Annotated in this window: 52 protein-coding genes, 1 tRNA gene and 1 pseudogene; 20 read left to right on the top strand and 34 right to left on the bottom strand. The window is 61.1% G+C overall.

What is annotated here, in order from left to right:
- Positions 1–302 precede the first annotated feature (302 nt).
- A complete protein-coding gene (locus GM658_RS24415; protein WP_371865255.1) occupies positions 303–1,979 on the top strand; it encodes a sensor domain-containing diguanylate cyclase in 1,677 nt (558 codons plus the stop codon).
- Here GM658_RS24415 and GM658_RS24420 read toward each other — a convergent pair whose 3' ends face one another.
- From GM658_RS24420 to GM658_RS24440, 5 genes are all read right to left on the bottom strand, one after another.
- Complete coding sequence (locus tag GM658_RS24420) at positions 1,980–2,354, bottom strand: four-helix bundle copper-binding protein (RefSeq protein ID WP_155456676.1); 375 nt, start codon at positions 2,352–2,354, stop codon at positions 1,980–1,982. It lies immediately after the preceding gene.
- A 58-nt stretch (positions 2,355–2,412) separates the two neighbouring features.
- Entirely contained in the window at positions 2,413–4,374 is a 1,962-nt protein-coding gene (locus GM658_RS24425; RefSeq protein ID WP_155456677.1) for a methyl-accepting chemotaxis protein, read from the bottom strand.
- A 9-nt stretch (positions 4,375–4,383) separates the two neighbouring features.
- A complete protein-coding gene (locus GM658_RS24430) occupies positions 4,384–5,145 on the bottom strand; it encodes a TorF family putative porin (RefSeq protein WP_155456678.1) in 762 nt (253 codons plus the stop codon).
- 94 nt (positions 5,146–5,239) lie between these two features.
- Positions 5,240–6,247 (bottom strand): sensor domain-containing diguanylate cyclase, encoded by a 1,008-nt coding sequence (locus GM658_RS24435; protein WP_211841927.1) that lies wholly within the window; start codon positions 6,245–6,247, stop codon positions 5,240–5,242.
- Positions 6,248–6,264: 17 nt separating this feature from the next.
- A complete protein-coding gene (locus GM658_RS24440; protein WP_155456679.1) occupies positions 6,265–7,500 on the bottom strand; it encodes a PepSY-associated TM helix domain-containing protein in 1,236 nt (411 codons plus the stop codon).
- A gap of 93 nt (positions 7,501–7,593) precedes the next feature.
- Between GM658_RS24440 and GM658_RS24445 the strand changes: the two genes are divergently transcribed.
- Complete coding sequence (locus GM658_RS24445) at positions 7,594–9,720, top strand: TonB-dependent receptor (protein WP_229417052.1); 2,127 nt, start codon at positions 7,594–7,596, stop codon at positions 9,718–9,720.
- Here GM658_RS24445 and GM658_RS24450 read toward each other — a convergent pair.
- Together GM658_RS24450 and GM658_RS24455 are read right to left on the bottom strand one after the other, a co-directional pair.
- Positions 9,698–11,044 carry an MFS transporter gene (locus GM658_RS24450; protein WP_155456680.1) on the bottom strand — a complete coding sequence of 449 codons (1,347 nt, stop codon included), beginning with the start codon at positions 11,042–11,044 and terminating at the stop codon, positions 9,698–9,700. The two genes, GM658_RS24445 and GM658_RS24450, sit on opposite strands and share 23 nt — an antisense overlap.
- 121 nt (positions 11,045–11,165) lie before the next feature.
- Entirely contained in the window at positions 11,166–12,095 is a 930-nt protein-coding gene (locus tag GM658_RS24455; RefSeq protein WP_211841928.1) for a GlxA family transcriptional regulator, read from the bottom strand.
- Between the two features lie 97 nt (positions 12,096–12,192).
- On the opposite strand from GM658_RS24455, the gene GM658_RS24460 reads away from it, so the two are divergent.
- Positions 12,193–12,828 (top strand): cysteine hydrolase family protein, encoded by a 636-nt coding sequence (locus tag GM658_RS24460; RefSeq protein ID WP_155456681.1) that lies wholly within the window; start codon positions 12,193–12,195, stop codon positions 12,826–12,828.
- Here the strand turns inward: GM658_RS24460 and GM658_RS24465 are convergent.
- From GM658_RS24465 to GM658_RS24475, 3 genes are read right to left on the bottom strand one after another with little or no spacing between them, the layout of a single operon-like run.
- Entirely contained in the window at positions 12,774–13,178 is a 405-nt protein-coding gene (locus GM658_RS24465) for a hypothetical protein (protein ID WP_155456682.1), read from the bottom strand. The genes GM658_RS24460 and GM658_RS24465 overlap by 55 nt on opposite strands.
- Before the next feature lie 18 nt (positions 13,179–13,196).
- The gene (locus GM658_RS24470; RefSeq protein ID WP_155456683.1) at positions 13,197–14,123 is read right to left on the bottom strand and encodes a Gfo/Idh/MocA family protein; all 927 of its coding nucleotides are present in this window, start codon (positions 14,121–14,123) and stop codon (positions 13,197–13,199) included.
- Between the two features lie 17 nt (positions 14,124–14,140).
- The gene (locus tag GM658_RS24475) at positions 14,141–15,808 is read right to left on the bottom strand and encodes a sodium:solute symporter family transporter (protein ID WP_155456684.1); all 1,668 of its coding nucleotides are present in this window, start codon (positions 15,806–15,808) and stop codon (positions 14,141–14,143) included.
- Between the two features lie 322 nt (positions 15,809–16,130).
- Here GM658_RS24475 and GM658_RS24480 point away from each other — a divergent pair, with 322 nt between their 5' ends.
- Positions 16,131–17,300: an MFS transporter gene (locus GM658_RS24480; protein WP_155456685.1), complete on the top strand. Its 1,170-nt coding sequence runs from the start codon at positions 16,131–16,133 to the stop codon at positions 17,298–17,300.
- A gap of 11 nt (positions 17,301–17,311) precedes the next feature.
- The gene (locus GM658_RS24485) at positions 17,312–18,247 is read left to right on the top strand and encodes a TIGR03571 family LLM class oxidoreductase (protein WP_170298954.1); all 936 of its coding nucleotides are present in this window, start codon (positions 17,312–17,314) and stop codon (positions 18,245–18,247) included.
- 83 nt (positions 18,248–18,330) lie between these two features.
- Here the strand turns inward: GM658_RS24485 and GM658_RS24490 are convergent, their stop codons facing one another.
- Both GM658_RS24490 and GM658_RS24495 read right to left on the bottom strand, forming a co-directional pair.
- Positions 18,331–18,822 carry a hypothetical protein gene (locus GM658_RS24490; RefSeq protein WP_155456687.1) on the bottom strand — a complete coding sequence of 164 codons (492 nt, stop codon included), beginning with the start codon at positions 18,820–18,822 and terminating at the stop codon, positions 18,331–18,333.
- A gap of 54 nt (positions 18,823–18,876) precedes the next feature.
- Complete coding sequence (locus GM658_RS24495) at positions 18,877–19,956, bottom strand: YeiH family protein (RefSeq protein WP_211841929.1); 1,080 nt, start codon at positions 19,954–19,956, stop codon at positions 18,877–18,879.
- Between the two features lie 8 nt (positions 19,957–19,964).
- On the opposite strand from GM658_RS24495, the gene GM658_RS24500 reads away from it, so the two are divergent.
- On the top strand, positions 19,965–20,870 hold the full coding sequence (locus GM658_RS24500) for a LysR substrate-binding domain-containing protein (RefSeq protein WP_155456689.1): 906 nt from the start codon (positions 19,965–19,967) through the stop codon (positions 20,868–20,870).
- Positions 20,871–20,877: 7 nt separating this feature from the next.
- Here the strand turns inward: GM658_RS24500 and GM658_RS24505 are convergent, their stop codons facing one another.
- From GM658_RS24505 to GM658_RS24515, 3 genes are all read right to left on the bottom strand, one after another.
- Entirely contained in the window at positions 20,878–21,237 is a 360-nt protein-coding gene (locus GM658_RS24505) for a hypothetical protein (protein ID WP_155456690.1), read from the bottom strand.
- Positions 21,238–21,348: 111 nt separating this feature from the next.
- Positions 21,349–21,870 (bottom strand): hypothetical protein, encoded by a 522-nt coding sequence (locus tag GM658_RS24510; RefSeq protein ID WP_155456691.1) that lies wholly within the window; start codon positions 21,868–21,870, stop codon positions 21,349–21,351.
- 7 nt (positions 21,871–21,877) lie between these two features.
- The gene (locus GM658_RS24515) at positions 21,878–22,384 is read right to left on the bottom strand and encodes a DUF2059 domain-containing protein (protein ID WP_371865257.1); all 507 of its coding nucleotides are present in this window, start codon (positions 22,382–22,384) and stop codon (positions 21,878–21,880) included.
- Positions 22,385–22,570: 186 nt separating this feature from the next.
- Between GM658_RS24515 and GM658_RS24520 the strand changes: the two genes are divergently transcribed.
- From GM658_RS24520 to GM658_RS24530, 3 genes are read left to right on the top strand one after another with little or no spacing between them, the layout of a single operon-like run.
- On the top strand, positions 22,571–23,755 hold the full coding sequence (locus GM658_RS24520; protein ID WP_155456692.1) for an efflux RND transporter periplasmic adaptor subunit: 1,185 nt from the start codon (positions 22,571–22,573) through the stop codon (positions 23,753–23,755).
- A 9-nt stretch (positions 23,756–23,764) separates the two neighbouring features.
- The gene (locus GM658_RS24525; protein ID WP_155456693.1) at positions 23,765–27,055 is read left to right on the top strand and encodes an efflux RND transporter permease subunit; all 3,291 of its coding nucleotides are present in this window, start codon (positions 23,765–23,767) and stop codon (positions 27,053–27,055) included.
- The gene (locus GM658_RS24530; RefSeq protein ID WP_155456694.1) at positions 27,052–28,437 is read left to right on the top strand and encodes a TolC family protein; all 1,386 of its coding nucleotides are present in this window, start codon (positions 27,052–27,054) and stop codon (positions 28,435–28,437) included. Before GM658_RS24525 ends, GM658_RS24530 begins: the two co-directional genes overlap by 4 nt.
- Positions 28,438–28,781: 344 nt before the next feature.
- On the opposite strand, the gene GM658_RS24535 is transcribed toward GM658_RS24530, so the two are convergent.
- Complete coding sequence (locus GM658_RS24535; protein WP_155456695.1) at positions 28,782–29,366, bottom strand: hypothetical protein; 585 nt, start codon at positions 29,364–29,366, stop codon at positions 28,782–28,784.
- A 573-nt stretch (positions 29,367–29,939) separates the two neighbouring features.
- Here GM658_RS24535 and GM658_RS24540 point away from each other — a divergent pair.
- The gene (locus tag GM658_RS24540; protein WP_155456696.1) at positions 29,940–30,791 is read left to right on the top strand and encodes a transposase; all 852 of its coding nucleotides are present in this window, start codon (positions 29,940–29,942) and stop codon (positions 30,789–30,791) included.
- 107 nt (positions 30,792–30,898) lie between these two features.
- Here the strand turns inward: GM658_RS24540 and GM658_RS24545 are convergent.
- The 6 genes from GM658_RS24545 to cysS all read right to left on the bottom strand — a co-directional run bounded on the left by GM658_RS24545 (position 30,899) and on the right by cysS (position 37,051).
- Positions 30,899–30,991, bottom strand: a tRNA-Ser gene (locus GM658_RS24545).
- Between the two features lie 91 nt (positions 30,992–31,082).
- Positions 31,083–32,330 carry an aspartate kinase gene (locus tag GM658_RS24550; RefSeq protein WP_155456697.1) on the bottom strand — a complete coding sequence of 416 codons (1,248 nt, stop codon included), beginning with the start codon at positions 32,328–32,330 and terminating at the stop codon, positions 31,083–31,085.
- 134 nt (positions 32,331–32,464) lie between these two features.
- Positions 32,465–33,838 (bottom strand): tRNA lysidine(34) synthetase TilS, encoded by a 1,374-nt coding sequence (tilS, locus tag GM658_RS24555; RefSeq protein ID WP_155456698.1) that lies wholly within the window; start codon positions 33,836–33,838, stop codon positions 32,465–32,467.
- Positions 33,839–33,964: 126 nt separating this feature from the next.
- Positions 33,965–34,939: an acetyl-CoA carboxylase carboxyltransferase subunit alpha gene (locus GM658_RS24560; RefSeq protein ID WP_155456699.1), complete on the bottom strand. Its 975-nt coding sequence runs from the start codon at positions 34,937–34,939 to the stop codon at positions 33,965–33,967.
- A gap of 67 nt (positions 34,940–35,006) precedes the next feature.
- The gene (locus GM658_RS24565) at positions 35,007–35,582 is read right to left on the bottom strand and encodes a DNA-3-methyladenine glycosylase family protein (RefSeq protein WP_371865258.1); all 576 of its coding nucleotides are present in this window, start codon (positions 35,580–35,582) and stop codon (positions 35,007–35,009) included.
- Between the two features lie 71 nt (positions 35,583–35,653).
- Complete coding sequence (cysS, locus tag GM658_RS24570; protein ID WP_155456701.1) at positions 35,654–37,051, bottom strand: cysteine--tRNA ligase; 1,398 nt, start codon at positions 37,049–37,051, stop codon at positions 35,654–35,656.
- 157 nt (positions 37,052–37,208) lie between these two features.
- Here cysS and GM658_RS24575 point away from each other — a divergent pair, with 157 nt between their 5' ends.
- Genes GM658_RS24575 through GM658_RS24585 form a run of 3 tightly spaced genes read left to right on the top strand, consistent with a single transcriptional unit; the run spans position 37,209 to position 39,151 of the window.
- Positions 37,209–37,889: a peptidylprolyl isomerase gene (locus tag GM658_RS24575; RefSeq protein WP_229417053.1), complete on the top strand. Its 681-nt coding sequence runs from the start codon at positions 37,209–37,211 to the stop codon at positions 37,887–37,889.
- A 31-nt stretch (positions 37,890–37,920) separates the two neighbouring features.
- Positions 37,921–38,412 carry a peptidylprolyl isomerase gene (locus GM658_RS24580; RefSeq protein ID WP_155456703.1) on the top strand — a complete coding sequence of 164 codons (492 nt, stop codon included), beginning with the start codon at positions 37,921–37,923 and terminating at the stop codon, positions 38,410–38,412.
- Position 38,413: 1 nt separating this feature from the next.
- A complete protein-coding gene (locus tag GM658_RS24585; RefSeq protein WP_155456704.1) occupies positions 38,414–39,151 on the top strand; it encodes a UDP-2,3-diacylglucosamine diphosphatase in 738 nt (245 codons plus the stop codon).
- Here the strand turns inward: GM658_RS24585 and GM658_RS24590 are convergent.
- The 3 genes from GM658_RS24590 to GM658_RS24600 are packed head-to-tail and all read right to left on the bottom strand — an operon-like array spanning position 39,148 to position 41,223.
- Positions 39,148–39,789 carry a DUF6928 family protein gene (locus GM658_RS24590; protein WP_155456705.1) on the bottom strand — a complete coding sequence of 214 codons (642 nt, stop codon included), beginning with the start codon at positions 39,787–39,789 and terminating at the stop codon, positions 39,148–39,150. The genes GM658_RS24585 and GM658_RS24590 overlap by 4 nt on opposite strands.
- A gap of 2 nt (positions 39,790–39,791) precedes the next feature.
- A complete protein-coding gene (locus GM658_RS24595; protein WP_155456706.1) occupies positions 39,792–40,256 on the bottom strand; it encodes a hypothetical protein in 465 nt (154 codons plus the stop codon).
- Positions 40,257–40,281: 25 nt separating this feature from the next.
- Positions 40,282–41,223, bottom strand: a complete 942-nt coding sequence (locus GM658_RS24600; RefSeq protein WP_155456707.1) for a bifunctional helix-turn-helix transcriptional regulator/GNAT family N-acetyltransferase — start codon at positions 41,221–41,223, stop codon at positions 40,282–40,284.
- A gap of 107 nt (positions 41,224–41,330) precedes the next feature.
- Here GM658_RS24600 and GM658_RS24605 point away from each other — a divergent pair, with 107 nt between their 5' ends.
- The 6 genes and pseudogenes from GM658_RS24605 (at position 41,331) to GM658_RS24625 (ending at position 46,590) form a co-directional block, all read left to right on the top strand.
- Positions 41,331–41,714, top strand: a complete 384-nt coding sequence (locus GM658_RS24605) for a BlaI/MecI/CopY family transcriptional regulator (protein ID WP_155456708.1) — start codon at positions 41,331–41,333, stop codon at positions 41,712–41,714.
- A 20-nt stretch (positions 41,715–41,734) separates the two neighbouring features.
- A pseudogene (locus GM658_RS29825) lies at positions 41,735–42,616 on the top strand (M56 family metallopeptidase); the annotation flags it as partial.
- A gap of 144 nt (positions 42,617–42,760) precedes the next feature.
- Positions 42,761–43,504 carry a class D beta-lactamase gene (gene blaOXA, locus GM658_RS29830; RefSeq protein ID WP_371865259.1) on the top strand — a complete coding sequence of 248 codons (744 nt, stop codon included), beginning with the start codon at positions 42,761–42,763 and terminating at the stop codon, positions 43,502–43,504.
- A 13-nt stretch (positions 43,505–43,517) separates the two neighbouring features.
- Positions 43,518–44,252, top strand: a complete 735-nt coding sequence (gene blaOXA, locus GM658_RS24615; protein ID WP_155456710.1) for a class D beta-lactamase — start codon at positions 43,518–43,520, stop codon at positions 44,250–44,252.
- A gap of 176 nt (positions 44,253–44,428) precedes the next feature.
- The gene (nirK, locus tag GM658_RS24620) at positions 44,429–45,829 is read left to right on the top strand and encodes a copper-containing nitrite reductase (protein ID WP_211841930.1); all 1,401 of its coding nucleotides are present in this window, start codon (positions 44,429–44,431) and stop codon (positions 45,827–45,829) included.
- Between the two features lie 80 nt (positions 45,830–45,909).
- Positions 45,910–46,590: a Crp/Fnr family transcriptional regulator gene (locus tag GM658_RS24625; RefSeq protein WP_155456711.1), complete on the top strand. Its 681-nt coding sequence runs from the start codon at positions 45,910–45,912 to the stop codon at positions 46,588–46,590.
- On the opposite strand, the gene GM658_RS24630 is transcribed toward GM658_RS24625, so the two are convergent.
- The 8 genes from GM658_RS24630 to GM658_RS24665 all read right to left on the bottom strand — a co-directional run bounded on the left by GM658_RS24630 (position 46,547) and on the right by GM658_RS24665 (position 55,282).
- Entirely contained in the window at positions 46,547–47,806 is a 1,260-nt protein-coding gene (locus GM658_RS24630; protein WP_155456712.1) for a hypothetical protein, read from the bottom strand. The two genes, GM658_RS24625 and GM658_RS24630, sit on opposite strands and share 44 nt — an antisense overlap.
- A complete protein-coding gene (locus tag GM658_RS24635; RefSeq protein ID WP_155456713.1) occupies positions 47,806–48,033 on the bottom strand; it encodes a DUF2249 domain-containing protein in 228 nt (75 codons plus the stop codon). The genes GM658_RS24630 and GM658_RS24635 overlap by 1 nt, the downstream gene beginning before the upstream one ends.
- Before the next feature lie 10 nt (positions 48,034–48,043).
- Positions 48,044–48,439 (bottom strand): RrF2 family transcriptional regulator, encoded by a 396-nt coding sequence (locus GM658_RS24640; protein ID WP_155456714.1) that lies wholly within the window; start codon positions 48,437–48,439, stop codon positions 48,044–48,046.
- A gap of 3 nt (positions 48,440–48,442) precedes the next feature.
- On the bottom strand, positions 48,443–50,713 hold the full coding sequence (locus tag GM658_RS24645; protein ID WP_155456715.1) for a nitric-oxide reductase large subunit: 2,271 nt from the start codon (positions 50,711–50,713) through the stop codon (positions 48,443–48,445).
- 91 nt (positions 50,714–50,804) lie between these two features.
- On the bottom strand, positions 50,805–51,056 hold the full coding sequence (locus GM658_RS24650; protein WP_155456716.1) for a hypothetical protein: 252 nt from the start codon (positions 51,054–51,056) through the stop codon (positions 50,805–50,807).
- A gap of 204 nt (positions 51,057–51,260) precedes the next feature.
- Entirely contained in the window at positions 51,261–53,717 is a 2,457-nt protein-coding gene (locus tag GM658_RS24655) for an adenosylcobalamin-dependent ribonucleoside-diphosphate reductase (RefSeq protein WP_155456717.1), read from the bottom strand.
- 202 nt (positions 53,718–53,919) lie between these two features.
- Positions 53,920–54,675, bottom strand: coding sequence for a hypothetical protein (locus tag GM658_RS24660; RefSeq protein ID WP_155456718.1), 756 nt, complete (start codon positions 54,673–54,675; stop codon positions 53,920–53,922).
- 28 nt (positions 54,676–54,703) lie between these two features.
- Positions 54,704–55,282 (bottom strand): DUF1439 domain-containing protein, encoded by a 579-nt coding sequence (locus GM658_RS24665; protein ID WP_170298955.1) that lies wholly within the window; start codon positions 55,280–55,282, stop codon positions 54,704–54,706.
- 47 nt (positions 55,283–55,329) lie between these two features.
- Here GM658_RS24665 and GM658_RS24670 point away from each other — a divergent pair, with 47 nt between their 5' ends.
- The gene (locus GM658_RS24670; protein WP_155456720.1) at positions 55,330–56,103 is read left to right on the top strand and encodes a DUF72 domain-containing protein; all 774 of its coding nucleotides are present in this window, start codon (positions 55,330–55,332) and stop codon (positions 56,101–56,103) included.
- Here the strand turns inward: GM658_RS24670 and GM658_RS24675 are convergent.
- A complete protein-coding gene (locus GM658_RS24675; protein ID WP_229417054.1) occupies positions 56,084–56,551 on the bottom strand; it encodes a cupin domain-containing protein in 468 nt (155 codons plus the stop codon). The genes GM658_RS24670 and GM658_RS24675 overlap by 20 nt on opposite strands.
- Positions 56,552–56,655 lie beyond the last annotated feature (104 nt).

The raw sequence follows: 56,655 nt of genomic DNA on the forward strand, positions 1-56,655 counted from the left end.
TGGCTTATCGAAGATGGCTGTGGCGGGCGCCATCATGCGTAAGCTAGTGCATCTGGTTTACGGAGTCGTAAAGTCAGGCAAGCCCTTTGACCCAAATTTCCTGGGTAACGGGCTTGCTATTCAAGACAGTATCTGACCCCGACTTTCACGCTGCTATTGCTGAGTTGCTTTGTAACAACGTGTTGTGGGCTCAGCTGGCGGGGGCGGCTACATTCTTTTATACTTCGTTTGCGCCTTACTCCCGCGTAACGTTTCTCCCGGCCAAATCTTCGCCTGGCATTCTCCTTTTTCGGGAGATCGTCGTGCGCCGCATTCCTAAACTCCAGACTTTCAAGTTCAAGATCTCAGCCCTGCTGGTGCTGATGGTGATGCTCGCCACCGTACTGGTGGGCGGTGCTTCGCTGCTGGTTGCGGAACATGAAATGCGCAAAGTCATCGCTGCGCAGGAAATGTCCATGCTGTCCAGCGCGGCAGCCTATCTTGACCGCGACATTACGTCAAAACAGCAGGTCTTGCGGGTGCTGGCGCAGAGCTTGCAAGCCGAGCCGGTTGCGGCCTCCAGGATCCAGGGCCAGCTCGAATTGCGTGAGGCTTTGCGCGATGAGTTCTTCAATGTGACGGCCTACTCTGCGGACGGGAAACTGGTCGCCAACCTGCAGGACCGGCGCCTAATCGGCAAACTCAATAGCAAGAACCGCCAGTATTTCCACGACACCATCGCCGCGCAGGAGGGCATTGTGTCGGCCCCCTTCCGCAGCGTCCTGTCGGGCCGGCCCGTGGTGGCGATCACCCAGCCGGTACTGGCCCGCGACGGCAGCATCGAGTATGTCCTGGTCGGCACGATCGACTTGCAGCGCCCTGCCTTTGCCGGGCAGTTGAATGCCCTGCGCGACCGCTCTGAGGGCTACCTGTTCATCCTCACCGCTGACGGGACCACGCTGTACCATCCCGACTCCAGCCGGGTGCTGACCCAGTCAAATACGCCCGGCACCCTGGAGCACGCAGTGCTGTCCGAACCCGATGGCTGGCGCGACGATGCACTCGACCATGGCGAGCCGGTGCTGCTGGCCCATCAGCGCCTGCAGAGGGCCGACTGGACATTAGCGGTATCTTTCCCCATCCGTGACGCCTTCGCCTCCATGAGCAGCCTGCGCTGGCGCGCTTTCGTGGCGGCTTCCGTGGTGGCCCTGGTGGCCGGCCTGCTGGCCTGGCTGTTCATGCGGCCCTTGCTGGCTCCGCTCTACCGCCTGTACGGCCAGGTACGGGCGTTCGGCCGCGAAGAGGTCGATATTGAGTTGTTCAACTCCAGCAATCCCGATGAATTCGGCCACTTGAGCCGCGCCTTTTACCAGGTCGCACGCCAGCAGCAAATGGCGGAGCGCAACCTGCAGCGCCTGGCCACCACCGACGCCTTGACCGGCGCCCACAACCGCCGCATGTTCGATGAGTTCTTCCCGCAGGCCTTGAAGCGCGCCATTCGCGCCGGCCAGCAGATCGGGCTGGCGGTGCTGGACATCGACTATTTCAAGGGCATCAACGATAATTTCGGCCACCAGGCGGGCGACGCGGTACTGGTGCAGTTTGCCGACCGCCTGCGCAATGCCGTGCGCAGCACCGATACCGTGGCGCGCATCGCGGGCGACGAGTTCGTGATCGTGTTCGAGCACCTGGAGGCGGGCCACGATGTCAACCTGCTGGGGCAGAAGATCGTGGCCGCCATGCAGGCCCCGTTCGAGGTGAACGGACGGCCGCTGAACGTGACCGCCAGCATCGGTATCGCGCTGACGACCGAACTGCCGGCCGACGTCGACAAGGTGATGCTGGCGGCGGACCAGGCGCTGTATTGCGTCAAGGCGGCCGGCCGCAATGGCTTCGCGGTCAACACCGTGGGCGCCGAGCGCATGCTGGCGGTGCGCGACTTCGGCGCGCCGTCCAAGCAGGACAAGGAGAAGAAGTCCTGGCCTTCCAGCCGCTTTTGATCAGTGGCGGGCCGGGATAGTCGCCGGCCGCACTTGCGACTGCGCCATGCCGGCCATGCTGCGGCATTCGCTGGCGCAGCGGCGGCAGGCGACGGCGCAATCCTTGCAATGTTCATGGCTGTGCTGTTCGCATTCGGCGGCGCAGGCGTCGCAGATATCGGCGCAGGCATCGCACAGGCCGGCGGCCAGCTTGCTGCCGCGCTGCATCAGGCCGACGCATACGCGGCACACCTGGGCGCAATCGATGTCGTTGGCAATGCAGTGCGCGAGGCTGGTGACGTCCTGCTCCTGCAGGCAGCTGGCAGCGCAATAGTCGCAAGCGGCGGCGCAATCGTTGCAGGCGTCGATGCAGGTTTGGTACTGTTGCTGTGTCATGGCGACCTCCTTTCGGAAAGCGCCAGACTAGCACCGCCACGCTGTCAGGCTCGCACGCTTACTCGCGCAGGGCCAGCGCGCGGCCTGGCGTGCCCGACGCCAGGCGGAACTCGCCTACCAGCGCCACCAGGGTTGCCGCCTGCTGCTGCAGGCTTTCCGCCGCGGCCGCGGCTTGCTCGACCAGGGCGGCGTTTTGCTGGGTAACGCCATCCATTTGGCCAATTGCCTGGTTAACCTGGCCTATCCCGTTGCTCTGTTCCCCGCTGGCGGCGCTGATTTCGCTGACGATATCCGTCACCCGGCGCACGCTGGCCACGACCTCTTCCATTGTGCTGCCTGCCTGGGCCACCAATGAACTCCCGGCCTCCACCTGCTCCACCGAGTTGCCGATCAATTCCTTGATTTCCTTGGCCGCCGCCGCGCTGCGCTGGGCCAGGTTGCGCACTTCGCTTGCCACCACGGCGAAGCCGCGTCCCTGTTCGCCGGCGCGCGCCGCTTCCACAGCGGCGTTTAGCGCCAGGATATTGGTCTGGAAGGCGATACCGTCAATGACGGAAATGATGTCGACCACTTTGCGCGAGGATGCGTTGATCGATGCCATCGTATCGACCACCTGCGCCACTACTTGGCCGCCGCGCAAGGCGACTTCCGACGCACGGGCCGCCATCTGGTTTGCCTGCCGCGCATTATCGGCGTTCTGCTTCACGGTGCTGGTCAACTGCTCCATCGTGGCGGCGGTCTCCTCCAGCGCACTGGCCTGCTGCTCTGTGCGCGCGGAAAGGTCCGCATTGCCTTGCCGGATTTCAGTGCTGGCTGTGGCCACGCTGTCGGACGATTCGCGCACGCGCGCCAGCACGGAGTGGATCTTGCCAACGAAGGTGTTGAAGCCGGTGCCGATTACCGCCAGTTCGTCGTTGCCGCGCACTTCCAGCCGCGCACTGAGATCGGCATTGCCGCTCGCAAGTCCCGACATGGCGCCGCCAAGTTCGCGCAATGGCTGCGTCAGGCGGAACAGCACCATGACCAGGATCACCCCGGTCGCTACTGCGCACAGCAGCGATACCAGCAAGGTATAGAGAAGCAGTTCACGTGCCGAGGCAGTGGCCACCGCTTGCGGGAAACTCATCTTCACGGCCCAAGGGGCAATATCGGGATGCAGCACCAGTGGCTGGATCAGGTGCACCATGCCCTTCTTGTCCTGGTACTCGTAGGGCTTGCCGCTGCGGATGCTGGCCAGCCCTTCGGTCGGAATGTCCGACGCAGGTTTTCCAACCAGGGCATCGTCAGGATTACTGGCATACAGGCCGCCATTGGAGACCAGCGACAGCCGGCCGCCCTCGATCGACTTCATGTCCTTCAGGATCTCGCCCAGCCGCGTCAGCATGAAGTCGGCGCTAGCGGTCCCCTGGAAGGCGCCATCGATCATGATGGGCGCGACCAGGGACGCCATCAGCACGTCCTTGCCGTTGACGGGGTAGGAGTACGGTTCGGTAAAGAACACCTTGCCGGTGCGCTTGGGAACGTCGTACCAGTCATTGGCGCCAGGCTTTGGATCGAAGACGATCGGCTCCACGTTGGCGCCGCCGCCGGCAGCGCGCGTGTAGTACGGCATATAGCGCCCGCTGGCGTCGAATTCCGGCTTCTTGCCCGCAAACTCCGCGTCCTTCGCATCCAGGGCATTGGGCTCCCAGGTGACGGCGGCGCCAATCAAGTCGTCGGAACTGAATAAGGCCGCCTTGGTGATTTCGCCCGTCTGCTCACGCGACAAGGGCATTTTAGCGCCACGCGTAGCGCGCTGTGTGGCCCCGAGCTGGATGATGGTGGCAAGATTGCGCCCGATGCGCGCTTGCAGTGCCGAGGCGGCGGCGGCAGCCTGGGTGCGTGCCAGGTTCATCGCATTCTGCTCGGCGGTATGGCTGCTCTTGAAGCCGGTGACCGCTGCCGTGACCGCAAGGCTGATGACGACCAGCAGCGTGGCCGCAATGCAGATTTTTGCATTCAGCGACAATTTCGACAGCATGCTGTCCTCCTAGAAGGTTTTGGCAACAGTCACGACGAAAGTGGTTTTCTCGGTGTTTGAATAGGCCAGGTTGCCGGCAGCATCAGGTACACCGCTGGTGTAATGACGATAGACATCGGTTGCGCCTTTGCCGCGCGTTACAGCGCCAGCGAGCGCCCAGCCGTCCGCCAGGGCCTTGGTCACGCCGGCCTTCACGTCGCGCCAGTTCCAGATCTGGTTGCCTGGCCCGCCCACGTGCGCGTCGCCGGCATGCAGGTTGAGCGTGTATCCCTGGCCAAGGTCGAGGTTCATGCCGACGTCGAGATAGCCGGTACCGCGGCCGTCGCGGATGCCAAAAAAGTGCGGGCTGACGGTGTAGTTGTATTTGACGTAGGCCGCCTTGTAGGTGAGGCCCAGCGATAGCTCGGTGTAATTGAATGTCGTATCGGTGGAACTGACCCTGGCGCCGGGGTAGATGTATTCATAAACGACCAGGCTGTAGCCCACGTCCCCCGCGGTGGCTGAATAGCCGGCGTACAAATCCCATTCGACGCTGGCCTCCTCGATGAATTTGTCGCTGACATTCGAAGCCCAGGTCCCGGCGATGAAGCCGCTGGGGTGGACGTAATCAACGCCAACTTGCAGTGCGGGTTTGTCCCAGGTCTGGCGGATACCGCGCGACACGTATTGGCTGGCAAGTGTGACGGTAGCGGTCAAGGGAGGAGCAGCCGGCGCTTCCTGCGCCTGAACTGCGTTGGAAACCAGCAAGGCCAGCCATAAGCAGTATCGCATCCTACCCTCGCTTTCAATGTGGGGGACTTGAAAGCTATAGTAGATGCAAATCTCAAACCTTGCTTCTACAGGTGAAAGGAACGTTGCGGGCCTGCTACGCCGCGACGGTCTTGCGCGCCTGCTTGACACGGTACATGGCCTGGTCGGCCAGGTCGATCAGTTGGTCCATGTCCTGCCCGTCGTCGGGGCTGATGGCGTAGCCGATGCTGGCGCCCAGCCGCAGGGCGCGGCCTTCGAATTCAAACGGCGCCCCAATGGCACTGTTGATGCTGTGGCACTTGGTGCCGACCACGTCGCGGTCGCGCACTCCGCACAGGATGACGCCGAACTCGTCGCCTCCCAGGCGCGCGGCCAGGTCGTCCTGCCGCAATTCGCGTGCAATGCGCTGGGCCACCTGGCAGATTGCGGCGTCGCCGGCCCTGTGGCCGAGGTTGTCGTTGATCGCCTTCAGGCCATCCATGTCGATGTTGACTACGGCAACGCTGCTGTCGGCGCGGTTGGCGCGGGCCAGTTGCTGGCGCAGGCGGTCGTAGAACAGTGCGCGGTTGGCCAGGCGGGTCAGCGCATCATGCGTGGCGCGGTAATACAGGTCGCTCGATTCGTATTGCACGGCGTGGAAGATGGCGGCGCCGATCAGCTCCGACAGCAAGCCGAGGATTTGCGCCTGGTAGGCATCGAAGGCATTGGTGTGCGGGGCCCCTACTTTCAATACGCCGACAGTCTGGCCTTCGTGGCGCAGCGGGACCACCAGCATTGAACGCAGGCCGACCCTGCGGCAGGCTTCGCGGTCGACGCGCGGATCGGTTTCGGAATCGTCGCACTGCAGGATCTTGTCCTCGGCGACGCACAGGCCGGACAGGCTGCCTTCGCGCTTCAGGCGCAGGCCTAGCGCACCTTCCGCTACGCCAGCGGCGGCACGGTACACCATCTCACTGCCCTCGGCCAGTTCCACCACTGCGGCCGTGGCGCCGCACAAGGCGCCGGCGCGCTGGCAGACCAGTTGCATGACCCCGCCCAAGTCCAGGCCCTGGCGCGCGATGTCGGTTTGTAAGTTGATGATCTCCAGCAATACTGCTGGGTTAAGGTTCAGTGCACTCATCATGCCGCAGCCGCAAATTCTCACACATTTTCACAGATTTCAGTGTGGACCATTTGTGACCGTTTGGCAACTTTTTTAACTTGTTTCGTGCTAGCTTTTTGGTGCATTTTGCGCCGGCCCAACCATAGCAGGAGGCCGGTCAGCATGAAGGCCAGCGGCGCCAGCCCGCTGAAGGAAACCAGCACCCTGCCCGCCAGCCCAAAGGCTTCACCGGTATGGAGCGGGAACTGCCAGTTGAAGAAGCTGTCGCCTGGCGCCGCCTTGAGCGGATCGCGCACGCGCAGCACGGCGCCGCTGAAGGCGTCGACCGAGACGCGCGTCAGGCCATCGCCTTCACGGACCTCGTCCGGCTGGCGCAGGCGGATCTCGAACGGCGCTTTGGAGGAGGCGATCGCGACCCGGGTCAGGCGGCCGTGCGGCACACTCTGCTGGGCTGCTTCCAGCGCGGCCGCCACGCTGATCGGCTCGCGGCCCGCGGCCGGGCCATTGGCCAGCTTGGCATTCGGTGCCAGGGTTGCCACCACGGCCACCGCCGGGCGCACCCAGTCCGGCAGGTTCATCGCCATGCCGGTAAAACCAAGCACCGCCAGCACGGGCGTCATGAAGAAACCGGCAGTGCGGTGGAAGCTGTAATGGAAATGACGTGAGTTGACGGCGCCGCGCACGGTGAGCGCCTTGCGCAGGCTGGACAGCGTCGCTTTCGGCCACCACAGCACGAAGCCCAGCAGCGAAGTCAACGCCAGCAGCAGGCCGCTGATGCCAGTCACCGTCTTGCCAACCTCGCCGGCGAACAGGTAGCGGTGCACGTGGAACAGCGACGGCATCAGCAATTCGCGCGACAGGCCGAATTCGCCGTAGTTGCGCTCCCCAAGGATGCGCAGGGAATAGCGGTCCAGCATGACCTGGCGCGCCACGTCGGTCGCAAAGCTGCCCTTCTCCTTCTTCGGCTGGCGGTACCAGGCGACATACACGTCATCGGCCTCGTAAGGCAGCATCAACTGGGTCGGTTTGCCGTAGCCTGGCTCGGCCAGCAGGCGTTCAACTGCGGCCTGCACCTGGGCCGGCGCCGGCGCCTGGTCGGGGGCGCCCGCTGGGGCTTGCGAATGCAGCAGGCCAGGATTCAGCGCCGCGTCCAGTTCATGGGTCCAGGCGATCGCCGCGCCGGTCAGGCCGGCCGTGACAAAGATCGCCCCGAATACCAGGGACACGTAGAGGTGGATTTCGCGCAGCCGCGCTCGCAGCAAACCAGTCAGCATTTTTTATGTCAGCAATAAATTGTTTGAAATTATAAATGAGAATGATTATCATTGCGAACTTGATTTTGTATCTGACTGTTTAGGAGTGACTGAATGACCGCCTTGCATCCCCTCTCCCGTGCCGTAACCCTGGCCTGCCTCGCCCTCTCCACGGGAGCGATGGCGCAAAATCTGAAGGAGCCGATGCAGGAAGTGGTCGTCACCGCAACCCGCAACAGTAAGAGCGTGGACAAGATTCCCGGCGCGGTCAGCGTGATCTCGCAAAAAGAACTGGAGGCCCAGTACCTGCTGGCGGACGACCCGTCGGCCGCCCTGGCGACCTACATTCCAGGCTACGCGCCCAGCCGCCAGAAAATGAGCTCCACCGGCGAATCCCTGCGCGGCCGCAACACCCTGATCCTGCTGGACGGGGTACCGCAAACCAATCCGCTGCGCGGCGGCATGCGCGAGGGCTATGTGGCCGATACCGCCATCATCGAGCGCGTGGAAGTGATCAATGGCGCTTCCGCCATGCAGGGCATGGGCGCGACCGGCGGCATCGTCAACTACATCACCAAGTCGCCCAAGGCGGAGGGCACCACACAGTCGGTCAACGTGCGCATGTCGTCCCAGCTGCGCCATGACAGCCTGGATTGGAAGACCGGCTACACCCTGCAGCACAAATCGGGCGACTTCGACTTGCTGGCCTTCGGCAGCATCCAGCAGCGCGGCCTGGGTTACGACGGCCAGGGCCGCCCGCTCGGCATCGAATCCGTGCAAGGCGACACCATGGACTCGCAGGGCACCGACCTGTTCTTCAAGATCGGCAAAAACTTCGGCGACCAGCGCCTGCAGCTGACCATCAACCGTTTCCGCATGGAAGGCGACGGCGATTACAAGCAAGTGCCTGCGGTCTTTGCCACCGGCACGCCGACCAGCTCGACGTCAGGAACGCCGGAGGGCGCGCCGCCGCGCAACAAGGTCAAGACCAGCAGCCTGGAATACCGCCACAACGACCTACTCGGTGGCAGCTTCAACGCGCAAATCTTCAAGCAGGATTTCGCCTCCCTTTACGGCGCGACCGACACCAGCACCTTCCAGGATCCGGCCATCGTCGCGCCGCCGCTCAAGCTGTTCGACCAGTCCGAGGTAGTGGCCGACAAATACGGGGCCAAACTGACCTTCGTACGCCCCGACACCCTGGTGAAAGGCCTGGAATTCACTGCCGGCCTGGATTTCCTGCGTGACCGCACCAAACAGTGGCTGGCCGATACCAGCCGCACCTGGGTGCCGACCCTGGACTTCACCTCGCTGGCCCCGTTCACCCAGCTGGAATATGAGTATGGCCCGCTGACCGTGCGCGGCGGCATTCGCCATGAAGACGCGAAGTTGAACGTCGACACCTACACCACATTGGCCGCCTACGGCAGCCGCCTGGTGCAAGGCGGCGAACGGTCCTTCACCAAGAACGTGAAAAATATCGGCGCGGTATGGCGCTTCAACAAGAACTGGTCGGCCTTCGTCTCCAGCGCCGAAGGTTTCGGCCTGCCGGACGTGGGCCTGGTGCTGCGCGCCGTGAACAAACCGGGCCAGTCGGTCGACACGCTGTTCGACATGGAGCCTGTCGTCACCCGCAACAACGAGATCGGCGTCAACTGGCGCGGCGCCAAGGGCAGCCTGGGCGCCTCGTTCTACGATTCACGCTCCAAACTCGGCACCGCGCTACGTGTGGACGCCAGCGGCATCGGCCGCATTGACCGGGTGCCGACCACGGTGCGCGGCTGGGAAGTTTCGGGCGAACTGCGCGCCACGAAAGAGTTGTCGGCCTTCGGGTCCTACGCCCGCACCTTGGGCAAGACCGCCGCCACCGCCGGCGCACCGATGGACGTGGAACTCGGCGCCCGCGCCCAGGGCCCGGACAAGCTGGTGGCAGGCGCCAACTGGCAATTCATGCCGAAAGCGAACCTGCGCCTGCAGGCGACCACCTTGTTCGACCGCGACATCAATATCGGCCGCACCGTCAAGACCACCAACCTGGAAGAGCACTTTAACGGTTATACCCTGGTGGACCTGGCCGGCAGCTACGATTCGCCGTGGGGCAAGGTCGGCGTCGGCATCGAGAACCTGTGCGACCGCCAGTACATCGGCTACTACCCGCAGTCGGCGAGCTACAAGGACACGAGTTCCTACTTCGCCGGCCGCGGCCGCACCTTGTCGGTCAGCTTGACCCGTAGCTTCTGAGCGAACCGGCGCGCCGCTCATGGGCGTTCATGGCGCACGCCCAGAGCAGGACGGCGAGCGTCGCCGACAGGCCTGAGACCAGGAAAATCAGCCGGAAATCGTTGCCGCTCCAGCTGATGACCAGGCCGGTGCCCGCTGCCAGGACCATGGCCAGGATGGCCGTGACCGAAGCGGAGAAAGCGGCCAGCTCGGAGAAACGTTCGCGCGGCAGCACCAATGGCAGCAAAGACGCGGTACCGGTCAGGAAAACGCCCGCCAGTACGCCATGCACCACTAGCCAGAACAGGTAGGACTCGCGGCTGCTGACGAACATCCACGCGAGCAGCATGCCGATTGCGTACATGGCCAGCGTAACGAGCCCGATTCGCATCGGATGGACGTGGTCGGCCAGCCATCCCAACGGCCAGGCCAGCACGATCGAGATGCAGTAAGTGAGCGCGATCGCCTGGCCATAGCTGCTGCGGTCCACATTGAATTGCGCCATCGCGTTATAGCCGTTGATATTGACCGGCAACACGCAAATCACCGCCATCCCTACGGCCGCGAACAGCAGGACGAAGAACCACGGCGCCCCTTCCCTTTCCGCACGCAGGCGCCCAAGCAGGCGGCGGCTTTCGGACGGCGGCGGCGGGTAGGACGGCTCGCGTACACCGGCACAAAGCACCAGGAAGCCCACAATGAACACCGCTGCGATCACCAGCATCGCAGTGCTCGCAATCGCCGGCACGTCATTGCGGAACACCAGGAAGAAAAACCCCGCGCCCGCCGCCAGGCTCACAATCCGGAAGAAGGCAAAGAAGCGTCCCAGCACTTCGCGCGGCACGGTGTCGTTGACCAGGGCGATAAACACGGCGTTGATGACGATGGAGAACAGGTCGAACACCACCCACAGCACGCCCATGCAGGCGATGACGGTCCGGTCGCGCTGGCGAGGACCGCCGCTGGAGGCATGATGCAGGTAGTCCGCCAGCGGCTGGCTGAACGCCAGCAGCACCAGGCTGCCGGCCAGCAGGGGCGTCAGCGCAAGCAGGAAAGGAATGCGGCGCCCGAGCCGGGTCCGCGTGCGGTCGCTCCAGGCTCCCACGGCCGGTGCGGCAAACAAGGCGATCAGGGCCGGCAGGACGCCGAACAAAATATTCAGCAAAACGGGATCAAGGCTGAATTCCCGCAACTGCGCCTTGACCAGTTCCTGGACCGCACGTTCCTTGAGCGACCAGGCCAGGTCGCCCACCAGCAGGAAGCAATACAGGGGAAGAAGGCCGAGCAGTCCGCCGCCGACCAGCAGCGCGGCATTGTTCACCGGCGAGAGTAACGGCTTCGACATAATGAACACCGGGCGGGCGCCGTTGCTTTTTCACAAACCGTGAAGATTGGAGAGAATCTTCATTTTACCCGAGAGAAAAATCCTCATCTATGGCAAGGCCGCAACCAACCTTTCCGAGGTCTCAGGCGTCAAACAGCTTGCGATAGGCCGACGGGGAGCTGTGAAAGGCGGCGCGGAAGTGCTGCCTTAACGAGAGCGCGCTGCCGAAACCGGCCGCCTGCGCCACCGCCTCGATCGATGCATCGCTGGTTTCCAGCAGGCGCTGGGCGTGCGTCAGGCGCTGGTTCAGCAGCCATTGCTTGAACGAGGTGCCGGTGGAGTGGCGGAAGTGGCGCGTGAAATTGCGGCGGCTCATCGCTGCGCGCGCCGCCAGCGCGTCGAGGCTATGCTCTTCGGCCAGCCGGTGCTGCACCCATTCCAGCACCTGCGCCAGCCTGCTGTCGCTGGCCGTCGCGGGCACCGGGCGCTCGATGAACTGGGCCTGTCCACCCTCGCGATGCGGCGCCACCAGCAGGCGGCGCGCCACCTGGTTGGCGTGGTCGGCGCCGGCCCATTTGCGCAGCAGGTAGAGCGAGCAGTCCAGCCCTGCCGCCACGCCAGCCGATGTCACCACGTCGCCTTCGTCGACGTACAGCACCTCCTCGTCGACTTTCACTTGCGGACGCAATTCGGCCAGCCGGCCGGCAAAGGCCCAGTGCGTGGTTGCGACGCGGCCATCGAGCAAGCCAGCCTCCGCCAACGGGAACGCACCCAGGCACAATCCCACGATGGTCGCCCCGCGCGCATGGGCGCGCCGCAAGGCCTGCAGCAGTACTGCCGGCGCCGGACGGCAATCGTCGTGCCAGGTGGGCATGATGACGACATCGGCTCCCTCCAGGCCGCGCAAGCCCTTGCCCGGGGCAATATCGAAGCCGGCCGAGGTGCGCAGCGGGCCCGGCTCCGCCCCGCACACCGTCAGCTCGAATAGCGGCCCGCGAAACACCAGGCAAGGCACGGACAGGTGGAATGGCGTCATGCCGTCGAAGGCAATGATGGCGATTTTTTTAAGCATGGCCCGATTATATCGAATATCGTCCTGCGGGCCACTGTCGCGAGAACCGTGTGCGGCGCACAATGGCTCCATCAACAACACATTTGGAGGAAACATCATGCCACGCCGCGCCCTGATCGTGATCGATGTACAAAATGAATACTTCACCGGCAACCTGCCAATTGAATACCCGCCGGTGGAGCAATCGCTGCCGAACATCGTGCAGGCCATGAAAGTGGCGCGCGAAAGCGGCATTCCGGTGGTGGTGGTGCAGCACGACACGCCGGAAGGCACCCCGATTTTCGCCGTCGGCTCAGACGGCTGGCAGCTGCACCCGGACATTGCAGCACTTGGCGCGGATCACGTGATCAACAAAAAACGGCCCAGCAGCTTCACCGGCACTGACCTGGCGCAATGGCTGGCCGACAGGCAGATCGACACCCTGTCCATCGTGGGTTATATGACGCAGAACTGCAATGCTTCAACGATTTACGAAGCTGCGCATATGGGATTTGCGGTGGAACACCTGTCCGACGCAACCGGCGCGCCTTCTTACGAAAACGCCGCCGGCCGTGCTACGGCGGAAGAAATCCACCGCGTCCTGAACGTTGTGTTCCACTCCAACTTCGGCGCCGTGACAACGACGCGCGAATGGGCCGACGCCGTCAGCGCCGGCCGCGCCATCGCGAAGGACAACGTCTATTTGTCGGCCCGCCGCGCCCGTGAAAGCTTGGGCCGCGCCTCGTCGGTCTGACGTTTGCCGGCAGGGCCGGTCGCCGACTCCTGCGCGCCGGCGTGCTGGTCCTGCTGCATGCCGCTGCCGCCGCCGGCGCGCTCACGCATCCGTTCGGCGGACTGGCGGGCCGCCCAGCCGGTCTGCTGGCTCGCTTCGCCGCCCCGCTCACCTACTCCTGCCTTAGCCTGCTGCTGCGCCACGCTGGAGCGCTGCTCATTGCCCGGCTCCACACCCGGCGCGCGCCCTTTCAGGCTGTCGGGCGCCATCGGGTTGATCTTTTCCTTGCTGACCATGGTTGCATCCTCCTGCATCTGGATGTCCCATGATGCGCCCACCTGGCCGCCACCTGTATCGGTATAGGCGCGCATGCAGTGTAGGAGGACGCCTTACTCGTAGTATGGCTCGACGCTGGAGAGCTTGCCGACCAGGAAGGCGTCGGCCACCGCCTGCAGCGGCGACAAGTCGACATCGGAACGGCCGCTGGCGACCAGGCCCAGGAAATGCTCGTACATCGAAGGGTATTCCCGTTCCGGCTCGTCCAGCACGACTTTCCCGTTCACTTCCATGGTACGGCCGCCCAGGTGCAATGCCATGGTGTCCCCGGCTTCGGACTCCACGAATATGCTCCAGGTTTGCTGGCCCAACTGCAGGAAGTCGAACTCCGCATCGATCGCCACACCGTGTTCGCTCACCATGTCGAGATCGGCGCGGATTGGGGCGCTGCAGTTGGACGGCACTTGCAGCGACGCCTTGCGCACCAGCGCATAACCGCCCAGCAGCCGGGTCAGGATCGACAAGGCATTGATGCCCGGGTCGAACACGCCCATGCCGCCCGCTTCGAAAATCCATTTCTGGCCGGGGTGCCACTGGCGCACGTTTTCCTTCCAGCGGATCTTGATCGACTTGATGGGCCGCGCCAGCATCCAGTTGCGCGCACTTTCCACGCCGGGTGCAAAACGCGAATGCCACCCTGCCAGCGCCGTCACGCCGCGCTGCGCGGCCATGGCTGCGATGGAAGCGGCTTCACCCACTGTGGCAGCCGGCGGTTTTTCCAGGAATACGTGCTTGCCCGCTGCAATTGCCTCGCCTGCAAGCTGGTGCCGGACTTGCGGCGGCGTGCAGATGGACACCGCCTGGATTTCGGGATGGGCTGCGAGCATGGCGCCCATATCCGGATAACGCAAGATGCCGTCCGGCGCGCTGGCCGGCGAGCAGCCAGCCACCAGTTCCAGGCCCTTGTTGCCGCGAATCGCAGGAATATGCTGGTCGACCGCGATCTTGCCGAGTCCGACCAGTCCGATTTTCAAAGTCATCTTCTACCTCCTTTCGATTACCAGAGCGCCCCGTAGACAACGGCCAGCAGCAGGCACACCACGGCCGAACCGATGGCGAAGCCACGGTCGACGCGGAACAGCGAACGGTCAACCACCATGGCCTTGGCCGCGCCGTCACGCTTGCCCAAAAGGCTGATCAACACCATGCCCGCAGCGACAGCGCAGAACACCAGGAACATGCGGTCGATGAACGGAATTTCATAGACGCCGCTGCCGTTGTCGGCGGCAAAGCCGATCGGCGCGAGGAAAGACAGGTCCATCATCGTCGGCAGGAATTTCAGGACGATGGAGAACACCAGGCCGCCCACCGTAGCGAACATCGCAGCGGCGTTGGTCGCCTTCTTCCAGAAGAAACCAAGCAGGAACATGGCCAGGATGCCAGGCGATACGAAGCCTGTGTATTCCTGGATGTAGGCGAAACCGCCCTTCTTGTCGATGCCCAGCATTGGCGCGATTACTACCGCGATCGCCATTGCCGCCACCACGGTAAGACGGCCCACCCACACCATGCGCTCTTCACTCGCCGACGGCGCAAATTTCTTGCGATAGATGTCCAGCGTAAAGATGGTGGCGATACTGTTTGCCTTGCCTGCCAGCGAAGCCACCACGGCCGCGGTCAGGGCCGCGAAGGCCACGCCGCGCAGGCCGTCCGGCAGCAACGCCAGCAAGGTTGGGTAAGCGCGGTCTGGATTCAGCTCGCCGCCCACACGCAGCGCGCCGCCCAGGGCGCCTGCCTGGTCCAATGCGAAGGCCGCGATACCAGGCAGCACCACGATCACAGGCATCAGCAATTTCAGGAAAGCCGCGAACAGCAGGCCTTTGCGCGCGGTCGGCAAGTCCGCGCCCAGGGCGCGCTGGGTGATGTACTGGTTGCAGCCCCAGTAGTTCAGGTTAGCGATCCAGATGCCGCCCAGCAGGATGCTCAGGCCCGGCAAGTCCATATAGCTTGGATGGTCGCGCGACAGCACCATGTCGAAGTGGCCGCGGGCACGGGCGAACAGTTCGGCCGTGCCATGCAGTGCGCCTTTGCCGCCGCCCAGGCCGGCTACCAGGTCGAGCGCGATCCAGGTGGTCACCAGGCCGCCGATTACCAGGCAGACCACCTGGATCACGTCGGTGTAGCCGATCACCTTCATGCCGCCCAGCGTGATGACGGTGGCGAAAACGGCCAGGAACAGCATGCAGGCGCCTACGCTCAGGCCCGAAATACTGCTGATGGCGATGGCGCCGAGGTAAAGGATGGACGTCAGGTTGACCACGATGTAGAGGCCAAGCCAGAACAGCGCCATGGTCGTCGCCACGCCCTTGCCGTAGCGCTGCTCGAGGAACTGCGGCATGGTGTAGATGTGGTTCTTCAGGTAGACCGGCATGAAGAAGACCGCCACGATGATCAGTGTCGCTGCCGCCATCAGTTCATAGACCGCAATCGCCATGCCGATCTTGAAGCCGGAACCGCTCATGCCGATGAACTGCTCGGCGGAGATATTGGAGGCGATCAGCGAAGCGCCGATTGCCCACCAGGTCAGCGAGCCTTCGGCGAGGAAGTAGTCACGCGAAGCCGAGCCGGAACTGTGATTCTTGCGGCGGTAAACCCAGATGCCATAGGCCGCAACCACGGCAAAATAGATCAGGAAAACAATTGAGTCGAGAGATGTGATTTTCATGGGTGTCTCTTATTTTTTAATATCCCAAGCTTAACGAATCCGCTATTCCCTAGTTATGAGGAATAATCGCTGAGCTATGATTTTATGGAATAGCTCGTCCTCCAGAGCGCAAATAATCGCTCATATATTCTACGAACACACACAGTTTGGGCGCGGCATAGCCGCAAGCCGTCCAAAGCACCCAGCCTCTCTCCCCGCGCCGGCGTCGATCTAGGCGGGCCACCAATTATTGATTCCAAATCAAAAGTGTTTAGAGCATCCAGGGCTTAATCTGCAAATATTGCCCGGCTACACTGCGATTCATTGAAAAGGAGAACGTCCAATGAAATCGTCCACCGCCCTGTTAGCCCTTGCCACCGGCGCCTTCGCCATCGGCACGACGGAATTTACCCCGATGGGCCTTCTGCCCGTCATCGCCGATGGCGTTAATGTCAACATTCCCACTGCGGGCATGCTGGTTTCCGCCTATGCAGTGGGCGTCATGGCCGGCGCCCCGGTCATGACCCTGCTGTTCAGCCGCTTCGGCAAGCGCGCAGCGCTGATGTCCCTGATGCTCATCTTCACCATCGGTAACCTGCTGTCGGCCTTCGCGCCGGGCTATACAACCCTGCTCATTTCGCGCCTGATCACCAGCCTGAATCACGGCGCCTTCTTCGGCATTGGCGCCGTGGTAGCGGCCAGCGTGGTACCGAAAGAGAAACAGGCCAGCGCCATCGCAGCCATGTTCATGGGCCTGACCGTCGCCAATATCGGCGGCGTGCCCGCCGCAACCTGGATCGGCCAGCAAGTCGGCTGGCGCGTTGCTTTCGGCGGCACGGCGATGCTTGGCCTGCTGACCATTGCTGCGCTGTGGCTCGCCCTGCCCAAAGGCGAGGCCGGCACGCCGCCAGATGTCCGCCGCGAGCTGAAGGTGCTGACCCGCCCGGAAGTGCTGCTGGCAATGGGCACCACCGTGCTGGCTTCCGGCGCCATGTTCGCGCTCTATACCTATGTCGCGCCGCTCCTGGCTGAAATTACCCACGCCAGCCCTGGTTTCGTGGCACTCGCACTGGTGTTGATCGGCATTGGCTTCACCATCGGTAACAGCCTGGGCGGCCGCCTCGCCGACTGGTCGCTGGACGGCGCAACCAAACTGATTCTCGCCGCCCTGGCGATCACCATGGCCGTGCTGCCGCTGGTGATGACGACCCAGATCGGCGCAGCCATCGGCCTCGTTGTGTGGGGCGCCGCAGCCTTCGGCATGGTGCCGCCGGTACAGATGCGTGTGATGCAGGCTGCGGCGCAAGCGCCTGGCCTGGCCTCTTCCGTCAACGTTGGCGCGTTCAACCTCGGTAACGCCGTTGGCGCGGCCCTTGGCGGTGTAGTAATCAGCCAGGGCTTCGGCTACGCGGCTGTACCGCTGGTCGGCGCGGCGCTAGCTGCCGGCGGCTTGCTGCTGGTATGGCTTGGCAACGCCGGCCGCCGCCAAGCCTCTGCCTCCGCCGCAATCTAAAGGAGCACTTCGTGAATACCGCTTTGGAACGACTGGCAACCGGTGGCTTCAGCATCGGCATCGAAGCCCCGCTGGACAACGACTGGACGCACCACGGCGAGCAGGCGCGCCAACTGGCCGGCCGCCTGCCGGGCGAACCGGATATCAGGCGCCATGCCGAACTGGCGCAACTGGCCGACCGCCTGGGATTTCGCGCACTGTGGGTGCGTGATGTGCCGATGTACGATCCATCCTTCGGCGACGCAGCCCAGGTGTTCGAAGTGTTTTCCTACCTGGGCTACCTGGCCGGCATCACCAGTGACATCCTGCTCGGCACGGCCGCAGTAGTCTTACCGATTCGCGAACCGCTGCTCACCCTGAAGTCCGCCACAACGCTGCAGCGCCTGAGCGGGAATCGCTTGCTGCTAGGCGTTGCCAGCGGCGACCGGCCGGTGGAATATCCCCTGTTCGGCCGCGACTTTGCCGGGCGCGGGAACAGCTTCCGCGAGCAGGTGGCTCTGTTGCGCGATGGTGCGCAATCAATCCTGCCGGGAGGACTACATGTGCTGCCGCGAATGGACGCAGGATTACCGCTGCTGGTGGCGGGCCTTGCGCAGCAAAGCCCGGACTGGGTAGGCATGCACATGGATGGCACCCTGGCTTATCCCGGCACGCCGGAAGACCACGCCCGCCGCGTGGCAGCCTGGCGCACGGTGGCCGGCGCCAAACCCTACGCCACTTTCATCCACCTGGACTTGGCCGAGCGCCCCGATGAACCATTGCTGCGCTGGCGCTTCGGTTTCCGCGGCGGCCGCGATGCGCTGGTCGCCGAGCTTCAGGCGCTGCGCGCGGCCGGCGTCGACCACGTTGGCCTCCACTTCCGCCGCAACCGCCGCCCGCTCGACGAAACCTTCCACGAGATCGCCGAGCATGTGCTGCCAATTTTTCACAGCGGGGGTAAAAAATAACACCACTCTTCGCCGGCCGCAGCCTCCGCGTCGAATTTGGCGGGCTTGATCCTTGGATTGGGTGGCAAGCTCTTCGGGATCTATTAAGCCGACGGCTTGCGATACCCCGATTCCATCCAGGCCGTCGCGCTCGCGACACTCAGCCTGAAATTCGGCGCAACCCGCACCTGCGCCAGCTCTTCCCCGAACGGATCGAACGCCGTCAGCGTCGCATACGGATCATCTTCATCCGCCGTAATGTCCAGGTTCACGGTAACGTAGGCAGCGCCCACCGTGTGAACCCGCACGCTCTTGTGCAGTTGCGCATGCAGTTGCTGCTCATGGCGGCGAATCACCTCGCTGGCCGTCTTCACCAGGGTGTTGAAGGCATTCACGTCCAGCGGCTTAGGGTTCTTCTTATCGCGCCCCATGGTCCACGGGCCAACCAGCGCCGGCTCCGCCTCGCCATCCTTGATCATTGCAACTGCCCAGCCATCGTCGTCTTCATTCTTGATGACGCGTGCCGTCCAGCCATTGCCCTGCCAGACGCGGTCTTCCTGCACCAGCACTTCTTCTTCCATGAATTCTTCGATCATTGCGGCTCCAGTGTTAGCTTGCTGAAAATACTGTGATTATATACAGTTATTTTTCTACGGCAAGAGCCAGAAGTTAACTGCGCCGCCAACGACCAGCAAATGCACGAAAAGCAGCAGTCCGAGCACGAAGACCTTCAACCCAGATTGACGGAGACGGCCAATATTGGTATCGATGCCCAGAGCTGCCATCGCCGCCGTCAGGCAGAACGTACCGAGCAGCTTCAGCCCCTCAGTTGCCGACGGAGGAATCCAGTGCAGCGAATTGACGCCCGCCAAGGCCAGGAAGCCCAACGCAAACCACGGCACCGGAACCGAAAGGCCTTGCCCGTCGGAGCGAGCGGCCATCCTGCTGCCAACGAACAGCACGAACGGCACCAGCATGACCACCCGCAGCATCTTGACGATCACCGCCACCTGTTCCGCATCGCCACCAATCAGGTTGCCGATCGCGACGACCTGCGCCACCTCATGCACTGTCGACCCAATGTATGCGCCGAAGCCCGCAGGGTCGCTCCCCAGCCAACCATACAAAGCCGGATACACAAAAATCGCTACCGTACCAAATACGATGACAGCTGCGACAGCCGATGCCGTGGCCGCAACTTCGCGCTGCTCGTTCATCTTCAACGCCGGCGCAGTGGCGACAATCGCCGCCGCACCACAGATCGCGCTGCCCGCCGATGCCAGCAAAGTCGTTTCCCGGTCCAGCCCCAGCAAACGCGTGCCAATCAACCAGCCCAATCCCAGCGTCGAACAAACCATGAGCAGGTCGATCCAGATCCCCCTGCTGCCAGCCGAAACGATCTGCGCAACGCTCAGGTTCAAGCCATACAGCATGACCCCCAGCCGCAGCACACGGCGCTGTACAAAGCGGAAGCCAGGCACCAGCGGTCCCGCCGACAAACCGGGAACGACATTTCCCACTAAAGCGCCCGCAAACATCGCCAGCGTCAGGGAGCTGATGCCGTAGCGCGCCAGCCCAAGAGCTGGCAGCGCCACGGTCGCCAGCGCCGCAAGCATGAACGGGGTTCCGATTCCGCACAAAGTCTTTTTCATATGCTTATCCAATGAGTTGGACAGCATCTTGAAGCAAGGGGTAACATTAGTGAAACAAATGATTTTTATCCAAATCATCAGCGAAAATGATCAGACTGACTTTGCGCCAACTGGAAGTATTCGTTTCCATCGCCGGCCAGCACGGACACGTAACGCGCGCCGCGCAAGCCATCGGCATGACGCAGGCCGCCGCCAGCATGGCAATTGCGGACCTTGAACAGCAGCTCGACGCAAAGCTATTCGACCGCGTCGGCAAGCAGCTGATATTGAATGAGACCGGCCGCATCCTGCTGCAGCGGGCGCAGGCAGTGCTCGACCGCGCCGCCGAGATCCAGATGCTGGCAGCCGGAAACCAATCGATCTTCGACATCCGACTGGGCGCCAGCGTCACCGTCGGCAACCATTTGCTGCCGCCCGTACTTGCGCGCTTCAAGCACAGCTTCCCGAACGGCCAGATCCGCGTTATGCGCTACAACACAGACCAGGTGCTGTCGCAGCTATCGGACTTCAGTATTGAATTGGGGTTCGTGGAAGGCCCAGTCGAAGACAGCCGCTTCCGCACCTTCCCATGGAAAAAAGACACCCTCACTATTTTCGCCGCAGCAGGGCATCCCCTGGCAGGCAAGAAGCTGACGGCGGCGGACTTGGCCGCAGCAGACTGGGTGATGCGCGAGCCCGGCTCTGGGACGCGCAAGGTATTCGAGCGCTCACTGGCTTCCCTCGGCATCGTGCCGCGCATAGCGCTGGAACTGGAACAGCCGGCCGCGATCCGCGAATGCGTCAAGGCCGGCATGGGGCTGGGATGCCTGTCCCGCCTCGAGCTACAGGACGCGATCGCCGCCGGTCAAATCGTGCCCCTGAAAGCCCTGCACATCGACCTTGGCCGCAACATCAACATCGTCCTGCACAATCAAAAATATGTCAGCGAGGCGATTGGCACGATCCTCAAGCTATGCGGGATCCGGACGCCAACGACCGGATTGGCGGCGTAGTCAGTTATCACTCGCGGCCAAGCGCCCACTGCCCGGCACCACCGAGCGCCGTGGCCGATACCACCAGCAGCAGGAACAAGGCATGCAGGTCGCCGAGGATCGAGGCGCCATGGATCCAGCCCATCACTATCGGGAAGCCGATGATCAAGGTCAGCACCACGCTGGCGAAAGGCATCAGGAAGCCGACCATGATAAGCGCACCGCACAACATCTCGAGAATGTGCATGCCCCAATAGCCAGCAGCATGCAGCGTCGATGGGAAGCCGGAATGACGGATTGCTTGAAAACCTAAAAGGATGGCCAGGCCACCAATGGCAAGGCGCAGGAAAAATCGGGACGCGTCGAGACGGGATTTGGAAACTGCCATGGAAAACTCACGAAAAATTGAAAAGGGTTGCAGCTGCGCGCGGGCCGGCAGCCAGCTCCTCGCACCGGGCGATTGTCGCATCGCCTCGGCGCGCCATCAAGACCCGTCGCATTATTGCAAGTCTTTTGCGGTGCACGTCGGCTCTACTTCGTAGCCCAAGCCCATGTACAAGTGCGACCGCAATTTGCCTTTGGTGCGCTTGATCAAATGGATGCCCTCGGAGCTGATGCATGTCCGGATTGACGAAGTTCCAGCCATTTCCTTGACATCCAGTCCGGTACCACGCGACTTTGGCGATTCCGTTGCCGCAATTACTGCAATCCCGACAAAAGGCAGCCAATCGGATTTCGGCGGTGCGGCTTTCAGTGCGTATTTATGGACGTCTTTCATCGAGAACTCATCCGATAAAAACTCATTCTCCTCGAGTGCGGCCTGCTCCCCAACTACCGCAGTAGCACAACAACGAACAGCTTTCCCATCATCGAACTGATAGACAACACTCTTTCCAAGAATATTCTCGGCGGTCGTGTAGAGAAATAGGTTCCCGCTTTCGCCCGTCCGCACGAAGCCCTCGGATGCATGCGTGCCCTGCGCAATGAAAAACAGCGCCAAAGCCAGCTTCCTGATGTTCATTTTGCGATTACTTCTTTGGGTTAATGATCTGCTGCAGCAGTACGAAAGTTTCGTGGTGGATGGCCTGCTCATTCGCCTTGAATTCGCGGTCGGCCTTGATATAAGCAGGCTTCTTCAGCGCCGCCTGTTCCGCAGGCGTCGGCTTGGGTGCAGTTGGATAAAGCTGGGCGCCGCTGTTGTAGATACTGTTCAATACCTTCTTGCCATAGCTGGACTGGTAGAACTGCGTCATCTCGGCCACCGTTTCAGGGCTGAGGAGACGGGCGACCGGCGTAGCCAGTCCGTTGTAGACGGTTTCCGCGGGCAGTGCCATCACCTTGTCCATCACGCGATCGCGCTCTGCTGGCGTGGCGTAGCGGCTCATGCCGGCCGTCATACGCATCATTTTTTCGGCCTGCATAGCCGCCAGCAAGTCATGGGTTGCCTTGACCTGGCTGGCATCAGGATTCGGATTGGCAGCTTGAGCGTTGCCTGCCAGCGTAGCAGCGAGCAGAACGGCAGAAATGAATTTCACTTGGATTCCTTTACAAGAAGACAATAAACCTCGAACTAGACGGGCGGCATTGTAACTTGCATATGCCCTTGCGTCTTTTCTGTTCATTAATAAGGTTGTGCTATTCTTGCCCCTTGATTGGAAGTAAGCCATACGCAGTAAGAATCGGCATCCCCGCTGTGCAACACAGTTTGGAAGGTTCTCGCTATGCAAACGCTGACCGCTCGTCTTATTCCCGTCGTCGTCCTGGTTGCTCTTTCAGCATGTGGCGCCAAGGAGGATCCTTCCAAACAGGCGGGACAGCCGCCAGCCGTGTCGGCTGCGCCGGTCGTCAAGCGGCAAGTCCAGGAGTTCGATGAATTCACAGGGCGGTTGGAAGCTCCGCATACCGTCGATGTACGTTCGCGCGTGCCCGGCAACCTGGTCAAGGTGCATTTCAAAGAGGGCCAGCTCGTCAAAAAAGGCGAACCGCTCTTCACCATCGACCCTCGCCCCTATGCCGCCGAAGTGGCGCGCGCGGAAGCACAATTGCAGTCCGCAAAAACACAATCGGACCTGAACAAATCCGAATTTGCGCGGGCCGAAAAGCTCGTCGCAGTCCGAGGCGTAAGCCAGCAGGAACTTGACCAGCTACGCGCCGCCGTCGCCAACTCGCAGTCCGCCATTCGCGCCGGCGAAGCGGCATTGACGCAGGCGCGCCTGAACCTCGAGTTCACGAATATCACTGCGCCAGTCGATGGCCGCACTTCCCGTGCCAATGTCACCGAGGGCAACCTGGTCAATGCGGGCGACCCGATCCTGACGACCGTCGTCTCCACCGACAAGGTCTACGCCTATTTTGACGCCAGCGAAGCGCTTTACCTCAAGTACATGCGCGCCGCCAAAGACGGCACGCGAGCGTCTTCCCGAGACACGCCAAACGTGATCTACCTTGGACTGTCCAATGAGGATGGCTTCCCCCACGAAGGCAAAATGGATTTCGTGGACAACCGCCTGAATCCCGCCACGGCATCCCTGCGCGGGCGCGCGGTGTTCGACAACAAGGATGGCCTGTTCACGCCAGGCCTGTTTGCCAGGCTGAAGCTCGTTGGCAGCGGCAAATACATGGCGACGGTCGTTCCCGACCGGGCGCTGACGACGGACCAGACCCGGAAAGTCGTCCTGGTCGTCGGCAAGAACAATATCGTCGAACAGCGCGAGGTCAAGCCTGGTGCGCTGATTGACGGCATGCGCGTGGTTGAAGGTGTTAAGGAAGGCGAACTTGTCATCGTGGATGGCCTGCTGCGCGCCTTCCCCGGCGCACCGGTCACACCGCAGGTGCTGAAAGTGGACGAGAAGGGCATGCCCATCCCCGCCCCGCCGCCCGGAGCTCCCGCACCGGCCAAGGGTTGAGGAGGAGCCATGGACTTCTCCAAGCACTTTATCGAGCACCCTCGCCTTGCGACCGTCATTTCAATTTTCATTTTCCTGACGGGCTTGCTGGCAATCTTCCAATTGCCGATTTCCGAATATCCGGAAGTGGCGCCGCCCCAGATTGTGGTGCGCGCGCAGTTCCCCGGCGCGAATCCGCGTGTCATCTCGGAGACGGTTGCAGCGCCGCTTGAAGAACAGATCAACGGTCTGGAAAACGTGCTGTATTTCCAGAGCCAGGCTACCGCTGACGGCAGCTTGAGCATCACCGTCACGTTCAAGATTGGGACCGTGCCGGAACAGGCCGAAACAGCGGTACAGAACAGGATCAATCGCGCCCTTCCCCGCTTGCCCGACATCGTGCGCCAGATCGGCGTCACCACCGAGAAGCAGTCATCGAGCCTGACCATGGTGGTGCACATGGTCAGCCCGGACAACAGCCACGACACGCTATACCTGCGAAATTACGGGAACCTGTATGTACGGGATGAGCTGCTGCGTATTCCCGGCATGGGTACCGTGCTGTTCTTCGGCGGTGGAGATTATGCGATGCGCATCTGGATCGATCCGCAAAAACTGGCCGCGCGCAGCATGACTGCCGGGGATGTTATCCAGTCGATCCGTGAGCAGAACGCCCAGGTGGCGGCTGGCGTGGTCGGTTCCCCGCCAGCGGTCAACAATACCGAATTCCAGCTGGCAGTGAACGCGCAAGGCCGGCTCAATAAGGAGGAGGACTTCGCGAACATCATCGTCCGCAGCGACACGCGTACCGGAGCTCTCGTCCGGCTCAAGGACGTAGCCCGGGTCGAGATGAGTGCCAGTACTTTTGCCTTGCGCAGCCTGTTGAACAATAAGGACGCAGTGGCAATCGGTATCTTCCAGTCGCCAGGCTCCAATGCACTGGCCCTGTCCGAGAATGTCCGGTCGACGATGGCACGGCTGAAGCGTGACTTCCCACAGGGCGTCGATTTCGACATCGTCTACGACCCGACACGGTTTGTACAGACTTCCATTGAGAAGGTGGTGCATACCCTGATTGAAGCGGTGTTGCTGGTGGTGCTGGTGGTGATCATCTTCCTCCAGACCTGGCGCGCCTCGGTGATTCCACTGCTGGCAGTTCCTGTTTCCATTGTGGGCACATTCGGGCTGCTGCTTTTGCTGGGCTATTCGATCAATACACTGACCTTGTTCGGCCTGGTGCTGGCAATTGGTATTGTGGTCGACGATGCAATCGTGGTGGTGGAAAACGTCGAACGTAATATCGCAGACGGCCTGACGCCGCATGCGGCGACACATCAAGCCATGAGCGAGGTTAGCGGCCCGATTGTGGCGATTGCGCTGGTGTTATGCGCAGTGTTCATCCCATTGACTTTTGTGCCTGGCCTCTCCGGCCAGTTCTATCGACAGTTCGCCGTCACCATCGCCATTTCCACGGTGATTTCGGCCATCAACTCCCTGACCTTGTCACCGGCTTTGGCGGCACTCCTCCTGCGCCCGCACGATGCGCCAAAAGACACCGTGATGATCTGGATGGATAAGCTGTTCGGCCGCTTCTTCCATTGGTTTAACTGCTTCTTCCAGCGCCAAAGCAAGAGGTACAGCCGGGGGGTCGACGGTATCTTGAAGCGCAAGACCGCGGCGCTGATCGTTTATGGCGTTTTGCTGGCCCTGACTGCCCTGATGTTTGGTGCGATTCCAAGCGGTTTCGTGCCTTCGCCTGACAAGCAGTACCTGATTGGCGTCGCCCAGCTCCCCGCCGGCGCCACCCTGGACCGCACGGAAAAGGTGATCCGGGACATGAGCGATATCGCGCGCAAAGTGCCGGGCATCGAGAACTCCATTGGATTCCCGGGCCTGTCAATTGCCGGCTTTTCTGCCGCACCAAACGAAGGCATCGTCTTCCTGGGCCTGAAGCCGTTTGAGGAAAGAACGACTGCAGCGCTGTCGAAGGACGGCATTTTGCAGAAGGTGAACGGGGCCATGCAGCAGATACAAGGGGCCCGGATTTTCGTGGTGCCGCCACCTGCTGTCGACGGCCTGGGCGCTGCCGGCGGCTTCAAGGTGATGGTGCAGGACCGCACAAGCCAGGGCGAACAAGCGCTATACGGCAGCGTATGGGGCATCCTTGGGCCAATCTACGGCAATCAGAAATCGACCATCGCGACGCCCTACTCCACATACGACATCAACGTTCCGCAGCTCTTTGCCGATGTCGATCGCACCAAGGCAAAGCAGATGGGTGTGCCCTTGCAGTCCATTTACGATACGCTGCAAATCAACCTCGGCTCGCTGTATGTGAACGACTTTACGCGTTTTGGAAAGACCTATCAGGTGGTGGTGCAGGCGGATGCTCCCTATCGCGCCAATGCCGACAATATCGCTCGGCTTGAAACGCGCAACGATGCCGGACAGATGGTGCAGCTCGGCGCCCTGATGCAAATCAAACCCACCTTCGGACCGACCCGTGTGACGCGCTATAACGGCTTCCCCGCCGCTGATATCAATGGTGCGCCGAAGCCCGGATTCTCCAGCGGCCAGGCGGAGGCCGAGATTGAAAAGCTGGTTAAAGGCCTGCCGCGAGGCATGGGCTTTGAATGGACTGACCTTACCTACCAGGACCGATTGACGCGCGACATCACATTGCCCGGCGTCGGGGCCAAGATACCGACATTGGCTGCGGTGCTGCTCGTATCTGTCGTGCTGGTCGTGCTGGTACTGACAGCGCAGTACGAAAGCTGGAGTTTGCCGCTGGCGATTATCCTTATCGTTCCGATGTGTATTTTGTGCGCATTGTTCGGAGTCTGGCTGTCACACTGGCCGCCGTTCAAGCAGACCGGGGACCTGAATATATTTACGCAGGTCGCGCTCGTGGTGCTGGTCGGCCTGGCGTGCAAGAACGCCATCCTGATCGTTGAATTTGCCAAGGAGCTCGAAGAGCGTGGCAAGCCGATGCTTGAGGCGGTGCTCGAGGCCTGCCATTTGCGCCTGCGACCTATCCTGATGACGTCCATCGCCTTCTGCGCCGGGGTCATTCCGCTTATCCTGGGAAGTGGTGCAGGCAGCGAAATGCGTCGGGCGATGGGGATTGCCGTCTTCTCAGGCATGGTTGGCGTGACGTTCTTCGGCATCTTCCTCACGCCACTGTTCTACAGCATGGTACGCAAGAGCACCGAGAAGCGCCGTGAACATGCGGCCGAAGTGCGCCGTGCGGTTGATGCAGCCGCTCATCCCTTCCACGCCGGCGTCGACGACGCCGAAGTGCCGCCAAAGGGGAAATCATGAAACGCACCCTCTCACTCGCCGCAACGCTGGCACTTGCGGCGTGCTCACACGCCCCGCAAGTCGCGCGCTACCAGCCGCCTGCGCAGGCCAGCTTCGTCAACGCCCCCGAACAAACTGCCAATGACGAACCGGTAGCGGAGTTCTGGCAGCGATTTGAAGACGACCAGCTATCGTCCCTCATTCAACGGGCCTTGAAGGCAAACACCGACGTGCGAACCGCGGCGGCTAATCTTGCAGAATCCCGTGCCGTAGAACGCCTCGCGGATGCTGACCTGTGGCCGACGGTGAACCTCGGCGCCGGTGCTGCGCGCATCCGCGCAAAGGACGGTAATGGCGTTCCAAAGACGAATAACGCCTATTCCGTAGGGCTGGATGTGTTGTGGGAAGTGGATGTCTTCGGACGCCTGAGCGATGCTCGGCGTGCTGCCCAGGCCGGCGTATTGGCAGGCGAAGCGGGCTATCGAGCAGCCCAGCTCAGCGTCGCCGCCGAAGTCGCACGCAACTACTTCAATTTGCGTGGGCTGCAGGAACAATTGCGCGTCGCGGTGGCATCGCTGGAGACGCAGCGCGCGGCCCTGCAACTGGTCGAAGCGCGCGAAGGCGTTGGCCGCGGCACAGCCCTTGATACAGAGCGTGCCCGAGCCCTGGTCAATTCAACTGCCGCTTCCGTCCCTGCCTTCGAATCTGCCTTGGCCAGGGTACGCTATCGCCTGGCCGTGCTCTGCGGACTTCCACCAACTGGACTGGATGATGAACTGAAGCAAGCGCGCGCCCTGCCCGGTCTCAAGTCCTACAATCTTGGCGGCATCGGCACGCCGGAAAACCTGCTCCGGCGCCGCCCGGACGTGCAAGTCGCTGAAGCCCAACTTGCCGCAGCCTCGGCCAACGCAGGCGTAGCACGCAGCGCCTGGTTCCCAACCATTACCTTGGGTGGAACCCTTGGCCAAAACGCCTCACATATTGGCGATATTGGAAAAGGCTCGTCCTACGCGTATAACCTGGGCGCGCAACTCGCGTGGAACCTGCTCGACTTCGGCCGGATCCGGGCCAATATCGCCGCCTCGGACGCCCGCGCCGAGGCGGCAGCAGTGAATTACGAACGCGCGGTGCTGGCTGCCCTCGAAGAGACTGAAGGCGCGTTCGTCAACTACACCAAATCACAACAGCAAGCCGCCTTGCTTTACGACGCAGTCGTCGCATCGGAGCAGGCAGCTCACATCGCGCGGGAGAGGTTTGCCGTCGGCTCTACCGATTTCCTAGTCGTACTCGATGCCGAGCGCGAACTGCTTTCCGCGCGCGACCGGTTAGCGCAGGCGCAGGCAGGTGCGGCCAGCTCTTTGGTCCTAGTCTACAAAGCACTTGCTGGCGGTTGGGGTGGATAGACAAAAAAGCCGCCGCCATTCTCGGTCACCGCGGCTTCGTTGACTCTTATGGAACGACCAGGAGATAAATCTGGCGGGACGGTGGGATTTGAACACGATAGCTAACCCGTTGAATTCACAAGATGCCCGTGCACCGCAGCCCATGAGGAGCCCCAAAAAAAGCCCCGAAACTGAAACGCCGTGCGACCTCCTAGCTTGCATAAGAAGGCTACCGCAATTCGCTTCTTTGGAGCGCTCGCGGTATGACGCAGTTGACCGCTCGGAAATTGGCGCAGACGGCCAACCGTGTCAGGGTGACATTGTCACCTTCCGAAAACAGGCGCGAAACTATTAGCTCTTTCTCTTCAATTCCCTATGATTGTTATCAGAACCGGCGCCGAGACTAACGCCGGCATTTCAGAACTATATACGTTTAAACCGAGGCCCATCCGCTTTGGAAGTGAGCTTCGATACTCCACTATCAGGTCATATTTCTGCCCAAGGTGTAATTCGTAATCCCTCAAAGAAATACTAATTTTTTCATCCAAATATTTGCGTGGACCAATCTTTACGAAATCCTTAGCCGATGCTGGGGGAGGAGATAAGCTGGCTACGAAATTTGAATCAATCTTGCGACCACTGCTATGTTCTCTAAGAATTACGTTTATCTCATTTGAAAAATCCCCCTTTGCCGGAAAATAGATATCTGCAGACGACACATTCTGCAACGTTATTTGCAAATCGATATCATCATGAAGATTGTACTGCCGAGATAAAATATTCAAAGATATCTTTAATGGAGAATTTCCTGATTCAGTGATACCCTGTCCAACGTCGTTCCTGGCACATGAATGCTTTACAAAACCTAGCATCAAAACAATACCGAACAAGAAAGCGAGTATACAGCCGCCGGAATCTCGGCGACGGCAAAAAATAGTTATGCGCTCCACACTTTCTCCCTATCAGTATTCATGAGTATTATACAGAGTATGAGTATCGCTCTTCAGATAGTCAATTTGATGCTGCGTCAATCCAAACTTTTTGCCAACATTAATTTGAAACTTATTCGCCTCCCCTTCCATTGCTGGAGCGGACAACTCGTTATAAAAATAACCCAATCTTCTTTGCTCCATGTGAAAAGAGTCATGCCCTATTACCGAAGCTAGCCAAACTGTCGTCCCATTAAGTATATAGCTGGATCGAAGATGAAAAACGCCGGTATCGAGATTTATGCCAGTTCGACGACTATCTGAAACACTAAATCCAGAGATCTCGCGAATTATTCGTCTTTCCTCTTTCGACAATACCCCAGCATGATCATTTACCACGTTAATTGCAGAATCCAACACTCAGCTGTGAGACCCGCTCCAGGCTATTGGAAGCGGAACCAGTGCAGGTCTGTCATTTGGACAGAAAGCACGCACCATTGAGATTTCTCAAAATCACTTCAAAAACTTCAAACATTCCATCGCAGATTGCGTCATCGCAATTATGCCCGAGTTCATTCGAAATACACTCGAGCCATGAATCGACCTCTGCGTATTGAACTAGATAATTCGCTCTATCACATCACGGCACGCGGCGATAGGCAGGACAAGATATTTCGCTCTGACAATGACCGACTCACTTGGCTCTCGCTACTTGGCGAAACCTGCGAGCGCTTCAACTTCTCCGTTCGCTCGTACTGCCAAATGACCAATCACTTCCACATCTTGCTTGAAACCGCAAATGGGGAGCTCGGACGGGGCATGTGCCATCTCAATGGAAAATATTCACGATATTTCAACCGCACCCATGGCTTAGTTGGACATGTGTTCCAAGGGCGCTACAAAGCAATTCTTTGTCAGACCGAACTGTATCAACATGAGCTTTCGCGATACATCGAGCTCAACCCTGTGCGCGCCAAAATCGTCGCGCACCCAGTCGATTGGCCCTGGAGCAGTTATGCCGCAAAAATGGGCTTGGTGGACTCACCTATCTGGCTTCGTTCCGATGAAATATTGGCCCAGTTTGGAGGCGACCGAAGCTCGGCCATGGATGCTTATCAACAGTTCGTTTTGGCAGGACTAGGAGGCAAAAGTCCACTTGCGAACGTATCAAACCACCTTATTTTGGGCGACGAAATTTTTCAGGCAAGTATTATCGGGCAGCCCATCGATGGGAATCCGTTGGAAGTCGTGAGGGCCCAACGGCGTGCCGTTGCACGCCCGTTGAAGGATTACTTTTCTGAGTATCGCAATCCGAAGGAAGCTATGGCTCGCGCCTATTCGTCCTTGGCTTACTCAATGCCAGAAATTGCCCAACATGCCGGGGTCTCCGTAAAGACGGTCAGTCGGGCGATTGCCCAGTTTGAGAGTCTGAAGAAAGTGCATTGAGAAAAATCAAAAGTGCGCGCTGCCTGTCCAAATGACAGACCTGGCACCGACTGTTGGCCGCTGGAAAACAAAAAGCCCCGAACTAGTCGGGGCTGTTTGCTTGAATCTGGCGGAGACGGTGGGATTCGAACCCACGATACAGGTTTTGCCCGTATGCTTCCTTAGCAGGGAAGTGCCTTCGGCCACTCGGCCACGTCTCCTCGTTGATCTGTTACTGCGTCAACGCGACCGCTATATTAATGACCGTTCCTACCTTGGTCAAGGCAATCCAGCAGTTTTTTTAGGAAATATTTACTCTTTTTCCAGTTCGAACGCTTTGTGTAGCGCGCGCACGGCCAGCTCCATGTATTTCTCGTCGATCAGGACGGAAATCTTGATCTCGGAGGTGGAGATCATCATGATGTTGATGCCTTCGTCGGCCAGGGTCTGGAACATCTTCGATGCGACGCCCACGTGCGAACGCATGCCTACGCCGACCACCGAAATCTTCGACACTTTGGCGTCGCCCACCAGGGTGTGGTGGCCAATCTCGCCCTTCTCGTTGTGCAGCACGTCCAGCGCCTTCTGGTAGTCGTTGCGCGACACGGTGAAGGTGAAGTCGGTCTTGCCGTCGACGGCCTGGTTCTGGATGATCATGTCGACTTCAACGTTGGCGTCGGCGATCGGGCCCAGGATGTGGAATGCTACGCCTGGACGGTCTGGCACGCCCAGTACGGTGATTTTGGCTTCGTCGCGGTTGAAGGCGATGCCGGAGATGACTGCTTGTTCCATGTTTTGGTCTTCCTCAAACGAAATCAGGGTGCCCGAAGTGGCTTCTTCTTGCAGATCCATCAGCGGATCGGTCAGCGAGGACAGCACGCGGGTCGGTACGCGGTAGTTGCCGGCGAATTCCACCGAGCGGGTTTGCAGCACTTTGGAGCCCAGCGAAGCCAGTTCCAGCATTTCTTCAAACGTGATCGCTTTCAGGCGGCGGGCTTCGGAAACCACGCGCGGGTCGGTGGTGTAGACGCCGTCGACGTCGGTGTAGATCAGGCATTCGTCAGCCTTCAGCGCGGCGGCGATCGCCACGGCCGAAGTGTCGGAACCGCCGCGACCCAGGGTGGCGATGTTGTCGTTCTCGTCCACGCCCTGGAAGCCGGTGATGATCACGATGCGGCCCTTCTCCAGGTCTTCGCGCACGCGGCCGTCTTCGATCGACTGGATGCGGGCTTTGGTGAAGGCGGAGTCGGTCTTAATCGCTACTTGCCAGCCGGTGTAGGAAATGGCGTCCTTGCCAATGGCTTGCAGCGCCATCGACAGCAGGCCCACGGAGACTTGTTCGCCGGTGGAGGCGATCATGTCCAGTTCACGTGGGTCTGGCGGGTTCTGGATTTCCTTGGCCAGGGCAATCAGTCGGTTGGTCTCGCCGGACATTGCCGACGGTACCACTACGATCTGGTGTCCCGCATCGTGCCATTTGGCGACGCGACGCGCGACGTTCTTGATGCGTTCCGTCGAGCCCATCGACGTACCGCCGTATTTGTGAACGATTAAAGCCATGCTGATTTCCGCATTGATGTGATAAAGGGAGCCCTTTACTCTACATGCTGCGATGCAAAATCTCAAGTCAAAAAGTTCATACCCTCATACCTATTTGGCATAAGTTCATATGTCTAGACAGGTGTCGGCAAAAATTATTTGGTTTCCCAGCGAAACACCAAACGATGCTCTGGACTGGAGCTCAATTTATGACAATCCATGCCGACACCGGCTGCATAGAGAATATGGCCGGGGATGGATACCATCGGCAGGCGCTCGCGCTCCCAGGCCGGGATGCCAAGGGTCTGGTAATGCTGCTTGAGGGTGCGCGTGGGGCGGTTGCGTGCGGGCTTGAGCTTTTCGCCACCTTTGCGCAGCTCGATCGTGAGCATTTGCTGGCGCAGCCAGTCGGGGTCGAGGCCTAGCGGCGCCAGTTCAAAGTGCAGCGTGCCGCCGAATTCGGGGAAGTCGATACTGCCCTCCCCGTTCCAGCGGAAATGCTTTTGCTGCTCGGCGTCGGCTTCGGGCTTGCGCGGCACGAGGTAGAGGCGGTCGCGGTGGCGGCGCACCTCGCAGTCGGGGTGCGTGACTTTGAGGTTGGCATCGTCGCGGGCCGTCAGGGCCTGCTCCTGCATTTCGGCCAGCCAGCTGGCGGATGGCAGGCGGATGCCGCGTTCGGCGAACCAGTGGCGCAGGAGGTTGGAAACGCGGTCGGCGCTCAGGGTGCGTACGCGTGCGAGATCGAGGCTGGCTGCCGGATCGGCGCCTGCGCCAACCGTTGCCGCGGCCCGGGGATCGGTGCCGGCGGGCGCAATGCAGGCGCGCAGGTCTTCGGCGGCTTGCTCGGTCAGCAGGCGCTGGGCGGATTGGGCGTGGCGCGCGCTGCGGGCGAAGCGTTCCTGGTAACCGGGGAAGGCTTCGGCCAGGCGCGGCATCACGTCGTGGCGCAGGGCGTTGCGGGCGTAGCGGGTGTCGGCGTTGGATTCGTCTTCGATGTGGGCGATGGCGTTTTCGCGCACGTATGCTTCGAGGTCGGCGCGGCTGGCTTGCAGCAGCGGGCGCGCCAGCAGCACGTCCGGGGTGCCGAGCAGCGTTGGGGCGCGGTTGAAGGCGTCCATGCCGGACATCCCGGCGGGGCCGGCGCCGCGCAGCAGCTGCAGCAGGATGGTTTCGGCCTGGTCGTCCAGGTGGTGGGCGGTCAGGAGCAGGTGTACTTTGTGCTCGATGCATAGCTCGCCGAGGGCGGCGTAGCGGGCTTTGCGGGCGGACGCTTCGCTGCGGCTGTCCAGGATGACGCGGCGGGCGGCGAAGGTGATGCCTTTGCGTTCGCACTCTTTACGGCAGTGGGACTCCCAGGCGTCGGCGTTGGGGCTCAGGCCGTGGTGGATGTGGAAGGCGTAGAGCTTGCGGCCGCTTTCGGCTGCGAGGTGCAGCAAGGCGGTGCTGTCGAGGCCTCCGCTGTAGGCGATGGCGATCGGGCCGGGCGGGAGCTGGACGAGGGAGTGCTGGAGGATTTCTTGGGCGCGCATACGTTCTTAAACCCGGTAGATCAGGGTCAGACCCAAGGGTCTGACCCGACCGGCGGCGGCCGCGTGATGAGGGTCTGACGGGGACGCCGAGTCCCTTGGGTCTGACCCAGGTTTACCGGGTTCTATTTATTCGGAAGCAGTGGTCTCTTTGAACTTGCCGTAGCTCATCAGCTTTTCGTGACGGGCAGCCAGCAGGTCCTTGGTCTTCACGCCCTGGAACTGGCGCAGCGAATCAGCCAGCGCGCGCTTCAGCATCTTGGCCATTTCCTTTGGATCGCGGTGGGCGCCGCCCAGCGGTTCATTGATGATCTTGTCGACCAGGCCCATCGCCTTCAGGCGGTGCGCCGTCAGGCCCAGTGCTTCAGCCGCATCGGATGCGCGCTCGGAAGTCTTCCACAGGATCGATGCGCAGCCTTCAGGCGAAATCACCGAATAAGTTGCGTATTGCAGCATCAGCACGGAGTCGCCCACGGCAATCGCCAGTGCGCCGCCGGAGCCGCCTTCGCCGATGATGGTGGCGATCAGCGGCACTTTCAGTTCCGCCATCACGTACAGATTGTGGCCGATCGCTTCCGACTGGCCGCGCTCTTCCGCGTCGATGCCAGGGAATGCACCCGGGGTGTCAACGAAGGTGAAGATAGGCAGGTTGAACTTTTCGGCCAGCTTCATCAGGCGCATGGCCTTGCGGTAGCCTTCCGGCTTCGGCATGCCGAAGTTGCGCATGGCGCGCTCTTTGGTGTCGCGGCCCTTCTGGTGGCCGATCACCATGCATGGCTGGCCGTTGAAACGGGCAAAGCCGCCGACGATGGACTGGTCGTCCGCGTAGGCGCGGTCGCCGTGCAGTTCGTGGAAGTCGGTGAAGATTTCGTTCACGTAGTCCATAGTGTATGGACGTTGTGGGTGGCGGGCGATTTGGGAAACTTGCCAAGGAGTCAACTTGGCGTAAATATCTTTGGTCAGCTGTTGGCTCTTCTTGGCCAGGCGGTCGATTTCTTCGGAAATGTCGACGGCCGAGTCGTCTTGTACGAAACGCAGCTCTTCAATCTTGGAATCCAGTTCCGCGATAGGTTGCTCAAAATTGAGGAAAGTCGTTTTAATCATTGTACCTCCAAGGTGTTTTTTGCTTCATCGACAACCTTGCTTTTGGCGGTGCCGATGAGATTTTGCGCTATTTTACCGGAACCGGATCCAGGCTACGCCATAAATACCAGGTGGCGACCGTCCGGAAGGGTTCCCAGTTGGCCGAAACCTCGCGCGCATCGCTGCGCGACACGGGTTCCCCGGAAAAATAATTCTGGCTGATCCCACTGATCAGCCGGCTGTCGTCAAGCGGCAGCACGTTGGGTCGGAGCAGATTAAATATCAAAAACATCTCCGCTGTCCAGCGAGTAATGCCGCGGATCTGAACCAGTTCGGAAATGACTGCTTCGTCGTCCATCTGCGCCCATTGGGCGGCGTGGACCTTCTTGTTTTTGAAATGGTCGGCCAGATCCAGGATGTATTCGGCCTTGCGTTTGGACAGGCCGCAGCCCGCCAAAGCGGGGGCGCCGGCTTTTTGCACCGCGGCCGGGGTGAATTTTGGGCAGGTCTCCAGCAGCTTGGCCCACGCCGCATTGGCGACCTGGGTCGTGACCTGCTGGTTGACGATGGCGCGTGCCAGGGTGATGAACGGGTCGTCGTGGCCGACCAGGTGCAGGTCGCCGAATTGGGGAATCAGGCGGTTCATGATGCGGTCGCGCTTCATGAGCTCTGCCTTGGCTTCTTCCCAATACGGTGGCACCGGGGCCATTTCCCCGTTTTCCCTGGTTAGGACCATTACGCGCGGCGCCAGTTCGTGGTGCCGTCAGGCTTGTCTTCGAGGACGATGCCGGCTGCCAGCAAGTCGGCGCGGACCTTGTCGGCGGTGGCGAAGTCGCGCGATTTCTTGGCTGCGGCGCGGGTGGCGATGGCGGCTTCGATTGCCGCTTCATCCATGCCCTCGCCTGCTGCGCCTTGCGGGGCGGCCTTGCGGTATTCCTCGGGGCTGCGTTCCAGCAGGCCCAGGACGGCGGCCAGGCCTTTCAGCTGGCGCACGGCGACCGGCGACTTGGTCTTGTTGATTTCGGATGCCAGGTCGAACAAGACCGAGACGGCGATAGGGGTGTTGAAATCGTCATCCATCGCTTCGGCGAAGCGCTTGGCGTTGTCTTCATTCCAGTCCAGCGGCTGGCCGTCGCCTTCCACGCCATCCAGTGCGGTGTACAGGCGGTTCAGCGCGCCGCGCGCATCGTCCAGGTGCACGTCCGAGTAGTTCAATGGGCTACGGTAGTGGGCGCGCAGGATGAAGAAGCGCACGACTTCGGCGTCGAACTGCTTCAGCACTTCGCGGATGGTGAAGAAATTGCCCAGCGACTTGGACATCTTCTCGCCGTCCACGCGCACAAAGCCGTTGTGGATCCAGTAATTGGCCAGAGTCTTGCCGGATGCGCCTTCCGACTGGGCGATTTCGTTTTCGTGGTGCGGGAATTGCAGGTCCGCGCCGCCGCCGTGAATGTCGAAGGTCTCGCCCAGCAAAGCGCAGGACATGGCGGAGCACTCGATGTGCCAGCCAGGGCGGCCCTTACCCCACTTGGAATCCCACTTCACTTCTTCCGGCTCGGATTCCTTGGCGGACTTCCACAGCACGAAGTCGAGCGGATCGCGCTTGCCGGTGTTGACGTCCACGCGCTCGCCGGCGCGCAGGTCGTCCAGCGATTTGCCGGACAGCTTGCCGTAGCCTTCGAACTGGCGCACGGCGTAGTTAACGTCGCCGTCGGCGGCCTTGTAGGCCAGGTCCTTGGCTTCCAGCTTCTCGATAATGCCCAGCATTTGCGGCACGTACTGGGTCGCTTTCGGCACGTCGGTCGGCTCGAGGATGCCTAGGGCGGCGCAATCCTCTTCCATATATTTGATGAAGCGGCCGGTCAGTTGGCCGATCGTTTCATTGTTCTCGACCGCGCGCTTGATGATCTTGTCGTCGATGTCCGTGATATTGCGCGCGTAGCGCACGTCGTAGCCCGATGCCTTCAGCCAGCGGTAGATGACGTCGAACGCCATCAACATGCGGCCGTGGCCCACGTGGCAGTAGTCGTAGACGGTCATGCCACAGACATACATCCGGACCTTGCCCGCATCAATGGGTTTGAACGACTGCTTTTCGCGCGCCAGCGTGTTGTAAATCTTTAAATTGCTCATCGGACTAGAAGTAAACGGGGCTCGGGTGCGAAACACCTGGGGCGTCGCACCAAAAGCTCGGCATTGTTACAGGGGATTTGTCTACCCTTTGTTATAGTTCTATTTTGTTAGAATGGAACGTCTGCCGAAGTATAGCACTGAAAAAAAGGAAACCAGAATGCAGAAGAAATGGACCGCCCTGCTCGCCGGCCTGCTGATTGCCGGTGCCGCAGCCGCTGCCGAGAACCCGCAAGTATCGATCAAGACCAACCTGGGCGAGATCATCGTAGAGCTGAACCAGGAAAAGGCGCCGATCTCCACCGCCAACTTCCTGGCCTATGTAAAAAGCGACTTCTATAAGGACACCATTTTCCACCGCGTGATCAATGGCTTCATGGTGCAGGGCGGCGGCTATACGGTCGACCTGAAATCCAAACAGCCGCTGCGCCCGACCATCAAGAGCGAAGAAAAGAACGGCCTGTCCAACGTGGCCTACTCCCTCGCCATGGCGCGCATGGACAATCCGGACTCCGCCCAGTCGCAATGGTTCATCAACGTGGTGGACAACATCGGCCTCGATTATCCGAACGCCAAGGGCCATGGCTACACCGTGTTCGGTAAGGTCATCCAGGGCAAGGAGACCGTCGACAAGATCAAAGTACTGCTGGTGGACGACAAGCCTGGCTTCCAGAACGTGCCCGTTCATCCGGTTGTGATCAAATCGGCCACGGTGCTCAAGAAGCGCATCGTGGTGCCGGAGCCGGTACCGCCAGCCCCTGTCGTGGAGCCCGCACCTGCTCCCGAACCAGCCCCGGTACAGGAGCCCGCTCCTGCCCAGCAGCCGGAACCTGTAAAATAACGCTTTTTTAGAAACACAAAAGGACAACAAGATGACCACCATCACCATTACCACCAACAAAGGCACCATCGTTGCCGAGCTGGACGCAGAGAAGGCGCCTAAGACCGTCGAGAATTTCCTGCACTACGTGAACGCTGGCCACTACAACAACACGATCTTCCACCGCGTGATCGATGGTTTCATGATCCAGGGCGGCGGTTTCGAGCCAGGCATGAAGCAGAAGCCAGCCGACAAGACCGTGGAAAACGAAGCCAAGAACGGCCTGAAAAACGAGCCATACACCCTGGCCATGGCACGCACCTCGGCTCCTCACTCCGCATCGGCCCAGTTCTTCATCAACGTGAAGAACAACTCCTTCCTGGACTACCCAGGCCAGGACGGCTGGGGCTACGCCGTATTCGGCAAAGTCACCCAGGGCACCGAAGTCGTGGACGCGATCAAGGGCGTGAAGACCACCCGTTCCGGCATGTTCGCTGACGTTCCAGCGGAAGACGTCATCATCGAATCGATCGTAGCGGCCTAAATTGATCCTTTTCGTATCAGACCTGCATTTGCAACCGGCGCGGCCGGTGCTGACGGAAGCGTTCCTGCGCTTCCTCGACGAATATGCGCTGGGCGCAAAGCAGCTCTACCTGCTGGGCGATATCTTTGAATATTGGTTGGGCGACGACGCCATGTCGGAGCCCTTCAACCAGCAGATCCTGTCCGCCCTGCGCCGCGTCAGCGACGCGGGCGTGCAGTTGTTCTGGATCGCGGGCAACCGCGACTTCCTGGTCGGCGAACAATTCGCCGCCGCAGCGGGCATGACCCTGCTGCCGGAAACCTGGGTGATCGACGCCTACGGCCAGCGCATCGTGCTGCTCCATGGCGATGCCCAGTGCACCAAAGACGTGAAATACATGGCCTTCCGCGCGCAGGCGCGCAACCCGGCATGGCAGCAGCAGCTTCTGTCCCTGCCGCTGGAGCAGCGCAAGCAGATCGCTGCCGGCATGCGCGAGCAGAGCAAGGCGGGCCACGCCGAAAAGTCCTACGAAATCATGGATGTGACACCGGAGGCGATCGCCGACGTGTTCAAGGAAACCGGCACGTCCATCATGATCCACGGCCATACCCACCGCCCTGCACTGCATGAGGTAGACGGCACCCGCCGCTACGTGCTGCCGGACTGGGAACCGGAATCCTCGCCTCCACGCGGCGGCTGGATCTCCATCGGCGAAGACGGCGCCATCGTTCGCCACGCACTTGACGGCACCATGCTCTAAAAGAGCTTCCACCATGGCTTTTTCGTGAAAGCCATGAGTGGGATTGTGTCGGGGTCCAGCATTTCCCCTTCGTTGTAGCCTTCCAGCTGGTAGCCAAACAATTCGCCCAGCGCGGCCTCCCCCATTTCGAGCGGATGGAAGGGCAGCGGGTATTCGTCAGTGTCCTCTTCCGGATCGACAGCGGGGCGCTCGCCATTCCAGAAGGGCGTCTCGAACGCGCGCCGCGCTCCGAGGTCTTGAATGACGCCGCTTTCAGGCGATACGCTCAGTGAGCGCAGCCACCCCCCATCCTTCCATACCCCGTATGCAAACCAGTCCACCACGCTATGCATCAAGTGCATGTAGACCATACGGCCTTGCGCAAATTCGAGGAAACGCTTGTCGGTCTGCGTGGGATAATCGATCGCTAGTTCGCCAGCCGCGATGATCGTAAGGCCGGGGAAGCAGGCTGCCAGCACCTTGCCGTCACGTGGGCAGGCGTTGGCCAGGCTCTCATCTTCCGCCGCGATATAGCGGTCTGTGGGGAATAGCTGCCGCACCATCGCTGCGCTGGCTTCCCGGTCGAGCTTCGGTCCCGAACGCAGGATTTCTGCCGGGTCGCCTTCGGCATACATCATCAGCCAAGTCTTCGCGCCCATGCTTAACCCTTGTGTACCCATTTGAATAAACTGCCGCGGCGGTATAGCCTCCACAGCGTTACGCAGCTGATACCGAAAAGTAGCATCCAACAGCCGGTGGCGATGATGCCGCCGATCTCCGCCCGGGTCGAGAACACGAATACCCAGCAATACAGAAAATAAGCCGAGACAAAAGAGGCGAAGAAGCAGATGGCTGCCTGGAGCCTGTCTTTAAGCGCCAGGCAAATGGCCGGCACAAAGAATACGTTGAGAACAGCGAACAAAGCGGAAAGCCCACCAGCTTCGTTTGCCTTGACGTCGTTCCACGCTGCACCCGCCAGTTCATAGGCATACAAATGGGTTTCCTTCACCGCGTTTTCGGCGCCGATTTCTGCTTTGGTCGTGCAGCGGGAAAGCGGCAGCACAAAACAGACCAGCAACAGAATGGCCGCCACCTTTTTGATAAGAGTTAATGTCTTTGCATTCATGGTAAAGATATTAACATCGCAACGGTTAGTTCAGGTCAAGCATCCAGGTCTCATTGACCATATCCTTGCCGAATGCGTGGACTGGCTCACTGGCCACAAGTGCGTAACCTTTGCTCTGATAGATCTTCCGCGCTTCCGTCTGCAGATTCGTGGTCCACAGCTGCATTTTGCGGTAGCCCGCAGCACGCGCGAAGCGATGGCATTCGTCGACCAGGCTGGAACCAAGGCCACAACCTCTCGCGCGGTCTTCCACCAGGAGGAGACGAAGCTTGGCAACGCCCTCTTCCCCGCTCTTGGCAACCGCGATCGAACCAACCCGCTCGCCGCCCATTTCAGCGATCCAGCACCGTTCCAGCGCCGGATCGAAATCGCGCTCGAAATCGGCGCAGATCTGCGCAACCAGCGCTTCGAAGCTGCGATCCCAGCCCAATTGCTCGCAGTAGAACGCACCATGGCGCCGGGTAATCCACGCCATGTCGCCTTCGCCGTGTTTACGCAGGACGAAAGGCTGCGCGAATTTCATCCCGGCCTGCTTCCCGATCAATTCGCGTATCGTCGCCATCGCATCAAGCAAACGAAGTTGATCTGCTTCGCCAAGGCGTGAAAGCATCTCCCCCACCTCTTCACGCGAAGAACGGTCGAGAGGTTCATACACTTCGCGTCCATGCGCCGTCAGTTGCAGGCTCTTGGAGCGGCCGTCGGTGGCGGACGGTACTTTCTTCAGTAATCCGTCATTCTCAAATTTGGACACGATGCGGCTAAGGTAGCCGCGGTCCAGCCCAAGGTCCCGGCACAATGCGCTCGAGGCTTGCTCACCATGGTGGGCAAGTTCGTAAAGCACGCGCGTCTCGGTCAGAGTGAAGGCGCTATGCAGCAGGCCCTCACGCAGCACGCCAATCTGGCGCGTGAAAAAACGGTTGAACGAGCGGACTGCCGCAATGCGGTCATTCAGGATTGGATTATTCATGGAACCAGTCTAGGATTATTTGTTGACTGAGTCAACAATCAAACCCTTGACGACATTGTGACAGTTGTCACATACTCTCGCCATTCGTCACAAGATTCTTTTCCACCATGGCCATTCCATCGACTCCCGAACTCTGCGTACTGAAAGCCTTGTGGCGCCAAGCGCCTTTGAGTGCGCGTGAAATCCACGAGGCGGTCGAGGATGAACTGGCATGGTCATTTTCTTCCACGCGCAAGACCGTGGAACGCATGATGGAAAAGCAGATGGTCGCGCAGCATGTGCGCCATGGCGTGCAGGTATATGAGGCGCTGCTCGACAAGGTCGAGACGCTGGCTGCGTACGCGCACGATTTCGGTACCCGCATCATGGAGCTTGATACGCCGCTGCCGGTGAATATGTTCGCTGGCAGTAAGCTGGTAGATGCAAGCGAACTGGCACAGCTTGAGCAAATGCTGTCCGATTGGCCCGACGAGGATGACGACGCAAAATGAACGATTTCGATCTGCTGTTGATGCGCTTCCTGATTGCGAGCCTGGGCTGCTGTGCCGCCGGCTTCAGCGTTTGGGCCTTGAGCTCCCTTCTGCGGCGCTATCTGCCAGCGCTGGCAGCACAGCGCTCATTGTGGCTGCTCGGCCAGCTCACAGTGCTGGCGACGTTCGCACTGATCCTGCTGCCGCATAGCGAGCGTGTGCGCCTGATACCACCATTGGAAGCAGCGACTGAAACCGTGACGCAGTACATTGCGCCACCCAAGGCTCCAGCACTGCCAACAACTACCGCCGAAGAAGCCCGCCAGGCCGGCGAATCCGCCGATGCACGCGCTTGGCAGCTGAGCGTCGCGCAGGCATGGCTGTGCGTGTACTTGATTGGCCTCGCATGGTCGATCTGCAGCGTGTGGCGCGCGCAGCTGATGCTGAATCGTCTGGCGCAAACAGGCACGGGTGCCTGCGCAACTGAAGGCATGAAGGCCAACGATGCGTCCGGCATGCGCGCCGCAGTCATTGAGGTGGACGCGCCAATTTCTCCGATGCTGCTTGGCCTGTTCCGCCCTCGCCTGCTGTTGCCGCGCCATCTTGGCGGTTTCGACAAGCTGCAGCGCGAGATGATCCTAGAGCACGAGCTGACCCACCTGCGCCGCCACGACCTGCAATGGATGGCCGCCGGCATGCTGCTGCAGACGCTGTTGTGGTTCAATCCCTTCATGCGCCTGCTGCGTGCAAACCTGTGCTGGGCGCAGGAGCTTGGCTGCGACCGCGACGTGCTGCGCGGCCGCCCTGCATCGCAGCGCAAGGCATACGCCGCCGCACTGGTGGCGCAGCTCAAGCTGCAACACCTTGCGCCACAAGGTGCGCTTTCCTTCGGCAGCATCGATCCGAACACGCTGACCGAGCGCGTGTCATTGATCCGCTCACCAGGCGACGCGCGGCGCGCCATCTGGGCGCGCGCCGCAACCGCGGCCGCGCTGGCCGCCATCGCCATCGGCAACTTCGCGTTGCAGCCGGCGCTGGCATGGAGCGTGTCGCCATCCGCGCAATCGATGGCCGCACTGAATTGCACCACCTTCGTCGATGCCGCCAGCGGCAAGGCACTCCTGCGCGAGGGCGATTGCGCCGCGCGAATCACGCCCGTATCAACCTTCAATATCGCCGTCAGCCTGATGGGCTACGACAGCGGCTTCCTGAAGGACCAGCATGCGCCGCTACTGCCTTACCGCGCCGAATACAAAGCCTGGAACAAGGAATGGCGCCGCGACATGGACCCAAGCCAGTGGATCAGCTATTCAGCTGTGTGGTATGCCCAGCAAGTTACGCAGCACATTGGCCGCGAACGATTCGAACGCTATGTACAGGAATTCGGCTACGGCAACCGCGACACCAGCGGCGACAAAGACAAAGCCAATGGCCTGACCTGGGCGTGGATAGGCTCGTCGATGCAGATTTCCGCCGACGAGCAAACCGCCTTCCTGTGCAAGCTGGTGCGTCATGAATTGCCCGTGTCGCCATATGCCCACGAGCAGACCGCACATCTGTTGAAACTGAAGGACCTGCCGAACGGCTGGCAAGTCTTCGGAAAAACCGGCACCGGCGCTCCACTCGGCCCGGACGGCAAGGACGATTACTCGCGCTCTTACGGCTGGTTCGTAGGCTGGGCCACCAATGGCCAGCGCACCATTGTGTTCGCCCGCCTCGCGCAGGACGAACGCTTGATCGAAGGCGCAGCAGGTCCACGCCTCAAGGAAGCCTTCCTGCGCGGCCTCCCCGCGCAACTCGCAAAACTCTAACCAAGGACAAAAAATGAGACGCAAAATCTTTTCCCTGCTTGCGGGGCTGGGCCTCGCTTTGCCCGCGTATTCCGCCGAACACTGCCTGGCGATGGCCGATGCCGCCACCGGCAAGTGGCTGGTGCACGAAGGCGTCTGTGACAAGCGACTGCCGCCGATGTCCACCTTCAAGCTGCCAATCGCGCTGATGGGCTATGACGCCGGCATCCTCAAGGACGAACATCATCCCATCCTGCCGTTCAAACAGGGCTATGTGGACTGGCGCCCGCAATGGCGCCAGGCGCACGACCCCAGCTCCTGGATAAAGGAATCCGTCGTCTGGTACTCGCAACAGGTCACGCAGAAGCTGGGGCAGAAAAGCTTCGCCGCTTACGTCAAACGTTTCGACTACGGCAACGCCGACATCAGCGGCGACCCAGGCAAGCATAACGGCCTGATAGCCTCCTGGCTCAACTCTTCGCTGCGCATTTCGCCGGACGAGCAAATTGGCTTCCTGCGCCGCGTCCTGAACCGCGAACTTGGCCTGACGCCGCAAGCTTACGACATGTCCGCCGCGCTGTTGCACCGCCCGGAAGCCGTCGCAGGCTGGCAAGTCTTCGGCAAGACCGGCAGCGGCAAGGACGTTGGCTGGTACGTCGGCTGGCTGGAGCGCGACGGCAAACGCATCGTCTTCGCCCAGGCCGGCAGCGAGAGCGGCATGGACGAGCGCGATAGCTTTTTGGCACGCTTGCCGCAACTCGCGCTCTAAACGTGGCGCGGGGTCCTCTTCTCACTTGACCTAGATCAAAAAAATCAAACATGCCTTGAGAATACGCAGTTCTTTTCAAATTTTTGACCTGCGTCAATTCAATAACATGCATGTAAAACATAAGATTTGTTTGTCAAACGGCGCAATCCCGTGCCGGACAAACCTGTGAGAAGAAAATGAAACCGACCCTGATGTCCAAAGCCATCGCAGCACTGGTGATCGGCGCCGCAACCCTGGCGCCAGCTTATGCACAACATGGCCAGCATGGCGGCAGCACAGCCGTCCAATATCGTCCTGACGTGACCTTTACCCTGCACACCGACATCGCAGACGGTAAGCTGGTCTTCATCAGCGACGCCGGCGATTCCAAGGGCAAGGCCAATCCTACCCTGCGCGTGCCGGTAGGGGCTGTGGTGCAGATCAATCTGGTCAACGGCGACGGCGCAACCCACGATATCACCGTACCTGATTTCAACGTCAAGTCGAACCAGCTGAAGGACAAGGGCGCATCGACCGCCATCGTCTTCAAGGCGGACAAAAAGGGCGAGTTCACCTACATCTGCTCCCTGCCGGGCCACGTGGCTGCCGGCATGATCGGCAAGATCATCGTCGGCGAAGGCGAAGTCAAGGCCGCTCCGCAAGGCGCCGACATTTCGCGCAACCCAATGGAAGTCGGGACCCCGGTGGGCAAGCGCGGCCCGCAGACCGTGAACGTGAAGCTGGAAACAACTGAAGTGCTGGGCCAGCTGATGGACGGCACCACTTACAAATACTGGACCTTCAACAGCAAGGTTCCAGGTCCGTTCATCCGCGTCCGCGTCGGCGACACCGTGAACGTCGACATGTCCAACGCCAAGGACAGCCACATGATCCACTCGGTCGACTTCCATGCCGTGACCGGCCCAGGCGGCGGCGCTGCGGTCACCCAGGCGGCTCCTGGCAGCACCAAGAGCTTTACCTTCAAGGCCCTTAACCCAGGCCTGTATGTGTACCACTGCGCGACCCCGATGGTGGCGCAGCACATCTCCAACGGCATGTACGGCATGATCCTGGTCGAACCTGAAGGCGGCCTGCCGAAAGTCGACCGCGAGTTCTACGTGATGCAAGGCGAACTGTACACCGCGCAAAAGCACGGCACGCCAGGCGAAGCCGAGTTCTCGCTCGACAAGCTGCTGGCCGAACAGCCCGAACACCTGATGTTCAACGGCACCCACAATGCGCTGACCAAGACCCACCGCATGGAAGCCAAGGTTGGCGAAACGGTGCGCATCTTCTTCGGCGTAGGCGGTCCTAACGCCACCTCCAGCTTCCACGTGATCGGCGAAGTGTTCGACCGCGTCTACAGCATGGGCGACCTGACCTCGCCGCCGCTGCAGAACGTGCAGACCACCACCGTGGCGCCGGGCGGCGCAACCATGGTCGAATTCAAGACCGAAGTGCCGGGCCGCTTCATCCTGGTTGACCACGCGCTGTCGCGCATGGAGAAAGGCCTGGTCGGCTTCCTTTACGTGACCGGCAAGGACAACCCGGAGGTGTTCCACACCAACAGCAAGCCTGACGGCGATTCGGGCCACTGATCCCCAGGATCAGCACCGACATTACCTTAACCAGGACAGGACCCGCCCCGCGGGTCCTTTTGCCATTTCAGGAGAACCACATGTCAAGCCCCAAAATCGACCCCCGCGAGTTCCTCAAGCGACTGCCCCTGTTCGCAGACCTGTCGCCGGAGGAGCTGTCGCTGGTGGCTGCCGGCACCACCGAGCATCATATCCCGCGCGGCAGCGCAGTCTTCCAGCGCGGCGATCCCTGCGTCGGCTTCCACATGGTCATCTTCGGCCAGGTCAAGCTCAGCTTCCTGTCCTCGCAGGGCAACGAGAAGATCGTCGAGATCATCGGCCCCGGCCACAGCTTCGGCGAAGCGCTGATGTTCATGGAAAAGCCCTACATCGTCACCGCCCATGCGGTCAGCGACTGCATGCTGCTGCACATTTCCAAGCACACCGTATTTGCCGAACTGGCGCGCAACCCGCAGTTCGCCCGCCGCATGCTGGCTGGTATGAGCCGCCGCCTGCACGGCCTGATTTCAGACGTGGAGGCCTACTCGCTGCGCTCCGGCAGTCAGCGCATTATCGGGTATCTGCTGAAGGATGATGATGCAACGGATGGTTCGGAGGTCACGCTGGCCGTCAGCAAGAAGCTGCTGGCCTCGCGCCTGAACCTGACGCCGGAATACTTCTCGCGCGTGTTGCACGAACTGGCCGACCAGGGGATGATTGCCGTGAACGGCCGCCAGATCAGGATTCTGGATTCTGCTCGCTTGCGGGCTTACGAAGGCTGAAGGCAGCCAGCGCCAGGTCAAAACCCAGGCGCATGCAGGACACCGCCAGTACCGCTCCCGCCAGCTGGGCAAGCCAGCCGGGTGCGATGGCGGCAGCTAGCAGCATCACAATACTGGCCGCATGCCAGGCGAACTGCACGCGTGGTTCGCTGTCCGGCATCAGCTGGCGCACGCCCGGCACATTGCAGCCGGCGTGCTGGCCGTGATACCACAGCAGGAACGGCACGATCTTGTACAGCATGCCGTTCACCGCCGACATGGCAAAGCCGCCAATGAACAGCACTCCCAGGATCACCGATTTCTCCACCCCGCGCGGGCACAGGAAGACCGCGACGCAGGCCAGCAGCGAGCCAAGCGACAGCCACCAGTACCAGGTTGAGACGTCCGCAGCGCGCTTGCGGCGTAGCAGCAGCACAAAGGTGTAGACGGCAAACACGCCGAGACAGATGCTCACGAGCCCTGCGCCGATCCACTGCCACGGCTGCTCAAGCAGGTAGCCGGCAGTCCACAGCGCCAGCCCGCCCAGGCACAGGGGCGGCAGCACAAAGGCCAGCTGGCGCGGGAACAATTGGGTGGACTGGAACATCGGCACAACCTGGAACACGACCGACACCACCAGCACGCCGACCCAGCCCACAAGGGCCCAGGCAGCATGCACATTGGTCCATTCCAGCACCCGCAACGGCAAGGCCCCAGTCAGGAATGCCGCCAGCGCGATGCCGATTGTCACGGCGCAAGCCAGCGCCACGACGGCCTGGCGCATGCCCGCCACCACTGGCAGCGCATTCGGCGCGGAGCGCTGCGACAACGCGCGCGCCAGCACCGCCACCAGCAGGATGAAGGCGCCGGCCAGAAGCACGCCTGCGGCGCGCAGGCACCAGGGCAGCCCATGCAGGAAGCCGCCAGCCAGCAGTAACGCTCCGGTGGCCAGTGCGCCCCATATGACGGGACCGAGGGTGCGCGCCCAGCGCAGCTCCACGCCCGCCACCACCGGCACCATCTGCAGCAGGGAACCTGCCATGGCCATGCCAAGGAAGCCGAGCGTCAGCAAGTGCGTCACAGCCAGCGTGGCCGGCGCCCAGCGCGTACTCATCGCTTCAGCTCCCTGCCACACCAGCAGCATGCCGGCCAGGGCGCCGAACCAGGGCGCCACCAGCAGGAAGCGCAGCGGCAACGCCATCGCTGGCGTATGCTCGAAAGCCAGCTTGCGTTGCATCAGTCGGCGTGGGTAATCAGGATTTCGTAGATATAGTCTTCGCGCATCGAGGTCGCGTGGCGGTAGCCGTTCTTCTCGAGGATGCGGTAGAGGGGAACCGGTTCGCGGTCGATCACCATGCGGATATGCTGGCCAGGCTGCAGCAGGTCGAGCGCTTCCAGTACGCGCTCCATCGGTTCAGGCGGCACCATGCCGCACAGCTCTAACAAAATTTCTTGCGCACTCATGATGGTTCCTTCAGATTAAATCCGCCAGGGTCTGGCGGTCGAGATGACTGAGGTAGGCCTCGGTCGCCCTGTGCAATCCCTCCTGCAGGCGGCAGGCGCCGGCCAGCTGGCAGGTATTGCGCGTGGCATTGAAACATTCAACGATCGTAAAGTCCGATTCGGCCAGGCGCACGACGGCGCCCACCGAAATCGAAGCCGGCGGCTGCGCCAGGCGCAGGCCACCGGCCCGTCCGCGCCAGGTGGCCACCAGCCCGGCCTGGCCGAGCCGGTGGGCCACCTTGCGCAGGTGATGCTCGGAGATGCCGTGTGCCTTGGCGATCTCCTGCACGGTCACCAACCTGCCCTGCTGCCGGCCCAGGTACATCAGCAGGCGCAAGGCATAGTCGGTGTGGCCCGTGAGGCGCATGGCTTAGTTCTCCAGCGCCACGCCTTGAGCTACGGTCTCCTCCTTCTTCGCCTTGCCGATCAGGCGCAGGGCGAACAGGGCCAGGAACAGGCAGCCAATCGCAAACACGACGTCGCCAGGAACACGCATCCAGACCGCGTTTTCCATGAAGGCCGAGTGCACCACTTCCGGCGAGCGGGCGTACCACATGCCCTTGGTGATCGCAGCCACGGCCTGGTAGATACCGGCAGGGACCAGCGACATGAACACCATCATCGCCAGGCCGATATTCATGAACCAGAACATCTTGGCCAGCAGCGCGTCGGACCATGCGAAGCGGTCAACCAGGCCGCGCAGGCAGAACAGCATCAGGCCGATACCCAGCATGCCGTACACGCCAAACAGCGCAGCGTGGCCGTGGGCGGCGGTCATGTTCATGCCCTGCATGTAGTACAGCGCGATCGGCGTGTTGATCGAGAAGCCCAGCAGGCCAGCGCCCACGGTATTCCAGAAGCCCACGGCGATGAAGCACAGGATGGCCCACTTGTATGCGCCGACCCATGGAGCGGCCTGCGAACGCTTGTAGTTGCGATAAGCTTCCATGCCGATCAGCGACAGCGGAACCACTTCCAGTGCCGAGAACATGGCGCCGATAGCGATCACCGAAGTAGGCGTACCGGTGAAGTACAGGTGGTGCAAGGTACCCAGGATGCCGCCGAACAGGAAGACGATGGTTTCCAGGATGATGGCGCTATTGGCCGAAGCAGCGCGGATCAGGCCCAAGCGGGTGAACAGCAGCGCGATAACAGCGGTTGCGAACACTTCGAAGAAGCCTTCCACCCACAGGTGGACCAGCCACCAGCGCCAGTACTCGATCATCGAGTAGTGGGTGCCCTTGCCCCAGGTCAGGGACGTAGCGTAGAAGCCGCCGATGCACAGTGCAGCCAGGAACACCATGGCGATGATGCCGCGGCTTTCCGATGGCTTCTTCAGCGCCGGCCACAGGCCGCGGCCAAGCAGGAAGGCCCAGAACAGCAAGCCGATGAACAGCAGGATTTGCCACACGCGGCCCATAGAGGTGAACTCGAGGCCCTGGTTACCCAGCCAGAACGAGAAGTCGACGCCCTTGTGCTGCAGGGTGCCCAGCCAGCCGGTTGCAGTCGAACCGACCACGATGAACAGCAGCGCGTAGAACAGCACGTCGGCGCCCAGTTTCTGGAACTTCGGCTCAACACCCGAAATCGCAGGAGCGATGTACAGGCCGGTCGCCAGCCATGCGGTAGCGATCCACAGCACGGCGAATTGGGTGTGGATGGTGCGGCTGACGGTGAACGGCAGGATATTACCCAGCTCGATACCGAAGAAGCTCGTGCCTTCCACCGCAAAGTGCGCGGTGATCACGCCCATGCCGACTTGCGCCAGGATCAGGCCAATCACAACCAGGAAGTACTTCTTGGTCGCCTTCATGGAAGGCGTAGCTTTGAGGCTGAACAGCGGGTCGTTCTTCGGTGGCACTGGATCGTCTTCTTCCTTGTGGCGCGAATGGAAGAACAGCATGCCGGCAATGGCGCCGATCATCAGGATGACCGAGGCGATGGACCAGATGCCGGCGCCGGCGGTCGGGGTATTGCCGATCAGCGGCTCGTGCGGCCAGTTGCTGGTGTAGCTCAGGCCAGTTTCGCCCGGACGGTCGGCAGCGGCAGCCCACGAAGACCAGAAGAAGAAGCCGGTCAGCGCAGCGCGGTCGGTCGCTTCGGGCAGCGAGTTCTTTGGCATGGCGTATTGCTCGCGCAGCTTGTCGTATTGCGCGACATCGCCGAACAGGCCTGCGTAGTGCGCAGCCACGGTGCGAACTGCCTCAGCGCGGATGGCCGACAGTTTCACTTCATTGGTCTCAGCGACATAGGTGTTGGTGCGCAGTTCGGCCTTCACCAGCGCGTCAACGTGCGCTTTCGCGCCGGTTTCCAGCAGGGCGTAGTCCTTGTTGAAGTCCTTGCGGGCGAACAAGTCTTGCAGCGCAACTACTTCACGGTGCAGCCAGTCGGCCGACCAGTCAGGCGCCAGGTAAGAGCCATGGCCCCAAACGGTGCCCAGTTGTTGGCCGCCGGCGGACAGCCAGGCGCTCTGGCCGTACTTCACCTGGTCTGCCGTGTACAGCACAGAACCGGTGTCGTCGACGACTTGCGCTATTGGAGGCGCTTTCAGGTAGATTTCGCGGCCCACCCAGCCCAGTACCGAGAACGATAGCAGGCAGATAATGGCGAGCCACGTCCATAACTTCTTAGTGGCGTGCATGATAGCTCCTTTTGTGGTGTTTCAAATGTATGTTTTTAGCCAGAATACAGCCGCCACTCGGGCAGCTCACATGATCCAGGTCAAGTGTTGATCAATGGCCGCCGCAACCGCCGCAGCAGGTGTGGCTGCGCTGTTGTGGCGCCACAGGCGGGTAACCATGTTCTTCCAGCAGCTTGCCCATTTGGTGGACGCTGGTGAGTGAGTCGTCGAAGGCGACTTCGACGTGGGCCGCGCCGGCCGGCGCGTGCACGCCGCGGATGCCGGGAACGGTGCGCAGCAGATCGAGTACGCGGGTGACGTTGGCTGCGTCCAGGGCGGAAGCTAATTGGAAAGAGTGATGCATTTGTAATTCCTCCGAGGGGTTGGTGTGGGAGGAAGTTTAGGCAGGGGCGGAATTGGCGTCCTTGACGCAGCTTAAGCAAAACCCGGTAAACCGGGGTCAGACCCAAGGGTCAGACCCCCAACGGTCTTGCGGACAACGTCCAACACCAAAAGCCGCTGGTCAGACTGGGTCAGACCCTTGGGTCTGACCCAGGTTTACCGGGTTTCAGCCGCACCCACCCACATAGTGGCACTCCACACACCGCGTACACCCATCAACCTTATGCAGCGCCCTTGCCCCGCACTCCGGACACTTCCCCGCCGACTGCACAGGCGCCGCCATCGCCTCCGGCGCCACAAACCCCACCGAAGCAAACTGCAACGCCAACTGCGGCACCGGCACCTGGTTCCCATACGCGTCCAGGAACCCCCGCCGTATCAAAATCCTTTGCAAGGTGAACGCAATCGCCGCCACCTCCGAATCGTGATAAACCGGCACCTGCACCCCATCTTCCCGCGTCAGCAAGCCGCAACGCACCGGCCCCTTCTCCCACGTCACTTCCCGCATATCCGCCAGCGCCTTCGCAATCGAACTGCCCGCCCGTGCCGCCATCGAAAGCAAGCGCATGGACGAAGTAATCCACTGCTGTCCATCGCTGCGCTGGTTGGCCGGCATGAAGAATTCAAACGGCCGCTCAATGCGCACCGGCGCCCCGTCCACGGTGCCATCCACCGTAATGAAGCTCACGGTCAGGTAAGCCGCCTTTTTCCCCTCCTGCGTCCAATATTCAACCTTGGACGTCACCGACTCCAGCTCACCTAGCGGACGGCCATCGAAACGCTTGCGCAGCGGATCGTCATCGCGCGGCACCACAACTGCGGCACTAGCCCCCGCCGGCTCCGGTGTCACACTGAGCACACTACCCGTCACCGAATTCGGCCGGAAGGTCGCCAGCCCTTTCAGCCCCGCCACCCAAGCCTCGCTGTACAGTTCCTTGAAATCCTCGTACGGATAGTCCTCCGGCACATTGACCGTCTTCGAAATCGCCGTATCCACGAAAGGCTGTACCGCCTCCATCATGCTCACATGGTCCAGCGCCGCCATATCCAGCGCCGTGATGAAGTGCGGAGGCAACTGCCCCATATCGAAGCCCATATGGCGATACAGGCGCCAGGCATGGTCGGCTACTTCATAAGAGCGCGTCGTTCCATCCGGCATGCGCTTGCGGCGCTGGTACACCCACGAAAACGCGGGCTCGATGCCATTGGATGCGTTGTCCGCGAACGCCAGCGTAATAGTGCCGGTCGGCGCAATCGACAGCAGGTGTGAATTGCGGATGCCATACCTGCCGATCGCCTCGCGCAAGGCATGCGGCAAGCGCCGCACGAAGGCGCTCTCCAGGTACAGATCCTTGTCGAAGAACGGGAAAGCGCCCTTCTCCTGCGCCAGCGCAATCGAAGCCGCATAGGCTGCATCGCGCATGGCCTCTGCGATGGTTGCCGCCATGGCGCGGCCATCGTCCGAGTCATAACGCAGGCCCAGCATGACCAGCGCGCTGCCCAGGCCAAGGAAACCAAGGCCAATGCGGCGCTTGGCCGCGCCCTCGTCCGCCTGCTGCGGCAACGGCCACTGGGTGGCATCGAGGGCCAGGTCCAGCATGCGCACGCCGATGCCGGCCACGCGGCGCATGGCTTCATAGTCGAATTCAGCACGCTCGCTGAACGGATGCTTGACAAAACAAGTCAGGTTGAGCGAACCGAGATCGCAGCAGCCATAACCTGGCAGCGGCTGCTCGCCGCAAGGATTCGTGGCGCGCAGCGTCTCGCAGTAATACAGGTTGTTTTCGGCGTTGATACGATCGACGAACAGCACACCCGGCTCGGCGTGGTCGTAAGTGGAGGTCATCACCCTGTCCCACAACTCGCGCGCCGGAACGCAGCGATACACCCACGTGCCGTCATCGCGGCGGTAAGCGCCGGCGGCCAGGTCTTCGTCGCCCGGTTCGACCTTGTGCACCAGCTCGAATGCAGAATCGGCGATCAGTGCTCGCATGAAGGCATCTGTCACGCCGATCGACAGGTTGAAGTTGCGGAATCCGCCATCGTCTTTCGCCGCGATAAAGCGCTCGATATCCGGATGGTCGATGCGCAGCACGCCCATTTGCGCGCCTCTGCGGGCGCCGGCCGACTCCACCGTCTTGCAGGATGCGTCAAACACTTCCATGTAAGATACCGGCCCAGAAGCGCGCGACTGCGTCCCCTTCACTTTCGCGCCCGCCGGACGGATAGCGCTGAAGTCGTAGCCCACCCCGCCGCCACGGCGCATGGTTTCCGCCGCTTCCGCCACGGCGGTGTAGATACCGGGCAGGCCATCGTCCTCGCCCGTCACGGAATCGCCGACCGGCTGCACGAAGCAGTTCATCAAAGTGGCTTTCAGGCCGAGGCCAACGGCGGAATTGATACGTCCAGCGGGAACGAAGCCGTTCTCCTGCGCCCACAGGAATTGTTCTTCAAGGTCGGCGCGCAATGCCGGCGGCTCCAGCGCGGCCAGTGCGCGCGCGACGCGGCGGCGGACATCGATGATGTCCCGCTCATCCCCCTTCGCGTACTTTTCGCGCAGCACGTCCAGCGAAATTTCCTGGGGCGGCATGGGGTTGCCGAACATTTTTTCGTTTGCATTCATGGATAGTCCTGCTCAGGTTAAAACTGAGCCTGACTATCGCCTAATGCGGGAGCAAAATCCTTGATTCAGGATAAGTTTGGTGGCTCGAATAGCCGAGCCCGTGTCCCACCTTGGGGTCAGACCCCAAGGTGGGACACGGGTTCAGCCATAGGCTATTGAAGGGGGTGGAGATAGGGGTGCAAGCCACAGCTCCTTATATTGCCTAGCTGCGCGGTACCTGCGCGAAGGCGGCATTCAAGCGCCGCACGGTCGCGTCATTCATCGATGCTGTGTGCTTGTTCCAGCGGTCCATCGTATGTTGCAGCTCGTTCTTCAGGCGCTGCGCCAGCTGGAACTCGCGCACGCCGGCCGCCCAGATCGCATATTCAGCGCGCGCTTCGAAACTGCCGAAGCGGTGCACCGCGGCCTCAAATTCCGCGCGGGCCTCGCCATTGCGCCCAGCCGCCGCAAACGCTTGCGCCAGCAGCAGGCTGCATTGTTCGGCGCGGTAGTTGGCATCGGTGCGGCGGATGAATTCCAGGTGTTCGATCGCTTTGCCATGTGCGCCAACAGCCAGGTTGGCCCGCGCTGCACCAAGGCGGATTTCCAGGTCCGAGCCAAAAGCACCCTGCAGGCAAGCCTCGTAAGTGCTTGCCGCTTCAGCCGCTTCGCCGCCTTCCAGCAAGGCCGCGGCCAGGCGCATCTGGTTTTGCGCGGTCGGGGTGAAGCTGAAGGCATCGCGCGCCTCACGCAATTCGCGGCCCGGATCAAGCATGCGTCCAGCAGCGGAAATCGCCTTGCGCGCGCCGTGTTCAAGGCGGGAGCTCGGCAAATAGACGGCAAAGAAATACACCAGGCTGCCCAGCAGCGGGAAGGAGAACAGGATCAGCAGCCAATACAGCTCACGCCCACGGCGCACTGCGTGCACGGCAAAAAAGATGGCAACCAGAATATGCAGGCCCAGACCGAAAAACGGCATTTCACTTTCTCCTATGGTGATGACTGGATTATAGTCGACCGTCGCGCATGGGTTCGAGGTGGATACTCAGGCCGCTCGCTGAGGTGCGAATGGCGGTCGGCACGAACTGCACGCCCGCGTATCTCAGCTCATCCGGACGCCAGGTATAGATCGGCGTGTCATGCGCCAGGTTATTGGCCAGCACGCGCGCGGCGCCGCTGACCTGGCGCTGGGTGCGCTCATCCAGGCCATCCAGCGTGAAGTCTTCCAGGCGGGTGTCGGCCAGCATCACCGCATTGCGCGACTGGTCGATATTCAGCCGGCCCGACAGCGAAATGGACCCGGTGTACGCCTGCGGCATCAGCGGCGAGCTGACCGACACCAGCGCAGTCAAGGCGATGCGGTCATTCGGCATGGTCTCCAGCCTTGGCTGTAGCAGTCGCAAGTCGAACACGGCCAGCGCACGGTGCTCGATCGGGAAGCGCTGGTCCAGGTTGCGCTGCAGCTTCGCCAGCGGCACGTCGTAGTCGCGCGGCCCGGCAAAGGTGGCGCAGCCCGCCAGCAAGACGGTTGCGGCAGCTCCGGCGGCCAGCGCGGCGCGCACGGCCAGGCGTCTGTGTTGGTTCATTGATCGCTCCTGTGTCATATTGGCCAAGACTATAACGGGGATCGCACATGAAACCTGTAACCATTGGTATCGCCGGATGGACCCTGCCCCGCGCAGACGCTGAATTGTTCCCGCCTGCCGCCTTCGGCAGCAATCTTGCGCGCTATGCCGAAGTATTCGACGCAGTCGAAATCAATTCATCGTTCTACCGCCCGCATAAGCCGGAAACCTACGCGCGCTGGGCGGAAAGCGTCCCTGCCGGCTTCCGCTTCGCCGTCAAACTGCCGCGCACTGTCACCCATGAAAAGCGCCTGCAAGACATAGAACCCGACCTGGACCGATTCGTCGCCGAAGCCGGCGCCTTGGGCGCCAAGCTTGGCTGGGTTCTGGTGCAAACGCCGCCAAGCCTGCGTTTCGACCCTGCGGCGGCAGAAGCGCTATTCGCCGCCCTCCGCGCTCGCCTCGACGCCACCGCCGAAAGCAGCGCGTCCGCCAGCCACGCCGGACCGGTGCTGGCCTGCGAAGCACGGCACGGTTCCTGGTTTGGCGGCGAAGCGACAGCGCTGATGCGCAGTATGGGAGTAACCAGGGTAGTGGCCGACCCGCCGGCCGGCGAGCCGGGTCCGTTCGCAGCGACGTGCGCCGGCGCGGCGTACGTGCGCCTGCACGGCAGTCCTTTGATCTACCGCTCAATCTACGAGCCTGAAAGATTGGCGCAGGTCGCAGCATGGCTGCGCGGCCAGCAAGGCCGCGCACTGGTCATCTTCGACAACACCATGTCCGGCACCCAGGTCCGGCAGGCGCTGCAACTGCGCGAGATGCTTACTTCTTCACCTTCATAGGATCATCGTCCGCGTTCACATAGGTGATATCGAACGGGCCCTCGCCGTGGATCTGCAGGATGGTATCGCCCTTCATGATCGCGTAATGGTTGGTCTTGGCCGGGATCGCAACGAAATCCCCCGCGTGGTGCATCTTGGCCGCCTTTTCATCGAGCTTGTCGCCCATGCCCAACATGAACGTGCCCTTGATGACCGTGACGTTCTCCATCATCGAATGCATATGCGGCGGCACCTTATAGCCATTCTGCGCGTGTAGCCGGATCACAAAAGGACCTGGCTTGGTCGGATCCCCCTGCAGCACAGCTGCTTTGGCGCCTTTAGGCAGCGTTGGCGGGGCATCGCCCCACTTCATCTCGTCTCCGAGATGCATTGCGGAAACAGGAACAAGGCACCCAAAAGCAGCAGCGGCAAAGACAGCAGCCAGGGCGCGAGGCATGGATCTGGACATGGCAATCTCCTAGTCATGGGGGTACTCCACCATTGAGCATAGCCATAATTTGCAAAAAAACCACTTGCGCCGCAAAAAATCAGTGTTATAGTTCACTACAACAC

Origin of the sequence: Massilia eburnea (assembly GCF_009720745.1) — a bacterium.
In the GTDB taxonomy this organism is placed as follows: domain Bacteria; phylum Pseudomonadota; class Gammaproteobacteria; order Burkholderiales; family Burkholderiaceae_D; genus Rugamonas; species Rugamonas eburnea.

Excerpts from the sequence above, each read along its gene's own strand:
- GM658_RS24495 (WP_211841929.1), bottom strand. The coding sequence starts at position 19,956 with ATGATTTGGATAAAAATCATTTGTTTCACTAATGTTACCCCTTGCTTC.
- GM658_RS24605 (WP_155456708.1), top strand. The coding sequence starts at position 41,331 with ATGGCCATTCCATCGACTCCCGAACTCTGCGTACTGAAAGCCTTGTGG.
- GM658_RS24580 (WP_155456703.1), top strand. The coding sequence starts at position 37,921 with ATGACCACCATCACCATTACCACCAACAAAGGCACCATCGTTGCCGAG.
- GM658_RS24480 (WP_155456685.1), top strand. The coding sequence starts at position 16,131 with ATGAAATCGTCCACCGCCCTGTTAGCCCTTGCCACCGGCGCCTTCGCC.
- GM658_RS24475 (WP_155456684.1), bottom strand. The coding sequence starts at position 15,808 with ATGAAAATCACATCTCTCGACTCAATTGTTTTCCTGATCTATTTTGCC.
- GM658_RS24595 (WP_155456706.1), bottom strand. The coding sequence starts at position 40,256 with ATGAATGCAAAGACATTAACTCTTATCAAAAAGGTGGCGGCCATTCTG.
- GM658_RS24420 (WP_155456676.1), bottom strand. The coding sequence starts at position 2,354 with ATGACACAGCAACAGTACCAAACCTGCATCGACGCCTGCAACGATTGC.
- GM658_RS24465 (WP_155456682.1), bottom strand. The coding sequence starts at position 13,178 with ATGCGCGCCTATACCGATACAGGTGGCGGCCAGGTGGGCGCATCATGG.
- GM658_RS24540 (WP_155456696.1), top strand. The coding sequence starts at position 29,940 with ATGAATCGACCTCTGCGTATTGAACTAGATAATTCGCTCTATCACATC.
- GM658_RS24625 (WP_155456711.1), top strand. The coding sequence starts at position 45,910 with ATGTCAAGCCCCAAAATCGACCCCCGCGAGTTCCTCAAGCGACTGCCC.
- GM658_RS24560 (WP_155456699.1), bottom strand. The coding sequence starts at position 34,939 with ATGATTAAAACGACTTTCCTCAATTTTGAGCAACCTATCGCGGAACTG.
- GM658_RS24645 (WP_155456715.1), bottom strand. The coding sequence starts at position 50,713 with ATGCACGCCACTAAGAAGTTATGGACGTGGCTCGCCATTATCTGCCTG.
- GM658_RS24550 (WP_155456697.1), bottom strand. The coding sequence starts at position 32,330 with ATGGCTTTAATCGTTCACAAATACGGCGGTACGTCGATGGGCTCGACG.
- GM658_RS24520 (WP_155456692.1), top strand. The coding sequence starts at position 22,571 with ATGCAAACGCTGACCGCTCGTCTTATTCCCGTCGTCGTCCTGGTTGCT.
- GM658_RS24670 (WP_155456720.1), top strand. The coding sequence starts at position 55,330 with ATGAAACCTGTAACCATTGGTATCGCCGGATGGACCCTGCCCCGCGCA.
- GM658_RS24430 (WP_155456678.1), bottom strand. The coding sequence starts at position 5,145 with ATGCGATACTGCTTATGGCTGGCCTTGCTGGTTTCCAACGCAGTTCAG.
- GM658_RS24675 (WP_229417054.1), bottom strand. The coding sequence starts at position 56,551 with ATGTCCAGATCCATGCCTCGCGCCCTGGCTGCTGTCTTTGCCGCTGCT.
- GM658_RS24445 (WP_229417052.1), top strand. The coding sequence starts at position 7,594 with ATGACCGCCTTGCATCCCCTCTCCCGTGCCGTAACCCTGGCCTGCCTC.
- GM658_RS24650 (WP_155456716.1), bottom strand. The coding sequence starts at position 51,056 with ATGCATCACTCTTTCCAATTAGCTTCCGCCCTGGACGCAGCCAACGTC.
- blaOXA (WP_371865259.1), top strand. The coding sequence starts at position 42,761 with ATGGCCGCACTGAATTGCACCACCTTCGTCGATGCCGCCAGCGGCAAG.
- cysS (WP_155456701.1), bottom strand. The coding sequence starts at position 37,051 with ATGAGCAATTTAAAGATTTACAACACGCTGGCGCGCGAAAAGCAGTCG.
- GM658_RS24500 (WP_155456689.1), top strand. The coding sequence starts at position 19,965 with ATGATCAGACTGACTTTGCGCCAACTGGAAGTATTCGTTTCCATCGCC.
- GM658_RS24510 (WP_155456691.1), bottom strand. The coding sequence starts at position 21,870 with ATGAACATCAGGAAGCTGGCTTTGGCGCTGTTTTTCATTGCGCAGGGC.
- GM658_RS24660 (WP_155456718.1), bottom strand. The coding sequence starts at position 54,675 with ATGCCGTTTTTCGGTCTGGGCCTGCATATTCTGGTTGCCATCTTTTTT.
- GM658_RS24440 (WP_155456679.1), bottom strand. The coding sequence starts at position 7,500 with ATGCTGACTGGTTTGCTGCGAGCGCGGCTGCGCGAAATCCACCTCTAC.
- GM658_RS24565 (WP_371865258.1), bottom strand. The coding sequence starts at position 35,582 with ATGAAGCGCGACCGCATCATGAACCGCCTGATTCCCCAATTCGGCGAC.
- GM658_RS24450 (WP_155456680.1), bottom strand. The coding sequence starts at position 11,044 with ATGTCGAAGCCGTTACTCTCGCCGGTGAACAATGCCGCGCTGCTGGTC.
- GM658_RS24470 (WP_155456683.1), bottom strand. The coding sequence starts at position 14,123 with ATGACTTTGAAAATCGGACTGGTCGGACTCGGCAAGATCGCGGTCGAC.
- tilS (WP_155456698.1), bottom strand. The coding sequence starts at position 33,838 with ATGCGCGCCCAAGAAATCCTCCAGCACTCCCTCGTCCAGCTCCCGCCC.
- GM658_RS24635 (WP_155456713.1), bottom strand. The coding sequence starts at position 48,033 with ATGAGTGCGCAAGAAATTTTGTTAGAGCTGTGCGGCATGGTGCCGCCT.
- nirK (WP_211841930.1), top strand. The coding sequence starts at position 44,429 with ATGAAACCGACCCTGATGTCCAAAGCCATCGCAGCACTGGTGATCGGC.
- GM658_RS24490 (WP_155456687.1), bottom strand. The coding sequence starts at position 18,822 with ATGATCGAAGAATTCATGGAAGAAGAAGTGCTGGTGCAGGAAGACCGC.
- blaOXA (WP_155456710.1), top strand. The coding sequence starts at position 43,518 with ATGAGACGCAAAATCTTTTCCCTGCTTGCGGGGCTGGGCCTCGCTTTG.
- GM658_RS24665 (WP_170298955.1), bottom strand. The coding sequence starts at position 55,282 with ATGAACCAACACAGACGCCTGGCCGTGCGCGCCGCGCTGGCCGCCGGA.
- GM658_RS24455 (WP_211841928.1), bottom strand. The coding sequence starts at position 12,095 with ATGCTTAAAAAAATCGCCATCATTGCCTTCGACGGCATGACGCCATTC.
- GM658_RS24575 (WP_229417053.1), top strand. The coding sequence starts at position 37,209 with ATGCAGAAGAAATGGACCGCCCTGCTCGCCGGCCTGCTGATTGCCGGT.
- GM658_RS24460 (WP_155456681.1), top strand. The coding sequence starts at position 12,193 with ATGCCACGCCGCGCCCTGATCGTGATCGATGTACAAAATGAATACTTC.
- GM658_RS24630 (WP_155456712.1), bottom strand. The coding sequence starts at position 47,806 with ATGCAACGCAAGCTGGCTTTCGAGCATACGCCAGCGATGGCGTTGCCG.
- GM658_RS24640 (WP_155456714.1), bottom strand. The coding sequence starts at position 48,439 with ATGCGCCTCACGGGCCACACCGACTATGCCTTGCGCCTGCTGATGTAC.
- GM658_RS24590 (WP_155456705.1), bottom strand. The coding sequence starts at position 39,789 with ATGGGCGCGAAGACTTGGCTGATGATGTATGCCGAAGGCGACCCGGCA.
- GM658_RS24600 (WP_155456707.1), bottom strand. The coding sequence starts at position 41,223 with ATGAATAATCCAATCCTGAATGACCGCATTGCGGCAGTCCGCTCGTTC.
- GM658_RS24655 (WP_155456717.1), bottom strand. The coding sequence starts at position 53,717 with ATGAATGCAAACGAAAAAATGTTCGGCAACCCCATGCCGCCCCAGGAA.
- GM658_RS24435 (WP_211841927.1), bottom strand. The coding sequence starts at position 6,247 with ATGATGAGTGCACTGAACCTTAACCCAGCAGTATTGCTGGAGATCATC.
- GM658_RS24505 (WP_155456690.1), bottom strand. The coding sequence starts at position 21,237 with ATGGCAGTTTCCAAATCCCGTCTCGACGCGTCCCGATTTTTCCTGCGC.
- GM658_RS24530 (WP_155456694.1), top strand. The coding sequence starts at position 27,052 with ATGAAACGCACCCTCTCACTCGCCGCAACGCTGGCACTTGCGGCGTGC.
- GM658_RS24425 (WP_155456677.1), bottom strand. The coding sequence starts at position 4,374 with ATGCTGTCGAAATTGTCGCTGAATGCAAAAATCTGCATTGCGGCCACG.
- GM658_RS24525 (WP_155456693.1), top strand. The coding sequence starts at position 23,765 with ATGGACTTCTCCAAGCACTTTATCGAGCACCCTCGCCTTGCGACCGTC.